A 57,671-nucleotide genomic window follows, 5' to 3' on the forward strand; every position below is an offset into this window, starting at 1 on the left:
AAAAAAAACTGGTTGGTTATTCCGGTTATTTCAATCTTCGCATTTATAATTCCTGAATTAGTTGGAACAGGATATATGATAATACCGGTAAATCTAAATCTGAACCTGAATCCCTTCTATTGGTGGAATGACATGTGGGGGATAGGTTTTGGTCTTAATGGAGTAACAATTTTAAAGACGATACCATTTGCGCTTTTTATTATATTGTTATGGGCGATTGATACCTTGTCTATTCAAGCTATCAGAGAAGGCAGTTATGGAAATAAGGAAAAAGAAGAGCAGCTTGATATTGTTCAGTCATTTACCAGTGTTGCAGTAAGAAATATGATAGGTGCTTTTTGTGGAGGGGCACAGACAGGTTCTCTTTGGAGAAGTTTTTTAATACCTCTCTATATGATTAAGCGTCCCATGAGGATCTGCGCAGTAATACTTAGTGTATTTGGGATAATTGCCAGTCTTACAATGATTCCGATTCAGATCATGTCATATACGCCTTTGGTATGGTCTGTGTTATTATTTGGAATATTTATGCCATTTACAGTAATCGCATTGACGAATATAAAAAATACGAAGGGATTGAGAATAAAGTTATTTATATTACTTTTTTCTGCTTTGGGAATCGCAGTAAGTCCGATAATTACATGGATCGCTTCCGTTATCTATGAAAAATTAGAAACAAATTGATGTATACAGACCCTTTTGGAGAAAAAACGGACAAACACCGCCGTATTTTCCCAAAAGGGTTTCTTCTGTTGGATTGACAAAATATCCCCTCCCCTGGCTTGTGAGCCATTCGTTATTTAAGTATAATTGCAACTATGTGAAAAACTATAATCAGGAATAAGCAGCCCTATAGTTATCAAAAACAAAATACAGACAGAATTTGGGGGGCAGGAATCATGAACAGAGATGAAAGACAAAAACCCTGGGGTGACGGCGAGGACTATAACCGCTATATCGTTTCAGAATTGTCGTCTTTTCGAAAAGACGCCTGGAAAAGGCAGATTGGGGAACACCTGGAAGGAAGAAAGGGACTAAAGATTTTAGATGCCGGCACAGGACCCGGCTTTTTTGCGTGTATTCTTTCTGAGGAGGGACAGCAGGTAACGGCCATTGATTACTCGGATGCCATGATTGCGTGCGCCAGAAACAATGCCAAAAAACTGGGCGTGTCAGCCCAATTTAAAAAAATGGATCTCAATTGGCTGGATTTTCAGGATGAAGAATTTGATGTGATTGTGACCAGAAATGTTACATGGACCCTGGAATATCCGGAACAGGTCTACCGTGAATGGAAGAGAATCCTGAAAAAGAATGGTCTGCTTTTGATCTACGATGCCAACTGGCATCTCCATTTCTTTGACGAAAACAGGCTGAAACGTGTCAGGGAGCGGGAAGAACGGTATTTTCGCAGATACGGGCAGAAAGAGATTGTGGCAGTTAAAAACATGGAATTTTTTGCAGCTGCCCCTTTGACAAGTACGCTGCGTCCGGAATGGGACAGGGAAATTCTTGAAAAATATGATATGGATGTACGGATACAGGATAATATAGGTGAAAATATTTACGAAGAATGGGAAAAAGATCTTTATGGAGAGTCACCATTGTTCGAGATCTGTGCGAAAAAATTGTGATTAAGGAAATTAATTCATAAACGAAGGAAGGAATGGAGAACGGTGACAAAGAAAAAGACAGCCGGTCGTATCCTGCAGATTATCATCGTATTGTTTGGAATCAGTTTTTTAACATTCTGCCTTATTTATCTTGCGCCAGGTGATCCTGTGAAAGCGATGTATGCTGCAAATGGCAGCGTTCCCAGTGAAGAGGTGCTAAACACCATGAGGGAGAAAATGGGATTAAATGATCCATTTCTGATGCAGTATTTCAACTGGCTTTTTGGATGCCTGCGCGGAGATTTTGGTACCTCTTATTCACTGAATAAACCGGTTGTTTCCGTGCTGCTGCAGAGACTCTGGCCGACGTTAAAACTTACGCTGTTTTCCCTAGTTCTTATGCTTGGGGTTTCCATTCCCTTTGGTATTCTTTCAGCAGTGAAGCATAATAAGGCAGCAGATTATATCATACGAATTCTTTCGTTTATTGGGGTATCTATGCCAGGCTTCTGGCTTGGGGTTATGCTTATTTATATTGTTGCGCTGAAGTTTAAGCTCCTGCCTGTCATATCCACGGATACTGGATTTAAGAAAATGATTCTGCCGGCTGTTACACTCGCTTTTTCCATGGCAGCAAAATATACCAGGCAGGTTCGTGCCGCCGTATTGGAAGAATTACATAAGGATTATGTTGCAGGTGCCAGGACAAGAGGAATAAAGGAACGTACAGTTCTCTGGGCACATGTTTTTCCCAATGCACTTCTTCCCTTAATAACATTACTGGGCCTGTCCTTTGGATCACTTCTTGGTGGAACAGCGGTTGTGGAAGTGATTTTTTCTTATCCGGGATTAGGAAGTCTGGCTGTGTCAGCAGTCGCAGCCAGAGATTATCCGCTGATACAGGGGTATGTTCTCTGGACAGCTTTGATTTATATGATAATCAATCTGGCTATTGATATTTTATACGGTATTATAGATCCAAGGACGAAAGTGAGGTGATGGCTGTGGGGAAAGTGCTTGCATTTTGTAAACAACATAAACAGTTCACAGCCTTTTTTATTCTGTCCCTGTTAGTTATTGCAGCTGCTGTTTTTGCTCCTTTTATTGCAACACATGATCCGTATGAAGCAGTGATATCCAATGTAGAACAGCCGCCGGATGCAAATCACTGGTTTGGAACGGATAAACTGGGACGGGATCTGTTTTCCCGCGTTATTTATGGAACACGGACTTCCCTGGCATCGGCATTGTTGCTGGTATTTGTAACACTTGCCGCTGGTTCGGTACTTGGCATTCTTGCAGGTTATTTCGGCGGGGTGACTGATTCCGTCATCATGAGAATTTCCGATATGATGATTTCATTTCCCGGACTTGTACTGGCAATTGCAATAGCCGGAATTCTTGGATCCAGCCTTGCAAATGCGGTTATTGCAATCGTAGCTGTCAGCTGGACGAAGTATGCACGTCTTGCCCGAAGCATGGTTTTGAGAATAAAAAATAAGGACTATGTGTCGGCTGCGGTACTCACAGGTTCGAGGACCGGATATATTCTAAGAAAATACATACTTAAGATGACAATGCCGTTCCTGATTGTTACTGCAGCCACAGATATCGGTACTATGATGCTTGAACTGGCTGCACTTTCATTTCTTGGGTTTGGAGCACAGCCTCCAGCCCCTGAATGGGGACTGATGTTAAATGAGGGGCGTGCCTATCTGCAGAATTCCCCATGGATGATGTTTTTTCCGGGACTTGCCATATTTACTGTTGTGGTTATTTTTAATCTGATGGGGGACAGTCTCAGAGACATTCTGGATACGGGAAATGAATGAAGACAGTCTGGCAGCAGGAGGAAGTAATGCTGGAAATACAAAATATTACGGTTAAATATAACAATAGTGACAAGCCTGCAGTCGAGAATTTCTCGCTGAACATAAAGCGGGGGGAAATCTGTTGTCTGGTCGGGGAAAGCGGAAGCGGGAAAACTTCTGTTATCCGGGCTGTGCAGGGAAATCTGCCGGGGCATGGAACTGTTACACAGGGGGATATCTTATTTGAGGGACAATCTCTTTTAAACTATACGGTGAATGAGTGGCGAAAGATTCGTGGAACAGAAATTTCAATGATCTTTCAGGATTCGGGAGCTATGATGAATCCGGTACGGACAATCGGATCCCAGTTTGTTGAATATATCCGGGCACATGGAACTTATACCAAAAGAGAAGCATGGGAAAAAGGCGTGCAGATGCTTAAGAGTGTGCGTCTGCCTGACGGGGAGCATATTATGAACAGCTATCCGTTTCAGCTTTCAGGCGGTATGAAACAGCGTGTTGGTATTGCATTCGCCATGTTTTTCCGGCCCAAGCTGCTGCTTGCAGATGAACCCACCAGTGCGTTAGATGTAACCACCCAGGCACAGATTGTAAGGCAGATGATGAAGCTGAGAGAAGATTACGGTACTGGAATTATTATGATAACACATAACCTGGCTCTGGCAGCATATATGTCTGACCGTATTCTGATCATGAAGGATGGGAACGTTACAGACAGTGGTGACCGGGAACATATTTTGCATAATTCCCAGGTGGACTATACAAAAAAACTTTTATCTGCAGTGCCGTCGGCAGGAGGCTGTTACCATGTATGAGAAGGAGAATCTGATTCTTGAAGCAAAGCATGTATCAAAAAAGTTTCAATCTTCAGGAAACAGGCTTCTGACTGCCTGTGAGGATGTCAGCCTTAACTTCTATAAGAACCAGACGCTTGGAATCGTTGGAGAGAGCGGCTGTGGGAAAAGCACTTTTATGCGGATGGCAGTGGGCCTTGAAAAACCGTCTTCCGGGGAACTGTTCTTTCATGGAAGAAATATGCTGGAACTAAAAGGTGAGGAACTGCGCTTAAACCGGAGAAATATTCAGATGATATTCCAGGATCCATCGGAAGCATTTCATCCAAGGATGAAAGTGAAAGAAATCATATGTGAACCACTTTTAAACTTCAGCTTAATAAACAGAAAAGAAGTGGATTCAAAAGCCAGGGAACTTCTTGAAATGGTTGAACTTCCGGGAAACCTTGCGGACCGTTATCCCCATGACATGAGCGGCGGACAGCGGCAGCGTGCAGGGATTGCCAGAGCCCTTGCACTGGAACCGGAAGTGATTGTATGTGATGAAATAACATCATCACTTGATGTTTCTGTGCAGAAAACGATTGTGGAACTGCTTATAAAACTTCAGAATAAAAAACATGTATCCATAGGATTTATCAGCCATGATCTGGCATTGGTGCAGCAATTCGCACATCAGGTGGCAGTTATGTATCTGGGGAATATTGTTGAAATCATCAATGGGAACGAAGTCTGTGTAAATGCCAGACATCCATATACGCAGGCTTTACTGGACTCCATCTTTGATGTGCATATGGATTTTTCAAAGGAAATTATGAGTATTGAAAGCGAAGTGCCAAGTCCCTTAAATGTACCGGCTGGATGTCCTTTCAGAAATCGGTGCAGTTATTGCATGAAGGTTTGTGAGACAGAAAAACCCAAATTAAAAGAGATAGAGCCCTGTCACATGGTAGCCTGTCATCGGTATAATGACTTATGCTACATATAATATTCATTTGTTTTATTACGAGGAGGATAAATTGTGAAAGTAAGAGTAAAAAAAATGATTGCGGTTCTTATGTGTGCAGCTATGTGCTGCGGTTTGCTGTCTGGGTGCGGGGCGGCCGTCAAAGCAAAAACATCAGCTGGCACAGCAGATGGTAAAAAGACGCTGGTGATCGGAAGCGGTCAGTCCGCTGGCACATTGGATCCCATTAAAGCCTATAATGGCTGGTATCCGATACGCTATGGTATATGCCAGACTTTAACAAAAATGAATGATGATTATTCCATATCCGGATGGCTTGCTAACGATGGTTATTCTTCCAATGATGACAATACGGTGTGGACTTTTACCGTGAAAGATAAGGTGACGTTTTCTAATGGAAATAAACTGGATGCAGAGGCAGTAAAAAAATCTCTGGAGAATGTTTTTGAGAACGGAGAAAGAGGTGTCGAGTATTTCACACCTGTTTCTATGGAAGCTGATGGTCAGAAACTGGTTATTACCACGGAAAAGCCAGAGCCAATTTTGCCAAACAAGCTGGCTGATCCATTATTCAGTATTATTGATACATCTGTTGATAACAGTAAAATCGCTGATAACGGTCCAATCGGAACCGGGCCGTTTGTATGTGAATCTTTTGATTCTGCGACAAAGAAATGTGTGGTTGTTAAGAATAAAAATTATTGGAACGGTGAAGTGAAGACGGAGCGTATTGAATTTATTTATTCCGAGGATCAGTCCATAATCAGTATGGGACTTCAGTCAGGTGACTTTGATGCAGTATATAATGTCAGCATGAATGATATTGATACGTTTGAAAAAAACAGTGACTTTAAGATTAAAACAAATCCCAGCGGACGCACAACCATCGGCTTTATGAATCAGAACGGGCTGCTGGGGGACAAGGTGCTTCGTGAGGCAATTCTCCAAATGCAGGATAAAGATTCTTACTGCAAAAATTTGCTGAAAAATCAGTATGTACCAGGTAAAACACTCATAACTTCCGCATCAGATTATGGATATGACACTCTGACAGATCCCAACGCATACAATCCTGAAAATGCAAAGAAATTACTGGATGATGCAGGATATGCAGATACTGACGGAGATGGTTTCCGGGAAACACCGGCAGGAGAACCGGTTAATCTGCGTTTTGTATATTATACCGGCCGCCCCGAACAGCAGATCGTTGTTGAGGCAGCTCAGGCGGCACTGGCCACAGTGGGTATCAAAGTTACTCCAAACGTGCATGATACTCAGACAGTTATGGACATGCAGAAGTCAGGTGATTATGATTTGCTCTGCATGAGCATTAATATCATGAACTGCGCAGATCCTGAGAACCAGATCAATACTTATTTCAAGGCGGGCGGTACCTATAATGCAACAGGATATGACAGTAAGGAGTTTAATTCTCTTATGGATCAGATACATGTAACCGCAGATCCAAACCAGAGAAAGGATTTAACCAAACAGGCAGAGCAGATTCTTTTGAATGATGCTGCGGCAATTTATTTTTGTTATCCAATTATGAACTTTGTTATGAAGAATCATGTTGATGGAATTAATTCTACCCCTGCAGATTTCTACTGGGTTGATGAAAATACATCGATTAATAATTAGCAGGCAATGGAGGGATGGTTACTTATGATTCAGGTAAATGACAAAAGCTTCAATGAAAAAATAAAAGAAGAGGTAACAGACTATTGGACTTCACGCGCGGAGATATTTAACGAACTGAAAATACAGGAACTGAATTCTGATATGCGCGGGCGGTGGCTGGAGGAGCTCCAAAAGTATCTTCCTGCAAGAAAAGGTCTTAAAATACTGGATATTGGCACAGGAACCGGCTTTTTTTGCTTCCTGCTTGCGGCAGAAGGCCACGATCTGACCGGAATTGATCTCACTGAGAAAATGATTCTTGAAGCAAGAAAAACTTCGGAAATTCTTGGGATACCTGCTGCATTTTATGTGATGGATGCAGAAATGCCTGAGTTTGCAGATGAAAGTTTTGATGCAATTGTTACCCGCAATGTTGCGTGGACACTGCCGGATCTATCAAAAGCCTATGAAAAATGGCACCGTCTTTTGAAAACGGGTGGCGTGCTTATTAATTTTGACGGGGATTACAGCAGAGAGGCTGAACAGCAGAAACTGCCGGAAAATCATGCACATGCAAAAATAACACAGGAACAATGGAATGCATACGAACATTTAAAGACTGAGCTTCGCCCTATCTCAAATCCAAGACCTGCATGGGATGTCAAACTACTGAAATCTGCAGGATTTAAAGAGATTATTCTTGACGAACAGGTGGGGGACAGAATTTACAGTGAAATAAATCAGTTTTATAATCCTACACCAATCTTTACTATAGCAGCAAAAAAATGATGTCTGATTCAATGGAAACGGATATTTAACGCCTATGCTTGACCTGCTGATGGTGTTGAGTTAATATGGTTTTAAATGTATAATATTACGAAACATTCAGTAAGCAGGAGGATAAGATGTTCAGCCCAATCAAAAACACGAAGGTTTATGAACAGGTAATGGATCAAATCAAGGAAATGATTGATAATGGAGTTTTAAAAAAAGGAGACAAGCTTCCTTCTGAGAGAGATTTAGTTGAAGAATTACAGGTGAGCAGAGCATCGATCAGGGAAGCTCTTCGCGCATTAGAAGTCATTGGATTGATTGAATGCAGGCAGGGAGAAGGAAATTTTATAAAATCAAGCTTTCAGGATAATTTGTTCGAACCTTTATCAATTATGTATATGCTGGAAGGAACCAATCCCGGAGACATACTGGAACTGAGAAAGATCATGGAAGTCGAGGCTGCCGGCCTGGCTGCTAAGAGAATAACGGATAAACAATTGGCGGATCTAAAAGAAATTATGGAACGGTTTGAGAACTGCAAGGATGAAGAACTGAATGCGATGATCGATAAAGAGCTGCATTATAAGATTGCAGAGTGCTCGGGGAATGTATTAATATTTAACATTCTCAGAACCGTTTCACTTCTTGTAGACGATTTCATTAAAGATGCCAGACGATTGATCATTGCGGATCAGGATAAGAAAAAAATGCTCTTATTACAGCATAAAGACATCTATCTGGCTATTGAAATGCACAGTTCTGTAGCAGCGCGCAAAGCGATGCGGCAGCATTTGGATTACACGAACAAGTACAGTAAAATGATTTGATGGTCTAAGGAGAAAAATTATGCTGGAACTATACAGAGCGATTGCAGACTGCAACCCTAACAGCAAAAATATGGTGGCTTCCGTGTTAGATGGAGAAGCATTTGGCCAGAAGGCTTTGTTTTCTGACGAAACACTTATCTGTGAGACGAACGAGTCCGGTTATTTTTCTGAACATGGTGAAGTAGTACTGAAAGCCGCCGGCGATAAGGATCAATGCAGAAAAGGTCTGATTACGCTTGATGGCAGCCGCATTTTCTGCGACTGGCTGGGGCAGGAGATTCATCTGGTAATTTGCGGCGCAGGTCATGTGTCGATTCCGGTGATACAGATTGGCCGGATGATGGGGTGTGATGTTACTGTGCTTGAAGACCGCCCCCAATTTGCGGACAATGCACGGCGGGCCGGAGCAGAAAAGGTTATTTGTGAGCCATTTGAACAGGGTCTCAGACAGGTGGAAGGCGGCAGCAACACGTATTTTATTATTGTGACAAGAGGCCACCGCTATGATCAGACGTGTCTGGAACTGATAGCCGGAAAAAAACATGCCTACATCGGTATGATAGGAAGCCGGTTAAGGGTGGCGAAGGTAAAGGAGGCCGCGTTGCTGAATGGCTGCGACAAGGCAGTTATCGAACAGGTATACAGTCCGATTGGACTGAACATCAATGCGGAGACTCCGGTTGAGATCGGGGTATCCATTATGGCGGAAATTATTGAAGTGAAAAATAAGAAGATGCGTTTGAGCGGATATTCGAAAGATATATTGCATACGATTCTGAATCCGGAAGAAAAAGCCGGCCGAAACGTTCTGGTAACAATTGTGGCCAGAAAGGGATCTGCTCCACGGGATGTGGGCACCAAGATGCTGGTAACACCAGATGGAAGATGCATCGGAACTATAGGCGGCGGCTGTATGGAGTCAGAGGTTATACAAAAAGCTCTCCACATGCTGCATAGTGAAGACGAGAAGATTCTGCTTAGCCATGTGGATATGACCGGAGTGGATGCAGAAGAGGAAGGTATGGTGTGCGGCGGGGTTATAGATGTATTGTTAGAAGTCGTTTGAAGTATCAGGGCTATATAAAAAGTCAAAAAAGAGAGAACACAGGTGATGGTCATAGTAATATTGTCACCTGTGTTTTTCCATTTCCTATAGTTTGAAAAAGGGTATTATGAAATTTTACTATTTTTTTACAAATATATAGATGTTTTTTTAAAATTGTGATATTATAGGTTTAAGTGGTCAGACCATAATACCAATTAAGCAATACAATTCATGTAACGTTTGTATGATTTGCCACACTATATTTAATACATAGAAAGAGAGGGATACGTATGGATATTTTAGTCTGTATCAAGCAGGTTCCGGATACTTCGAAAGTTGAAGTGGATCCTGTAACTGGTGTTTTAAAGAGAGATGGTGTAGATTCAAAAATGAACCCCTATGACTTGTATGCGTTAGAAACCGCACTGAAAATGAAAGAGCAGCAGGGCGGATCGGTAAAGGTGATCAGTATGGGACCGCCTCAGGCGAAAGAGGTTATTAAAGAAGCATATATGATGGGAGCGGACGACGGAGCTTTAATAACGGACAGAAAGTTTGCAGGAGCAGATGTACTTGCTACCTCATACACCATTTCCCAGGGTGTGAGAAAAATGGGAAATTTTGACCTTATCCTGTGCGGAAAGCAGACAACAGACGGCGATACCGCCCAGGTAGGACCGGAGATGGGGGAATATCTTGGAATCCCGCATATCACCAACGTTTTAAAGATTGTAGAAATAAAAGAAAAATCAATCATAGTAGAAATGGATATGCCTGACACCATTGAAGTCGCCGAAATCCGTTTCCCATGTTTAATCACAGTTGAAAAAGATATTTTCCAGCCAAGGCTGCCATCTTACAAGAGAAAGTTAGAGGCAAAAGACAAAGAAATCAAAATCCTGACTATAAATGATTTTGAAGATAAAGATGAGATGAAATATGGGTTAAACGGTTCCCCCACGCAGGTAGAGAGAATATTTCCCCCATCAGTCAACAACGACAGAGAGATATGGACCGGAACCGGTGAAAAACTAAGTTTACAAATGGCATCAAAACTGAAAGAGTTAAAATTTATATAAAGAAGGGCGGGGATTTCATGGGAAAATTAATATGTAACCAGGAGAACGTAAATGAGTCAAATATTGAAGAATTATTAAAAGTCTGCCCTTTTGGAGCAATTGAATACACAGATGGAAAAGTACAGGTGAATGCAGGCTGTAAAATGTGTAAGATATGTGTGAAAAAAGGTCCGGCAGGAGTGATGGAATTTGTTGAGACAGAGACAAAGAAGGTTGATAAGAGCCTGTGGAGAGGAATTGCCGTCTATGTTGACCATGTGGAAGGAACCATTCATCCGGTGACAATGGAACTGATCGGAAAAGCCAGAGAGCTTGCTGCAGTTGTTGATTTCCCGGTTTATTGCGTTTTTATTGGCCACAATATAGAAAAGAAAGCAGAAGAACTGCTGCATTACGGTGTGGATGAGGTCTTTGTATATGACAACAAAGAATTAAAGGATTTCCGGATCGAAACTTATACGGCTGCCATGGAAGATTTTATTAATAAAGTGAAGCCATCTTCCATACTGGTCGGTGCCACAACTACTGGAAGATCTCTTGCCCCAAGAGTAGCCACCAGGTTCAGAACCGGATTAACTGCCGACTGCACCATACTTGAAATGAAAGAAAATACAGATCTTGTTCAGATCAGACCAGCCTTTGGCGGCAATATTATGGCTCAGATTATATGCCCTAATACAAGACCCCAGATGGCAACCGTAAGATATAAGATTATGAATGCACCGGAAAGACAGTGCGATACAAAAGGGAAAATAACCGTATGTAAACTGGATGAGGAAAAATTAAAATCCCAGATTGAGGTTTTGAAGGTTACGAAGAAAAAAGTGGAAGAAAATATATCAGATGCTGAGGTGATCATTGCAGTCGGCAGAGCCATAAAATCCGAAAAAGATATGGTTATGGTGCAGGATCTGGCAGATCTGCTGCATGCCCAGATTGCAGGTACGAGACCCCTTGTAGAAGCTGGACTGATTCCGGCAAAGAAGCAGATTGGCCTTTCCGGCAGAACGGTGAAGCCAAAACTGATCATCACCCTGGGAATATCTGGTGCCGTACAGTTTGTCGCAGGAATGAATCACTCAGATCGTATCTTTGCAATTAATAAAGATGAAAACGCCTCTATTTTTCATACAGCACATTATGGAATCGTAGGAGATATTTATGAAATTGTGCCGCAGCTGGTGAAAGAATTAAAGTGTGCAGGAGCTTAATAACCAACGAAATACATAGAATGCGGGTTGATTTGTTTTATATGAAATTACGAATCAAGGAGGGAATGAATGTGATGGATTACAAAAAAATTGATGCCGGTGATGTTGAATATCTGGTATCTGTACTGGGTAAGGACCGGGTATTTACCGGCGAAGAAATTAATGATGACTTCAGTCATGATGAAATGGGCGGAATAAGCAGGACTCCGGATGTATTAGTGGATGTTCTTACGACAGAAGAAGTATCAAAGATCATGAAATATGCTTATGACCAGCGGATTCCTGTTGTAGCCAGAGGATCAGGTACCGGTTTAGTGGGAGCTTCCGTCCCTGTTTACGGCGGAATAATGATAAATATGTCCAAAATGAACCGGATACTGGAAATAGATGAAGAAAATTTAACCCTGACTCTGGAGCCGGGAGTCTTATTAATGGAGATCAGTGATTTTGTTGAAGAACATGATTTGTTCTATCCGCCAGATCCTGGTGAAAAATCAGCAACTATTGCCGGTAACATCAACACCAACGCAGGAGGAATGAGAGCGGTTAAGTATGGGGTTACCAGAGATTACGTGAGAGGACTGGAAGTTGTTCTGCCAAACGGTGAAATTCTTGAGGTAGGGGGGAAAGTAGTAAAAAACTCCTCCGGCTACAGCATAAAGGACTTAATATGCGGATCAGAAGGAACACTTGGAATTGTAACAAAGGCCATTTTAAAACTGCTTCCTCTTCCTAAAAAGGCGATATCATTGTTAATTCCATTCCCCAGCCTGGATATGGCGATCAGTACGGTTCCTGAAATCGTGAAATCAAAAGCGGCTCCCACTGCCATAGAATTTATGCAGAGAGAAGTAATTCTGGCTGCTGAGGAATACTTGGGAAAAAAATTCCCTGACAATTCTTCGGATGCATATCTCTTACTGACATTTGACGGCAATTCACGGGAAGAGATAGAAAAGGCATATGAAAAGGTGGCGGATATCTGCCTGAAGGAAGGCGCTGTTGATGTATTTATTGTTGATACAGATGAAAGAAAAGATTCTGTCTGGTCTGCAAGAGGGGCGTTTCTGGAAGCGGTCAAAGCATCAACAACAGATATGGATGAATGTGATGTTGTAGTTCCAAGAAATAAAATTGCTGAATTTATAAAATTTACCCATGAACTTCAAAGCAGATTTCATGTAAGAATCAGAAGCTTTGGTCATGCAGGAGATGGAAATCTCCACGTATATGTATTAAAAGATGCTCTTTCAGAGGAAGCGTGGAAGAAAAAACTGGCAGAAGTATTTGAAGCCATGTACAGCAAATCAAGGGAACTGAGCGGTCTGGTATCTGGAGAGCATGGAATCGGTTTTGCCAAGAAAGTGTATATGCTGGAACAATACAGTCAGGAATATGTGGAGCTGATGAAAAATATAAAATTAGCTTTTGACTCTAAAAATATTTTAAATCCGGGAAAGATTTTTCAATAAAACAGCCGGATAAAAAATGGAGAGGGAATCTTATGGCCAAAATTAAAATACCTTATTCAACTAAACTTTTAGAAGTTGATATTCCGGATCATAATCTGGCAGCGATATTGGAATCAAAAGCCCATGCTTACCGTGCAGAGGGAAGCCAGGAGGAGATTGTTAACAGAGCTTTGGACCACCCGATTGGAAGTGCCTCCTTAGAAGAACTGGTTCGGGGCAGGAAAAACATGGTGATCATAACAAGTGATCATACAAGGCCGGTACCCAGCAAAGTTACTATGCCTATACTGCTTAAGCGGATCCGAAAGGTAAATCCTGATATTGATATTAAAATATTAATTGCTACCGGATTTCACAGGCCTGATACCAGGGAAGAGATGATTCATAAGTTTGGACAGGAAATTGCAGACCATGAAGTGATTATTAACCATATGTCAGAGGATGAGGACAGTGTTGTAAGGGTGGGGACTCTGCCTTCCGGCGGAGAACTGTGGCTTAATAAGCTGGCAATGGAAACGGAATTGCTGATTTCAGAAGGATTTATAGAGCCTCATTTCTTTGCAGGATTTTCAGGGGGAAGAAAGAGTGTCCTTCCAGGTGTAGCATCAGCAAAAACAGTGATGGCAAATCACTGCTCCGAATTTATTGCAAGCGAGTATGCCAGGACAGGAGTCATTCATAACAATCCCATTCATAAGGATATGCTTTACGCAGCCAGACAGGCAAAGCTTGCATTTATACTGAATGTTGTGATAGACAGTGAAAAAAATATTATCAGGGCCTTCGCAGGAGACAGCGAGCTTGCACATACAGAAGGCTGTAAATTTGTTATGGAACTGGCTTCTGTAAAGGCTGTAAAAGCAGATATTGCCATAACCTCCAATGGAGGATATCCTCTTGACCAGAATGTTTATCAGTCTGTAAAAGGTATGACTGCAGCAGAAGCAGTCTGTAAAGAAGGCGGAGTTATTATTATGGTCTCAGCCTGCAATGACGGGCATGGGGGCCAGTCGTTTTATGATAACATGGCTAATGCAAAGAGTCCGGGAGAAGTCCTTAACCGTGTTATGAAAACCGGAAGAACGGAAACAATACCGGACCAATGGGAATTTCAGATACTCGCCAGAATACTTAAAAAGCATACAGTCATACTTGTTTCAGATATGTGTGATCCGGAAATGATTAAGAAAATGCATATGCAGCACGCATTTACGTTTGACGATGCGCTAAAGAAAGCGTTTGAAATAAAAGGGGCAGATGCGAACATAACAGTCATACCCGATGGGGTGGGTGTTGTAGTGAAATGAATCATGGAAAGGAGTTCTCCAAGGAGAACTCCTTAACTAATTTGAGTTGATTATGCACTTACTGTTCCTACCGAATTGCCGAATTCGGGTTTTCACACTTTCTCTCCATCACAGCCGCGTACTTTCCCCAATTAAAATCATTGTAATAATATTTGTCATCAACCAGGTTTAAACCACCATATCCATAATAAGTAGACCATGAGATTTCGTCAGGCGGAGGATTGCTTAGTGCGGACTCGCTGAATATCACTTTTCCGGTTAACAAATCTACTATGCGGATATTTAAGTTCAAAAGATATACATCAAAATCCATGTTGCCAGTTTGAGTAGCATAAGTAGCATAATACATACCCTCTGTGTATTGCTCATAAACTGCAAAACGCGCATCCGAGGGGTTAATTACAGGAACCAAAGCATCGGACTCTCTTGCGTATGTATAAGCTCCATATGAAGAGTCATTAATGTTATAGTCATTTGTCGAATACGTTTGATTCCATTCACTATGTTCAGGATCATCGACTGCTATTAGCAAACAATGAATAGAAAGACGCTGGTATTTAATTTTACATTTATGGTATATAATAGACAGATGGCAAGTATAAGAAACGAAAGGAGAGAAACATATGACTGGATTATGCAATGAAAATCTTATTTATGGAAATTTGATCAACGGGCAGTGGACAGAATCAGCATCAGGAGATGTCATTACCATTACATCTCCTGCGGACGGTTCTTTTGTGGGTAAGATACAGGCGATCAATAAGGAAGAAGTGAATGATATTGTCCGCTGTTCCAAAGCCGGTCAATCTTTGTGGTCTGTTGTACCCATATACGAAAAAGCAGCACTCCTTTATAAGGCAGCAGCGCTCCTGGAGGAAAGGACAGAAGAAATATCGGATATTCTCATGATGGAGATTGCAAAAGATAAGAAATCTTCTGTATCGGAAGTGAAACGAACAGCGGATTTTTTGCGTTTCACTGCAGATGCAGGAAAAAGTCTGGAAGGGATTGCAGTGAGCGGGGAGAATTTCCCAGGAGGCTCCCGCAATAAGATGTCCTATGTAAAAAGAATTCCTCTCGGCACTGTATTGGCCATATCGCCCTTTAACTATCCAATTAATTTATCGGCTTCCAAGATCGCACCTGCATTAATCGGGGGCAATGCAGTCATATTAAAACCGGCGACACAGGGAGCGGTCAGCGCACTTCACCTTGTAAAGGCATTGCAGGATGCGGGACTTCCGGCAGGGGTGCTGCAGACAGTAACTGGAAGGGGAAGTGAGATCGGTGATTATATCGTGACACACGAAGGCATTGATTTTATTAATTTTACAGGCAGTACGGAAGTAGGCAGACATATATCTCAGATTTCCTGTATGACACCTTTGCTTTTGGAACTTGGCGGCAAGGATGCGGCTCTTGTCCTGGAAGATGCAGACCTGGAGTATGCGGCAGATAATATTGTGGAGGGGGCATTTTCCTATTCCGGTCAGCGGTGTACAGCGGTGAAACGCATTATTACAACTGATAAAGTTGCAGACCAGTTAGTAACCATGCTGAAATCAAGAATTGAAAAGCTGACCGTAGGAGATCCCAGAAATTTCGCAGTAATTACCCCTTTGATTGATCAGAAGGCTGCTGATTTTGCCGTATTTTTAACGCAGGATGCCATTGCAAAGGGGGCAGAACTGATTATTGGCAGCAAGAGAGAAGGGAATCTGGTTTATCCGACTTTATTAGATAAAGTAACTGTGGATATGGAGATCGCGTGGAAAGAACCGTTTTCCCCCATTCTTCCGATTATCCGTGTAAATAATATGGAGGAGGCGGTTGAAATCGCCAATCGCTCCGAGTATGGTCTTCAGTCCTCCGTTTTCACCAAAGACATCAATCAGGCATTTCGCATTGCTGAGAAATTAGAAGTGGGGACAGTTCAGATTAACAACAAGACAGAACGGGGGCCGGATCATTTCCCGTTTTTGGGAGTGAAGGCTTCCGGTATGGGGACTCAGGGTGTGAGGTATTCCATAGAAGCGATGACAAGACCAAAAGCAGTTACCATCAATATAACAGAATAACAGCCAGAATATTGCAGCCTGCCCGTTAATCCGGGCAGGCTGTAAAGTTTTGGCAATAAGACCGTTTTCAGCTTTTGTTATCTGAAACGCTGCCGGCTTTTGTCTGATGAATCGTACCCCATTCGTAGTGCGGGGGAGCATAGACCGAAGTCAATTTCAGTGGCTGATTCCCAATATTAATAATATTATGCCATATTCCTGCAGGAACAAATATACCGTAATTATCAAATACCAGATATTGGGAATCCATGGAAAATTTCGATGATCCCAACTGAACCAGCCCCAGTCCTTCCTCTACTCTTAAAAACTGATCAAGATCGGAATGGACCTCCAGCCCTACGGTTCCTTTGACGGGTATGTTCATAAGCGTGACCTGGAGATGGTCTCCGGTCCAGAGGGAAGAGCGAAAATTGTCGTTTTGTCCGGCAGCCTTCTGCATATCAATAATAAAAGGGTTTGGTCCGAAATCGGAAGGAAATTCAGGTACATTTGTCATTTCAGAATCGAATTCAATCTTGTTATATTCATTCATAACATCATTCACCGAGGTAATCGTTTTTATTATTATATGAATAGGAAATTATGAGTGATACGGTTTTTGGTGACATTTATAAATAATTTAACTTAATAAACGAATATTTGTAATCCGGATAGCAAACCTTTTGACAAAATATGTCATTATATGATATTGTTGATTAATACAAATATTAAGTGAAACAGGATATAAACCTGTTAATCTGGTATTGTAATAGAGTATTGACATTAATCATTATTAATTACAGGAGGCTTTATTCTATGGCGGGTACAAAAGTTGTTATAGTTGATGATTCTCCCTTCTCTATCGCTTTCATCAAAGGAATTCTTGTTAGAAACGGTCTTGAAGTTGTGGGGGAAGCAGGGACACTGGAAGAAGTAAAACAGGTGATACAGGAAACAAAGCCTCAGCTTGTGACGATGGACATGACACTGCCTGGAACCGATGGATTGGAATGCACCCGTGCAATTCATGAAATTGACAGAAACATTAAAGTTATTGTCATCAGTTCCATGATGGATGATGAAATTGTGAAGGAAGCAAAGGAAAATAAGGTTTCTGCTTATGTCCAGAAGCCTATTGATGAAGAGGAGCTGATGACGGCGGTTAACCGTGTCATGTCATCGGAGGAATTATTCCGCTTTTTATCAAGTGAGTATATTAAAATTTTTAAAGAGGCCCTTCTTGATGGAACCAATAAATTAACGAAGACGCTCATCCAATACAAAGATGAAAAAGTCTGCAGTCAGGAATTCCAGTCAGAAGGACTGGCAGTCATTGTTGGCATTATCGGTAAGTTTTCCGGAAGAATGCTGATTGATGTAAAGTTGGAAACTGCTTATAAGCTGACCGCTGCAATAATGAAAAGGGAGGCTGCGGGCAATGATGAGGTGCTTGCAGTTCTTGGAGAGTTTACCAATATTGTGTCTGGTAATGCCTGCTCAATCATAAACAGAATGAATAAAGCCTATGGACTCAGGGTGGCACCGCCAACAATTATGCACGGTGAAAGTGTACATATTACCGCTCCTGGATATACAACAACAAACATACTGGCAGAGTCGGATTTCGGAGATATTCTGCTTAATATTGGATTTCAAAGGGGTGATGATCAGTGGATGTAAAATACATAAATCCATTTATTGAAGCATTTCTTTCCGTTATGCCTCAGCTGGGATTTGAAAAAGTTGAAAAAACCAATTTGAGTCTGAAAGACTGCAATCTGACTTATACAGGAGTAATCATGACAGTCGGCATTGTAGGAGAAATAAAAGGAAATGTAGTGTATTATCTGGATCTTGAGAATGCAAAAAAAGTAGCATCTACCATGATGATGGGGATGCCGGTAGATGATTTTAATGAAATGGCCCAAAGTGCTATTTCTGAATTGGCCAATATGCTGACAGCGAATGCAGCTACATTTTTTGCCAATATTGGCATCACTGTTGATATATCAACGCCTACCCTGCTTTATGGAGATCAGGTTTCAGTGAAAATGAATTCCAGCCAGATACTTTGTATCCAGCTGCTGGCTGATGATATTCCATTTGATATTAATATTGCATTTTCGTAACTATTTTTTATACAAATATAATAAGAGGTAACAGGCCTGTGAATATGGGAAGCCCCGGATTCACAGGCCTGTTTGCGCATTTACCCTTAAACTTCTGAATATAGATATATATGAAACAGAATAATCAAGGGGGATTGGAAATGTTTCTGAAGGTTGTTAAAAATAATCGGACCCTGCTTTTTATGTGTCTTCCGGCAATTATATTTTTTACGGTATTTAACTATTGTCCGCTGCCTGGAATTTATATCGCTTTTACCAACTACAACTTCAGAGACGGTATTTTTGCCAGTCCGTTCGCTGGCTTTAAAAACTTTGAATTTCTCATTAAATCGGGACAGCTGTGGCTGTTAACCAGAAATACGATTCTTTACAATCTGGTATTTATTTTTTTAGGAAATGTACTTCAGATTACTTTGGCTGTCATGTTAAATGAGATTGGAAACCGCATATTTAAAAAAGCGGCCCAGACCATGATGTTTCTTCCGTATTTTATATCTGCCGTACTGATCGGTGCCATTATGTTTAATATTCTCAATTACGATACCGGGGCACTTAATACCCTGATCCGGCAGACTGGCGGGAACCCGTTGAAGATTTACAGCATGGCTGGAGCATGGCCTTTTATTATCGTATTTTGTCAGATGTGGCAGCAGACCGGGTATGGGTCTGTGGTTTATTTTGCAGCGATATGCGGGATTGATGCCAATATCATAGAAGCGGCCGAGGTGGATGGCGCTACCAGTATTCAGAGAATCCGCTATATTATCCTGCCTGGGCTGAAACCCACCTTTATCATTCTGCTTTTATTTTCTCTGGGAGGAATTATGAAAGGGAATTTCGGCCTTTTCTGGAATCTGGTAGGTATGAATTCCCAGCTTTTTGGCACGACTGATATTATTGAAACTGCAGTTTACCGGATGATGATGTCTCAGAATAATTTTTCCACTTCATCGGCAGTCGGGCTTTACCAGTCGGCATTTGGATTCACACTTGTGATGTTATGCAATTGGCTGGTAAAGCGGATTGATCCTGATTATGCATTATTTTGATTGAGGAGGAAACTATGACTGGCACAAAACTTTTAAAGGGATTCTCTTATTTATGTGTAGGTTTTTTTACAATTGTCTGTATACTTCCTTTTCTTTTGATTCTTTCTGCATCCTTCAGTACGGAGAGTGTGATCAGCAGGGAGGGATTTGGACTCTTTCCCAAAGGATTTACATTTGCTGCATACGGCTGGGTATTCCGTTATCCTAAAATGATTCTCGGATCTTACGGAGTAACCATTACAATGACAGTATGCGGAACCGGATTGGGGCTGTTTTTGATTGCAATGACAGGCTACGCACTTCAGAGACCGGATTTCCTTTTTCGCAATGTATTGTCATTCTTTATTTATTTTACAACACTTTTTTCAGCCGGAATGGCACCTACCTATATCTGGGTGTCCAGATATCTTCATCTAAAAGGCAGTTATCTGGCAGTATTTCTCCAGCTATTAATGACTCCCTGGCTGATCATACTGATGAAGAATTTTGCCAAATCTGTTCCATTTGAGATAACGGAATCAGGTAAGATGGACGGAGCCGGTGATTTCACCATTTTCCGGGTTCTGATTTTTCCCATGCTGAAGCCGGCGCTGGCTACAGTGGGTTTATTTCTGGCACTTGGATACTGGAACGAATGGTATCAGTCCTCTCTGTATTTGGGATCCTCTGTAGCCTATAAGCCGCTGCAGTATTATTTATACAATATCATCAATACGGCAAATGCCTTAAAGGGTTCTGTAGCTGGTGCCAATGTTTCCATTACAGCGCTGCCAAGCAATACCTTAAAGATGGCCACTGCCGTTGTTGCAACCGGACCTATTGTATTTTTGTATCCATTTGTACAGAAATATTTTATTACCGGTATTTCCATAGGTGCTGTTAAGGGGTAAGAAGGCTGAATGGGGATTTGGCAAAGAAATGGAGGGTTAAGATGAAAAAGTGTTATTATGCAAAAGTGCTGCTGACCGCAGGGATGATTGCTTCCCTTACCGGAATCCTGACTGGGTGTGGGAAAAAAACAAATGGGGAAAAAGAAGATGCTTCGGTAAAAAAGCATGAAGTCATTACCATGCTTGTGCTGGGAGATAAACCTTCCAACGGCAGATGTGAGGCAATGCTGAAGGCTTTGAATCAGGTCCTTACGCAAAAGGTCAATGCGGAACTGAAACTTACTTATGTGGAATGGGCGGACTGGCAGACGCAGTATAATGTACAGCTGTTAGGAGGCGACGATTCTCTTGATATTATTACGACTGCCACGGATTGGCTTTATGCCTGGGAAAATATCCAAAAGGGTGCATTTCTCCCGTTAAGTGAAGAGATGTTAAAAACTTATGCTCCCAAAACCTGGGAGCAGGTGGAAGCTTTGGGAGACTGGGATATCTGCAAATATGACGGGGAGATTTACTTAATTCCCGAAGACCATTATACCCAGTATACAAACCACGGGATGTTTTACCGGGGAGACTGGGCAAAAGAAGCCGGTTTAAAGGATGGAACGGTAGAAAAATTTGATGATATGACCACTTATTTTAAGTATGTAAAAGAAAATAAAGAAGGGGTTATTCCCTGGGATGTCCCTGGAAAGAATAATGCTGCAGGCCTGTTAGGCGCCTACATCCAGTCCAACTCAGATGCCCGTGTCATGATTGGATGCAATGCAGGTAATTTTGAATTCTGGTATACCAGCGCATCCGATCCCAATACTGTATTTTCTCCTTATATGGAGGGAGAAGTCCTATATGATGCCGCTGATCTTATGAAGAAATGGAATGAGATCGGGGTATGGAGAGAGGACGTCTTAAACTTTGACGGAGATGCCAGAGAGGAGATGTACGCGGGCACCAGCGGGGCAGACCAGCACCACAGCCAGACTTTCTATTCCCAGGTAAAACCAGGCATGGAACGAAAACAGCCGGGGTCAGATGCCAGGATGTATCCATGGGGACTGGAAAATAACAATATTGCGAAACCTTTAAAAACCCATGGGGCTGCCGCAATCAGCGTAAATTCCAAACATCCGCAGCGGGCCCTGATGGTATATGATCTGCTTCGAAACGATGAGGAATGCTACCGGTATATTAATTATGGGATTGAAGGGACTGATTATGTCATAACAGAGGATGGGAAGCTTGCTTATCCGGAGGGCTGGGACCAGAGCACCGATAAGCTGGATGCAAACTTCTGGTGTGGCAGAAACGATGATCTGGAGCTGGATAACAGCTATCACTGGAATGGAAAAAAGGAAATGATTGATAATCTCAACAAAATTGCCTATGATTACCCATTTGAAAATCTCATTTTGAATAAAAGTGCGGTGGAGGCGGAACAGGCAGCAATCGCCAGTGTGCTGTCAGAATACATTCCTCAGCTTGCTTACGGGAAATATGAAAATCCCCATCAGGCCATAGACGAAATGAGAAAAAAAATTGAGGATGCAGGATATCAGAAGGTGAAAGAATCGTTTCAGAAAGATATTAATGAGCTTGTGAACAGGCAGGAAAATTAGGTACCATACCTATAGTTTGACTGCAGGGCATTTAATCAGACGGAGTATCTCTGAAAGAATGCCCTGTTTTTTAAACAAACTAATTTGTGGATGATCCACAAAACATTTTCAGATGGTACTGATGGAGCATATTTATCTTGGACTTACGGATCATCTTTCATTTGCAGTAAAAAGGCATCGTGAGATTTTGTTTTCCTATCTTACCTGCGAAGCGATGTCCGGAGTTCCGGCCAGCTGCAAAGCCACTGCGATGGGATTTTTCCAGGCTGTCTATGCAGTCGGTATGACTGTATTTCCTGCAATAACAGGAGCTCTGGCTTCAAAAATGGGGATGAGAACCGGTTATATGATGCTGGCAGCATTTTCTCTTTTGGGCTGGGGCGTATCTTTTCAGCATTATAAATCATGGAAGAAAACAGGTGCATAGAGTGAAATGGGACAGGGAGCCGCTTTGATAAGCCCCCTGTCTTTTTTAGAAACCTACGAGAAAGCTGAAATCTGATCAAAAAGATGAAGCATGTCAATCTGGCCATATCCCCATATATCATTTGGGTAGAACCAGGCATTGTCACGATTTGCACTGCGTATGATCATACGGTTTGCCATTACGCCGGTTATCGTGGTATGGTTGCCTCTGATAAAGCCCCATTCCATTATCATTGCTTCAGCTCCGGAAGCGATGGCAGCAGCAGCCCCGGTGCCGGAAAGTGTGCCGTATCGGTTTCCCGGGAGAGCACAGGGAATCTTATAACCAGGAGCCGCTACATCCGGAAGAATTTCACCAAAGCGGGAGAATCCCCTTCCGGATTCATAAAGTATCATGTTGTCGAATTGGTTATAGGCAGCAACCGTAAGAGGAACATGGGCATCTCCCGGAGATGTGATGGTTGTAGTGGAATCGGAGTGATAAAAGTAAGTATCAGGAGAGATAAGATTCCCGGAGGGGAGCCAGCAATGGAACGAAAATGGTTCATTTCCTTCGCTTTTAACCTGGCAATGCCAGATACCGGGGAGGGGGTTATTAAAACGCACCACAATTACCTGATCCCCTGTGGAACCTTCCAGAATGATGTTATTAATCCACACAGAACTCTGACCTCGTAAAAGGCTGAATTTCTGGCAGGTGTTAACCGTAGTATAGAGACTGCTTACAAATTCGCAGTCGGGAGAGTAAAGTTCAAGGGTAATCCGGCCTGTTGGAAATGGCCAGATTTCCATGGTAAACATTCGGTCATCTTCTCCAATTTTTATATCAAAACTGCAGCAGTAAGGTGGTACATGGGAATAACAGTAATAGTGCCTTTTACTTGCCCCTTCGTTTCCTGCTGCAATGACCGCTCCCATTCGGGGCTGTCTGATAAGCTGGTCCAGATAGGAACTTAAGGGGCTCCGCCCATCATGTCCTCCCTGGCTGCTGCCTAAGGCAATGCAGAGGATTAAAGGGCGGTTTAACTGTGCTGCTATGTTTAGAAGATACCGGATTCCAAGCATAATATCAGATTCCTGATAGCAGAGGGAGCGCTCTGGTATAAAATAAATCTGTTTTAAATTGTCTTTTGCTTCTTTCAGCTTAACAACAGCTAATTTACTTTGAGGTACAACTCCTGTAAATGAATGTTCCTTATCACGGCTTCCTGCCACGATGCTGGCAATCGCAGTACCATGACCGCTGGTATCTGTAACAGGGACGATAGTTAATGGAAGGGATGATTTTAAGGCAGTATTAATATGGTTTTTTGTATATTCAGAGCCAAAATCAAATCCTGCAGGAGGTTTGCCGGTCTGATCGGTCTGGTCCCAGATAGAGAGAATGCGGGTAGTACCGTCATGATTTTGAAAAGCCGGATGGCCATAGTCGATACCTGTGTCTATGATACCAATCACAACTCCAAGACCCATATAATTTAACACAGACTGATAAGAAAGGGAGGCAGTATTAGGATTTTCCGTGCATATGGAGGAAGCCAGTGTGTAAACAGAAGGAAAATTTTCATATGGATGAAGACCTAAATCGCAGGCCTGCATGTTTGTCTGTGCCAGATGGAGCAGAGAATGTTCGTTGTTTAATTTTGTGATATTTTCTGAAAGGGCATAAGAAGGGATCAGGGAGTTACTGAGGATAAAGTCATAATATCCGTTATCAAGTATTTTGTTCATGAAAAGCCTGCCTTTCCATACACAGTATATAACCATTTTATGCCAGTAAAGTACCCAAATACCTAACAAATGGCTGAATAAGAAAAAAATGATTTATCTGAATAATATTATGTTTTTTTAAGGGATAATGTCCTTGACAAATAGTCAGTACTGAGTATAATGAACTTATTGAATAGTCAGTACTGACTAAAAAGGAGGAACTTGAAATGATACCTTTGTATATACTCGGGATATTACTGCGGTTTGGACCCCAGCATGGCTACCAGATCAAAAAAATCATGGAGGAACAGCTGGAGGACTTTACCAGTATAAAGCTCCCGAATGTATATTACCATCTTGAGAAGATGGAAGCGTCCAGTATTCTGACAGCATTAAGAGATAAGCAAAGTGCAAGACCGGAAAAAACGGTGTATTTTGTAGGGGAGACAGGAGCGGATAAGTTTAAGGAGCTGCTAAAACAGACTTTGGATATGAATTACCGTCCTGTTTTTGAAGCGGATGCTGCATTCTATTTTTCTGAATATCTCACTGCAGCGGATTTTCTCCAGAGCCTTACTCTTCATATCAACCATCTGAAAGCAGTACTGAAAGGAATTGAAGAACATCGAACAGAGATGTTAAAGGTCATACCTGAAGATATGAAAACTTACGCTGAGATTATATTTAATCATCATATCATGCATTACAGAGCCGAATTAAACTGGGCGGAAGAATCCGCGGTAGCCATCAGAAAGAAAGGAGCAGGCTATGACAGCAGCGAGAATTGTTGAAACGAATGAGGGAATCCAGAGTGAAGTGACAGCAGAGATTTTTGATGAGTTTGCGAAAGGTATGAGAGATAAGGGGTGGAATGGGGTGACTGAAATGATATCCTCCGGAATTCATGGCGGAGATATTCTGGAGATTGGCCCAGGTCCCGGTTATGTAGGGTTAGAGCTGGCAAAACAGATAAATCCCAGAACTTTTACCGGGTGTGAGATCAGTCCGGCCATGATCCGGATTGCGGAGAAAAATGCTAAGGAATATGGAATTGCTGCCCGCTATGTGCAGGGGAATGGAATGAATATGCCGTTGCCTGACGTTTCATTTGATTGCGTGATATCCAATGGATCCATGCATGAATGGGAAAATCCGGTTGAAGTTTTTGATGAGATTTACAGGGTTCTTCGTCCGGGAGGAAGGTATTGTATTACAGATATGAGACGGGATATCGGCTTTTTAAAGCGATATATGATATATTTCAGCACAAAACCAAAAGAAATCAGACCTGGATTTCTTTCTTCACTGAATGCTTCTTATACACAGGAAGAGATACAGAAACTTCTTGACAGCAGCAGACTTAGGGACGGAACAGTAAAAAAGGATTTTATGGGATTAAGTATAACGGGTGAGAAGAACTAGCTGGTTCAGGCAAAAAAACATTGACATCTGAAAAAAAAACATTATAATGAGTATATACTCAATGAGTTGGTGGTCATTAATATGAAATCAAAAAGACAGATACAAAAAGAAACAACCAGGCAGAAAATTATGGATACCGCATGCCGGATATATGCAAAAGAAGGTTTTTCTGCTTCGACTGCAAGGATTGCCAAAGAGGCAGGGGTCTCACATGGAACTGTTTTTGCTCATTTCCAGTCACTGAATGATCTTTTGGAGTGTATCATTGGAGAGTTCCAGATCAGCCTTGCAGCTGAATTTCATGATATGGCAGAATCCAGCATCAGCGTTAGTGATTTCCTGGATACGCATTTAAAGATTCTCATGGAACATGAGGATTTTTATCTACGTCTTATTACCGAGAGGAGTCTTTTGCCGGAAGAAGTTCAGTATGTATATGCGGATAATCAGTCTGCGATTGCCCATCATTTTAACCTGATGATGTCAAGGGAGATGAAGAATGGTACCATAAAAGAAATCCCTGTCCATATGCTTTTTAATACATGGCTGGGAATGATTCATTATTACTTATGGAACAAGGATTTCTTTTCTCCGGAAGAACCGGTGTTGGCGCGTTATGCCGGTGAATTGAAACATACATTTTTAAGTCTTATTCGGAAGTAAACGAGGAGGAGAGGAATATGAAGGTATGCATAGCCTGTGGTATGCCCATGGAAAAGAAATCTGATTTTGCAGGAGGCGATGAGCAGAAAGACTACTGTGTTTATTGTGCCAGACCGGATGGAACCATGAGGTCATTTGAAGAGGCAAAGGCGGGTATGACCAGGTTTATTATGGAATCCCAGGGGTTTGATGAGACAGCGGCGGAGAAAATTGCTATAAGCAGTATGAAAAAGCTGCCTGCCTGGAAGAGTGAGTTTGGTCACGAATGAGCAGTAGCATGTATGAGAAAGGAGTAAAACCATATGCAGGTAAGTAATGCATTTTCAGTATTTGCACAGGAGGCACCGGAGGTTCATGGGCCATGGATGGAGATGGTTCATAAGCTTGACAGGGCAAGCGGACTCGACAAAAAGACAGAGGAACTTGCGTATATTGCGGTTATGGCAGTCATGCGGCTGGAAAGCGGTCTGCCTTTTCATGTCCAGATGGCAAAATCACATGGAGCTACAAGAGAGGAAATAATTAGCAGTGTTCTGGTTGGATTGCCTGCTGCAGGAAATGTAGTGATTCAGTCATTGCCCATTGCACTGGAAGCGTATGACAAAGAATAGAAAATAGAAGAAACCGGGAATTAATTCGACCCCTGAATCCTTTTTGCCTGAAACTCAGTCTTTGGGCGAAAGCGGCCAGGGGTCCTTTTATTTAATGGTTTTCGTTCTCGTTTATGACTGTATCCGGAAAGGAATTATGGAAAACTGTATGGTCTAAATCATAGCGTTTTTCATGAAAGGGATGAGGGACGGAGTCTTCTCGCGGATAACCAAGGGGGAGCAGTGCCACAGGAATAAAAGCTTCCGGGATATGAAACGATTCTCTTATGGCTGTTGGGTCGAAATGGCCTACCCAGGTGGTTCCAAGTCCCAGTTCTGCAGCCTGCAGCATCATCTGAGCCGTTACAATGCTTGCATCCACCGGTCCCATATCTTCCTGGTCATAGGATCTTTTCCAGCTTACTTTAGTGTCATAACAGATCAGAAGTGCCATGGGCGCATGAAAATGATAGGGAGTACATTGCTTTAGTTTAGCAAGATTCTCCCCGCTGTCCAATACGAGAATACGCTGGGGTTGATAATTAACTGCTGTAGGGGCAGCCTGACCGGCCTCCAGGATCAGTTTTAATTTGTCAGGTTCTATTTTCCGGTCACTGAATTTTCTGACGGAATAACGTTCCTTTACTAATTGAGAGAAGTTCATATCTCTGCCTCCTTTTCCATATCTTTCTAGTTATAACTATACCATATAAATGCAAAGGGGCAAAGCCATAATTATGGTTTTGCCCCTGAAGCTTATTCCAGTATCAGATTAACATGATATTCTTTTTTGCCTTCCTGGATTGGGATTTCATTTCCATTCATGGAAACTCCGTCTACCAGGAAAGAAGAAATTTTATTTCCTGTTTCACCGTTTCTTACCACATGAATGTAGTAGCTGGCACCCCGGAACTTGCGGACAGCAGAAAATTCTCTGATAGAATCCGGAAGGCAGGGATTTACAATTAAACCATGGAAACCGGGCCGTATGCCTAAAATGTGCTGGGAGATACAGACAAAGGTCCAGGCTGCAGTACCGGTCAGCCAGCTGTTCTTTGCTTCACCGAAATTGGCGGCATCTTTACCGGCTATCATCTGGGAATAGCAGTAAGGTTCTGTCTTATGAATCTCGCTGATCTCTTCTGTATAGGCTGGAGCCGTTTTGCGGTAAATTTCAAAAGCACGGTTTCCTCTGCCGATCATGGTTTCTGCTATGGAAATCCATGGGTTGTTGTGGCAGAATATTCCTGCATTCTCTTTATATCCAGGCGGATAGGATGAAATTTCACCCAGCTCCTTATGATAAGTCTGGTAAGCGGGCTGATGAAGAACGATTCCGTAGGTGGTTTCAAGCCTTTCCTGCACACTGTCCAGAGCTTTTATTGCCAGGCCTTCTTCAATTCCGATTCCGCCCATTACGCAAAAGCCCTGTGACTCAATAAAGATCTGACCTTCTTTGCACTCTTTGGAGCCAACTTTATTGCCGAAAGCATCATAGGCGCGCAGGAACCATTCTCCGTCCCAGCCGGATTTAAGGACAGCATCGTAAACTTCTTTTACAGAAGCTTCCGCTTCGGCAGCTTCCTTCTCCAGTCCGGTTAAACGGCAGATTTCTGCGTATTCGTTTCCGTATTTCACATACATTCCAGCGATCATCAGAGACTCTGCAACAGGTCCTTCCGAGGGGCCGGTGGTCTGAAATGATTCCCCGGGTTCCATGGAAAAGCAGTTTAAATTCAGGCAGTCATTCCAGTCGGCACGCCCGATGAGCGGGAGGCCGTGTGGTCCTAAATGGGATTTTGTAAATCCAAAGGAACGTCTTAAATGTTCCATTAAAGTCTGGCTCCTGCTGGCATCGTTATCGAAAGGAACATTTTCTTTTAAGATATCCCAGTCGCCGGTTTCGCGTATGTATGCACTGACTCCTGCAATAAGCCAGAGAGGATCATCATTAAAACCGCTTCCGATATCCATATTTCCTCTTTTGGTAAGAGGCTGATACTGGTGGTAAGCACTTCCGTCTTCAAACTGGGTAGAGGCAATGTCGATGATGCGCTCCCTTGCCCGTTCCGGTATCATGTGAACAAAACCAAGTAAGTCCTGACAGGAATCACGGAATCCCATTCCTCTTCCTGTTCCTGATTCATAATAGGATGCAGAGCGGGACATATTAAAGGTCACCATGCACTGATACTGGTTCCAGATGTTTACCATGCGTGCCGTTTTTTCTTCATCCAGTGTTACACTGTAGGTAGAGAGAAGATCTGTCCAGTATTGCCTCAGCTTTTCAAGGGCTTTTTCAACATCTGAGGCAGTGCGGTATTTTTCCAGCACAGCATTGGAGGGAGTCTTGTTGATGACGTCTGGTGCGCTCCATTTTAAGTCCTGTTCATTCTCTGCATATCCAAGAACAAAGATAAAGGTTTTTTCCTCTCCGGGTTTTAACTGGAGCGTGATCCGGTGGGATCCGATGGGAGACCAGCCGCTTGCCATGGAATTACCGGAAGTATTCTTTTCCACCATAGCCGGATTCTGATTCGAACCATACACGCCTACAAACGTATTCCTGTCAGTATCAAAACCCTGAATATCGGTATTGACGGAGTAATAGGCATAATGATTTCTTCTCTCTCTGTACTCTGTTTTATGATAAATGACAGAACCCTCAACCTCAACCTCTCCGGTATTGAAATTTCTCTGATAGTTGGTCATATCATCCATGGCATTCCACAGACAGAATTCCACGTAGGAATACAGGGTAAATTCTTTGGCGGCGGTGCTTTCATTCTTTAATGTCACCTGGTTGATTTCGCAGGAGTCTCCTAAAGGTACAAAGGCTGTCACATTTGCGCACAAGCCATTTTTCTTTCCGGTGAAACGGGTCACTCCAAGTCCATGGCGGCATTCATAAAAATCCAGCGGAGTCTTTGTGGGCTGCCAGCCCGGATTCCAGATAGTGCCGTTTTCATTAATGTAGTAGTAGTGTCCGTTGCTGTCCAGAGGAACATTATTATAACGGTACCTTGTCAGCCGGAGCATTTTGGCATCTTTATAAAAGCTGTAGCCACCTCCGGTATTGGAAACCAGCGAAAAGAAATTTTCGCTGCCCAGATAGTTGATCCACGGCAGAGGAGTATCTGGGGCAGTAATTACATATTCTTTGTCCTGGTCATTAAAATATCCATATTTCATAGTTGAATAACTCCTTCCTGTTGGATGACCCAAATCCCTAAAAACGACATTTTTCGAAAACGATTAAGAAAGATAATAGGGAGTTATACGGTCATAATAGCGCGGGTTGAGAAAAAAAACAAGAGGAAAATTTTAAATAATGAAATTTTCAATAGGTAAATATAATGAAAAATGTAAATATGCACAAAAAGTATGTACAAAATCTATTTAAACTAGACAAAAAAGAAAAAACTTATTGATTTTTACCGAAGAAAGGGGTATAGTGAAAATACGAAAACGATTAAGTTAAAAGGATGAGACATATGATTTCTATGAAAGAACTGGCACAGCACTGCGGAGTATCCGTTGCCACAGTGAGCAAGGCGCTTAATGATCAGAATGACATCGGGGAGAGTACTAAAATAAGAGTTAAGCAGGCAGCGGAGAAACTGGGATATTATCCCAATGCTGCAGCAAGATCCTTAAAGACAAACAGAAGCTATAACATAGGAGTGCTGTTTGTTGATGAGGCTAACAGCGGTCTGACTCATGAGTATTTTGCCGCGGTTCTCGAAGGATTTAAGGTAGAAGCGGAAAAGCAGGGGTATGACATTACATTTATTAACGGGCAGATAGGAAAAAAGAAGGTTTCCTATTATGACCACTGCAAATACAGGAATGTAGATGGTGTGGTGATTGCCTGCGTACAATTCGACAACCCTGAGGTGATTGATCTTTTAAACGGAAACATTCCGGTTGTAACAATCGATCATATCAATGAAAATTGCTCTTCTGTTTTATCCGATAACATAAAGGGCATCCAGAGCCTGATGGAATATGTTTATGAAAAAGGCCACAGGAAAATTGCCTACATACACGGGCAGGCAAGCAGCACTGTTACAAAGGCGAGGCTCACCAGCTTTTATCGCTTTCTTGAAAGTAAAGAACTTTCGGTACCTGATGATTATGTACTGGAAGCAGATTATCTGGATGTCAGTCAGGCTATGGCATGTACCAGTGAGCTGTTAGACAGAAAAGATCCGCCAACCTGTATCTTATATCCCGATGATACAGCGCTGATCGGCGGCCTTAATGAAATCCGGGTGAGAAATTTAAGGGTTCCGGATGATATCTCCATTGCCGGCTATGACGGCAGCAGATTATCACAGCTATTAAACCCAAGGCTTACTACCATTCGCCAGGACACAGCGGCAATCGGTATGCAGGCCGCCAAAAAATTGATAAGCACAATCGAAAAACCCAAGACTACTTTCACAGAACAGATCATTGTGGAAGGGGAGCTGATTACAGGGGAATCGGTTGGTAATGCTAATATTTCATGATAGTAATATCAGAAAAGGAGAGGGAAATATGAAGAAGAAAGTTGTAAGCGGATTATTATGCGCGGTGATGGCAGCTTCACTGGTTGCCGGCTGCTCCTCAAAGAGCGCGCAGAGCGAAAGCGGAAGCAAAGCTGCAGAAACGACTGCCAAGGAAACTGAGGCAAAGACGGAAACGCAGAAAGAAGCTGGCGGTGAAGGAGGAAAAGTGATTAATATTTATGTCTGGAATGATGAATTCAAAGCCAGATATGAAGATTATTATGCTTCCAAGCTTCCAGCAGGCTATAAGGTCAATTTTGTGACGACTCCCAGCGAAAACAACGCCTATCAGAATGCTCTTGATGAAGCACTGTTAAATCAGAATGATGCAAAGGCTGATGATAAAGTGGATATGTTTCTGGTTGAAGCAGATTACATTCTGAAGTATGTAAATTCCGATTACACCCTTGATTTAAAGGATGTTGGTATTACAGATCAGGATATGTCAAAGCAGTATGACTACACCAAAGTAATCGCACAGGATTCCAAGGGAGCACAAAAAGGTATTTCATGGCAGGGCTGCCCGGGACTTTATATTTATCGCCGTTCCATTGCCAAGGATGTGCTGGGTACAGATGATCCTGCAGAAGTTCAAAAGGCAATCGGCGACTGGGATTCCTTTGACAAAACTGCTGCAAAGATGAAAGACAAAGGCTACTTTATGCTCTCCGGATATGATGATTCCTACCGTACTTTCTCTAACAATGTAGCTGCTCCGTGGGTAAACGGAAAGAAAATAGTGATCGATCCCAACCTGGAAAAATGGGTAGAGCAGACAAAGAAGTATACAGACAGCGGTTACAATCAGAAAACCACACTCTGGGCAGCTGAGTGGGCTTCCGGACAGGGTCCTGAGGGAAAAGTATTTGGTTATTTCATGCCGGCATGGGGTGTGGATTTCGTTCTTGCGAAAAACTCTCTTGCAAAGGCAGAAGCTGACGGAGGAAAGCAGGAACCAGGAAATGGTGTTTACGGCGACTGGGCTGCAACCATTGGACCAGAATCCTATAACTGGGGCGGAACCTGGCTGTGCGCAGCAAATGGTACAGACAATCCTGATATCGTAGCAGATATCATGAAGACAATCTGCTGTGATGATGCAACCATGAAGAAAATTGTAGAAGAGAAGAATGACTTCGTAAATAACAAGACAGTTATGGAAGAACTGGCAAAGGGTGATTATAAGTCAGCATTCCTCGGCGGACAGAATCCTCTTCAGATGTACTGTGATGCTGCAGAAAAGATTGATATGAGCAAGATTTCTCCTTATGATCAGGGACTGAATGAAAGCTTCCAGAATGCAATGCATGATTATTTTAACGGTACTGTTGATAAAGATACAGCACTTAAGAATTTCTACACATCTGCACAAGAGAAATATCCGGAATTAGAAACACAGTAGCAGTAAAATACAGGGCGGGATTTTCCCGCCCTGTATGAAAACAGGAGGCTCCATCATGGTAAGAGAAAAAAAGGCAAAAGCCAGAAAGAAAATCAGCTATTCAAAATGGGGATACATTTTTTTAATACCTTTTTTTGCTACATATTTAGTATTTTCCTTTATCCCCCTGATATCTACGTTTTATAACAGTATGTTTGAAAATTACCGTTCAGGGTTGACTCAGATCGGGCCGAATTTTGTCGGATTTGAGAATTATATCACCATTTTTCAGAGCGATCTTCTAAAGTACTTAGGCAATACCGTGATTCTCTGGATTATCGGCTTTATTCCCCAGATTATCATTTCCCTGATTCTGGCGGTCTGGTTTGCTGATTTTAGAATGCGGATGAGAGGAAGTACCTTTTTTAAAACAATTATATACCTTCCCAATGTGATTATGGCGGCATCCTTTGCCATGCTGTTTTTTGCCCTGTTTTCAGATGACGGTCCAATGAACAATCTTATCATAAGAATGGGGCTGTCAGACAGTCCGATCCGTTTTCTTACCACAGTATGGGGAACCAGGGGACTGATCGGTTTTATGAATTTCATGATGTGGTTTGGCAATACAACCATACTCCTCATGGCGGCAATTCTTGGAGTTGATTCTGCTTTATTTGAGGCTGCAGCCATAGATGGAGCAAAGTCATTCCAGATATTTACCAAAATTACAATGCCGACCATTAAACCCATATTTATTTACGTACTGATTACATCTCTCATCGGCGGACTGCAGATGTTTGATGTACCCCAGGTACTTACCAATGGAAAAGGAACACCTGACCGGGCCAGTATGACGTTAATCATGTTTTTGAATAATCATTTATTCAGCAAAAACTATGGTATGGCAGGAGCTTTATCCGTAATACTCTTCATTATTACAGCAGCACTCAGTCTCGTGGTATTTTTTATACTCACGGGTGCTGGTAAACAGAAAGGAGGATCAAGATAATGGGAAAAGCGATGAATTTAAAAAAGGCAGCTGCATATATCGTACTGTCACTCTTGTCATTTTTGTGCCTTTTCTTCTTTTATTGCCTGATCATCAATGCGACCAGATCCCATCCGGAAATCGCAAAGGGATTCTCATTTCTGCCAGGCAAATCATTTGGTCCTAACTTATATAATGTACTTCATAACAAGAATCTGCCGGTTGTTCATGGAATAATAAACAGCCTGTTTATCGCCGGTGCTTCCGCCGGCCTGGCAGTATATGTGTCCGCACTTACGGCATATGCGATTCATGCCTATGATTTTAAATTCAGAAATGCAGTTTATCTTTTTATCATCCTGATTATGATGATTCCTACGCAGGTTACAACCCTTGGCTTTTTAAGCCTGATTGGTAAAATGGGGCTTATGGACAGTTTTGTTCCTTTAATTCTTCCATCTATGGCTGCACCGGTTATATTCTATTTTATGGTTTCTTATTTTCAAAGCAATCTGCCGCTGGAAATTGTGGAGTCAGCCAGAATCGATGGATCCAATGAATTTTACACCTTTAATTTTATTGTAATTCCCATTGTGAAGCCTGCTCTGGCAGTGCAGGGTATCTTTGCATTTGTGGCCTCCTGGAACAATTATTTTGTTCCATCCCTAGTGCTCAAATCAAATGCGAAAAAAACGCTTCCTATATTAATAGCGCAGCTTAGAAGTGCGGATTTCTTAAAATTTGATATGGGTCAGGTTTATATGCTGATTACCATTGCCATTGTTCCGGTTGCCATTATCTATTTGTGCCTGTCGAGGTTCATCATTGGCGGAGTTACGGCAGGAAGTGTGAAAGGATAGCAGGATGGACTGGAAAAAAGACTTTATATGGGGGACCGCAACCTCATCCTATCAGATAGAAGGAGCAGCCTTTGAGGATGGAAAGGGGCTTTCTGTATGGGATGTGTTTGTAAAAGAGAAAGGCAGAATTTTCGAGGGACATACAGGAGAAGTGGCATGTGATCATTACCACCGGATGAAAGAGGATGTTGCTCTGCTTGCAGAGCTTGGAGTAGGAGCTTACCGCTTTTCTGTTTCCTGGCCAAGAATCATACCCTATGGAAACGGAAACGTTAATGAAAAAGGGCTGCGGTTCTATTCCGATCTGGTGGATGAACTGCTGAAATATCATATTACGCCATATGTAACCCTGTTTCATTGGGATTATCCCAATGAGCTGGAGATGCAGGGCGGCTGGCTAAACCCAGAGAGCCCAGAGTGGTTTGTTTCGTATACAGAGGTTGTTGCAAAAACATTTGGAAACCGGGTAAAGAATTATATTACGTTTAATGAACCACAGATATTTACCTGGCTTGGATATGATAAATGCACCCATGCTCCGGGAATTAAATATCCGGCTGGAAGAATCCTTTCCATGTGCCGGAATATTGCCCTGGCACATGGAAAATCTGTGGTTAAATTACGGGAACTGGTACCAGATTGCCGGGTAGGATATGCACCTACCTGCGGCAATGCTTACTGGCCCGTGGAAGAAACCGATTTTCTGGCAGCAAAAGCAGGAGAACTGCAAAATTCAATAAGAGCGGATGACTGGCTTTTTTCTTCTGCATTCTGGAATGAGCTGTTTTTAAAGGGAAGGTTTCATGAACAATGCAGAGGTTTATTTGGCAGTGATTTACCGCAGCTGACTGAGCAAGAGCAGCGTCTGATTGGCCAGCCTCTTGATTTTTGCGGAATGAATCTCTATCAGGGCACCTCTGTGTCCTTATCTGAGACGGGGGAGATCGTTCTTGGGAAGCTTCCTGCAGGACATGGGAAGACTGGAATGGGCTGGCCCATTACTCCGAAAGCCATGTACTGGGCAGTAAAGAACTTTTACAATACCTACCATCTGCCGTTATTTATCACAGAGAATGGAATGTCTGCACTGGATGTGATATCTTTAGATGGAGGTGTGCATGATCCGGGCAGAATTGATTACCTGGCACGCCATCTGTCTGAACTGAAGCGCGCAGTTTTAGACGGAGCGGAAGTGGAAGGGTACTTTTTGTGGAGTTTTCTTGATAATTTTGAATGGGAGAAGGGCTATGATGACCGGTTTGGAATCGTCTATGTTGACTACGAAACCCAGAGAAGAATACCGAAGGACAGTTTTTACTGGTACCAGAATATAATAAAATCATAATCATAATAGAAAGCAGGGCAGTTCAGTAATAATTACTGATTTGTCCTGCTTTTTTTAGTTACCCCAGCGGGGTGGTTTGTCCGGTTATCTCATCAAATTGAAAGCTAACGCTGTTGTCGGCGCAGTCATACAAATAGGTAGCAACATAGGTTAGTGTGTTGTCTGGCATCCGTTTGTAAGTCCGTACCGTGTAGTAGTCTTTTCCATCTATCTTAGAGATACCGGGAGATGCTATGAACTGGTAAGAATCCGCACTCTCTGTAAGCTTTAGCTTTTCCTGTCCCTGGGAGCGTACGGTGTTTTCAGCCTGTTCAATCGAGGTTTCGGATTTGGGCTGCTTTTTTATATCGGAGATTACTTTTTTCTGCTGATTCCACTGATTTTTAAAATAGTCATTCCAGGATTCACTGCCTTTGCCTGCTGTTACAGTCACGCTGTCGCCTTCGGATTCCAGAGTGATGGAAAGATAAGACTTGGAATCACTGGACGGACCGGCAAGCTGATAGCATTCCGAATTTTCACTGTTTGTTTCACTTTCTGTGGTTTCTGCTGCTGAGCTTTCCTCAGTTACATCGATAAAACTTTTCTGAGTCTCCAGGTAATTTTTATAGCTTTTTAAATCTGCAGAGGGATCGTCCAGATTTATATATTTATATGTGTCTTTCTGCTGGTCTGCAGCAGAAGTATCACCTTCAGAAGCTGCTTTGCCTTCTGCATCGGACTCCTTCTTGTCAGTGTCTGATTTTTCAGTTTCCTTTGAACTTTCCGGAACGGATTTAGGCTCTTCGTAGGTGCGGTCGCCCACGATTGCGGTAAACGAGGATATATCTTCATCCTTTGAGAAATAATATTCCGGTGATTTGGCCACCTTTTCTTTAACGGTATTCTTATTTCTTACGGACAGCAGAATAATGGCCTGGGCAGCTCCGATAATTACTATGAACAGGGCTGCAACCAGCAAAACAACAACTCTTTTGTTCTTTGGCAATAAAGACTTTTTCCCGGCTTTTGCAGGCTTTTCCTTCTTCACTTTTGCAGCCTTAGGCTTTTTAAGCTTTGTTTTGGGTTCTTTTATTTTTGTTTTCTTAGTAGGCATAATGATCATCCTTATGTAATATTTAATACTGTAAAATTAGATGCAGTTACAAAACTTCACTAACCATATATCGGTTAAAGCTTATTGAAACATAAGGTTTGTCTTAAATTTATCATACAATTATATGATCAGAAGATTTTTTGCAGTTCCCATAATCACCTTATCCACAAATTCTGCAACTTCTTCTTTCGGCTCCTGCATATCTGTATTCAGCCACTGCTTTAATACCCCCGTAAGGCCGTATGTAATGAATTCCAGGAAGTAGTTTAAGGTAACATCCCTGGCGTCGGGGTATTGTTCTTTAATAATGGCAGTTCCATTTTTTAAAATAAGAGTGTGGAAGCGATTTACAAAATCATTGGAAGAGCTGTTCTCAAAAAGGATATTACATATCTTTTTGTTCTCTTCAATATATTGAATGATGGGGATAATAACTGGCATGAGTGAGGCTTTTTTAAATGCTTCCCGATAGTTGTTTACCATATTTTGAAAATCATTTAATACTTCTGTTTCCATTTCCTGCAAAAGACTGTATGTATCTGCGTAATGAAGATAGAAGGTTCCCCTGTTTAAATCAGCCAGTTCCGTGATATCCTTTACGGAAATATTTTTAATATCCTTTTTCTCCATAAGTTCCAGAAGACTTTCCTTTAATAGTCTCTGAGTTTTTCGTATGCGTCGATCCTGCTTTTGCTTATCCATACAACTCCTCCCTTCGCACTTTGGCGTATTCTTTGGTTCTGATTGACGATATTTTGAAATGTGTTGAGTATTATGCCGGAAAAATAATCTGTGATTATTAATAGATGTATTTGAATAGATTGATTATTGAATGTTATATACACTAGTATTATAATATACACATGTTGAAAAGTCAATAAAGTATCCATTAGTAGATTATCGATTATAAATGGAGGGGGATATGAAAAAAAACAGTACTTTTTTCGACAAATTAGTACATTTTATTGTTTTTAAGGGAAAATTAATTGAAAGTGTTTTTTTTGCCGGTACCATTATCTGTGCAGTGTGTTTTCCTTTTGTGAAAGTTAATTATGATTTAAGCAAATATCTGCCGCAGTTTGCCCAGACGAAGCAGGCGCTGGACGTGATGGAAGATGAGTTTGGATATCCCGGCATGGCCCGGATCATGGTTCGGGACGTAAGTCTTCAGGAAGCAAAGCGGATCAGAAGTGAAATTTCAGATCTGGAGGGAGTGGATGTGGTGGTCGGACCTGATCTTGCAACGGATGTATATATGGGAGCATCTTTTGCAAATGAAGGACTGACGGATTTGGCCTCTGTTGATGTGTTTTCCATGAAAGACTATTACCGCAATGGGAATGCATTGATGGACGTGATTTTCAAAAACGGGGATGACAATCCGCTTACCCGTTCCGGTGTAGAAGAGATATACAGGATTGTAGGAAAGGACCGGGGATGTTTTGCCGGAAGTGCGGTATCCAGTAAAGAGAGGGAGGAATCCATTACACATGAGATTACCATAGCGATTGGTATGGCACTGGTGATCATCTGGCTGATCCTGACGCTTACGACTACGTCATGGATGGAACCATTCCTGTTTATCTTAATTATGGTAATCGCAATTATATTGAATATGGGGTCAAACCTGATGTTTGGAACCATATCATTTTTCACGTTTTCAACAGCGGCTATTTTACAGCTGGCAGTCTCTATGGACTATTCGATTTTTCTATTACATACATTCACTGCAATAAAAAATACCGGTATAGAAATAAACAAAGCCATGGAAATGGCAATAAAGGAATCCTGCAGTTCCATTTTAGCCAGCGGAGCAACTACGATTGTCGGGTTTATAGTCATTGCATTTATGCGTTTCACCATTGGCAAAGATGTGGGATTTGTGCTGACAAAAGGGATTATCTGCAGTCTGGCAACGGTGCTGTTTCTCATGCCGACTCTGATCCTGCATTTTAACAGAATGATAGAAAAGACGGCGCATAAACCGTTTGTGCCTCCTTTTGACCGTTTTGCAAGGCTGATGAACAGAATAAGGAAACCCGTGTTTATAACAGCACTGATTCTGGCTGTTCCCTGTTACTTTGGCCAGAGCATGAATGCCTTTTACTATGGTGATGATGCCATCGGCGCAGGTCCGGGAACAAGAGTTTATGAGGACACCAGAAAGATTAATGAGGAATTTGGAAAATCCAACATGGTGATTGGAATCGTACCAAATGGTTCCGTGGTGACGGAAAGGCAGCTGACAGATACACTGGAGGATCTGGATTTTGTTAATTACGCCATTTCCATGTCAGGAACGATACCGAAAGGGATTCCTGAAAGCTTCCTGCCGGATAAGGTCAGTAAGCAGTTAAGAAGCAGCCACTATGCCAGATTCCTTATATCTATGAATACCGTTCAGGAAAGTCAGTATGCCTTCGATTGCAGTCAAAAGCTTGAGAATGTAATTCGTGAATTTTATCCCAATGATGCATATGTAATTGGTATGACGCCCACCACAATTGATATCCGTGATATTTTAACTGATGATTATAATAAGGTATCCCTCCTTTCCCTGGCGGGGGTTGCGCTTGTAGTCTTAGTAACTTTTCAGGCTGTACTGGTGCCGATTCTTGTTATTATTCCAATCGAGGTTGCAATCTATTTAAATATGACTCTGCCCTATGTGATGGGAGACAGTATGGTGTATATCGGCTATATCATAGTAAGCTGCCTTCAGCTGGGGGCTACCATTGACTATTCCATATTGATGACCAATAACTATCTTGGTTTCAGAAAAACCATGAATAACACGGATTCAGCAATGGCTGCCATTTCAAAGAGCACCTTATCCATACTTACATCGGGAGGGATATTAACCGTAGTGGGTTATCTCCTGTTTTTTACGTCCTCCATTCAGGCCATCTCCCAGGTAGGACGTCTTGTGGGCAGAGGAGCGATTCTCAGCATGGTATTGGTACTGTCTCTCTTACCGGCGTTACTCAGTCTGTTTGACAAACAGATACAAAAACAGCAGGAGCGGGCGTCCCGACGAAAAGAGAGACGGCGTTTAAAATACACAAAAGTAAGAGGAAAGTTAAAAGGAGGGGATGCAAATGAACAGGCATAAAAAAATATTTCCCATAGGGCTGGCGGCTGTTATCTCCATTCAGTCCGTACAGGTGCCATTGGCATCGCAAATACAGCCTCCATGCGATGAAACTCTTTACGTGACAATGGATCCCTATGGAGAAATAAAGGAAAGCAGCGTGGTAAAGATCTACCGATTAAATGGGAATGAGCCGCTGGTAGATTACGGGAATTATGAAAAGGTCATTAATTTAACGGATCATTCCAAACCGGTGGCGGGGGCCGACGGCTCAGTAACTTTTACACCGGAAGCAGGCGAAAACAGATTCTATTTTGAAGGACAGACAAAAACGGAAAAAAAAGAGCTGCCATGGAATATTACAGTCAGTTACAGGCTGAACGGAGTGGAGAAAAAAGCGGAAGAACTGGCAGGGGAAAAGGGTCTGATCGAAGTGAATGTGGACCTGGCGCCCAATGAAGGACTTTCTGATTTCTATAAAAACAATATGACATTGATGGGCAGTGCTGTTGTGGATATGGATAAAAACTTAAGCCTGGAGGCTGAGGGAGCGCAGGTGCAGACAGTAGGAAATTTAAGCACGGTGGTTTTCTTTGCTCTTCCCGGAGAAGACGGACATTATACCATTCGCATTGGTACGGATAATTTTAAATTCTCCGGAATTGTATTTGCCATGGTCCCACTGACGGTCAGCCAGCTTGACAAAGTGAAAGATTTGCGGGAGGCTAAGGAAACCATGGAAGATTCCGCAGATGCCATCAGTGACAGCCTGGATGTGGTGCTGAATACCATGGATCAGATGAAGAACAGCATTGACAGCACATCAGATGGAATCAGAGGTCTGGATAAAACCAGACAGATTGTGGCAGATTCCAAGGGAAAGGTCTATGCGAATGCAGATGAAGCGCTGGCTGCACTTGATGGATTGTCTAAGACGCTAAGACCGTTTTACAATCATACCCAGAATGCCAAAACTGCGTTAAATGATTTAAGAAGCCAGACGAATCATTTAACTGAAATTTTAAGTGATCTCTCTCCTGATTTAAATGATTTACAGGAGGGGGTAAGGAAACTCAGAGATGAACTGGAAGAATTGCAGAAACTGGGAAATTCACCGGAAGCCGGAATGAAAAGCCAGATGTTTTTAAAACAGCTTGATAAGACACAGGAACATTTAAATAAGCTGACAGACCAGCAGCAGGCGCTGGCAAAGGAACTTGAGACGCTTGCACAAATACTTCCCCAGCTGACGGCTTTAACCGGATCTCTCAGCGCATCGGCACAGGGACTGGGGGATGAGGAACTGGAAGAACTGCTTTATGACGTCACAGAGGAAGGTCTGGCTGACGAGGATGAAATTTCCTCCTATTTATTTAATGAGAAGGACTATTCTGTTACAGAAATCAACGCATTAACCGATTATTTAACTTCTGCACTGGGAACAGGAAGCATTGCTTCCCCCAGTTCTGCTTCAAAGGCTGCACTAAAAGCTGCAGCGCCACTCGTACAGATACTGCCACAGCTGGCAGGAAGCGGAGCTGCACTGACCGATGATATGACAAAGTTCCTTGGCTTTACAAACGTTCTTCTTGGTGATCTCTATTCGGAAAGAAATCATATTAGCGGTGCGGCAGACGGTGTAATACAATCGTCCGATGCCATTGGAAAACTATGCGATACTGCGGATGACCTGATTGGAAATGCGGAAGAACTGAATGGAATTTTAAACCGCCATCATGATGAGATGCTTAATACGCTGACAGATATGGGAGAGATGACAGACAGTGCATCAAGAAGCATTGATTCCATGAATGTATTCTTCCGCTCTCTGGAAAATCAGATGAAGACAGTGGGTAATTCTTTCAATGGCAGCACGCAAAAGACTTTAAACGGTCTGGCTGATACCCTGGATGTTGCAGGAAATGGTCTTGATCAGACTGAAATTTTGAGAAATGCCAAGGATACCATAAAAAATACGGTTGATGATAAGTGGGATGAATATACCACTGAGGATACTACCCTGTTAAATATCGATTTAGAAGCGAAACCTGTTTCCATGACATCATTAAGGAATCCATCGCCAAAGAGCATTCAAATCATACTGAGAACTGGAGAAATCAAGCAGGAGGAAGAAGATGAAGATGTGAAAGTGGATGAAGATTTCCACCCGGATGGCAGTGTGTTTCACCGCATAGGAAACATATTTAAAAGCATTTTTAGTTTTTTTGCTTCTATATTTAAATAGAAAAAATCAGATAAAAATCATAGGTTTTTAAGAAATTCTACATTGTTATTTTCCGGATTCCTGCTTATAATAGTTTCAGGACATTTTAAAGGAGGAAGTTAACATGGCGATATTAGTTACCGGTGGTGCAGGATACATAGGAAGTCATACGTGTGTGGAACTGCTCAATGCCGGTTTAGAGGTAGTAGTGGTTGACAATCTTTGTAATTCAAGCAGGGAATCCATGAAACGTGTAATGGAAATTACAGGAAAAAAGCTGAATTTTTATGAGGCGGATTTACTGGACCGGGAAGCTCTGGAGCAGATCTTTGAAAAAGAATCCATTGATGGTGTCATTCATTTTGCAGGATTGAAGGCAGTGGGCGAATCCGTCTACAAGCCGCTTGAATATTATCATAATAACATTACAGGAACTTTAGTGCTTTGTGATGTTATGAGAAAACACGGAGTGAAAAGTATTGTGTTCAGTTCTTCTGCGACAGTATATGGAGATCCGGAATTTGTACCCATCACGGAAGAATGTCCCAAGGGAGACATTACCAATCCTTATGGAAGAACCAAGGGAATGCTGGAGCAGATCCTGACTGATTTAAATACGGCAGATCCGGAGTGGAATGTTATGTTATTACGCTACTTCAATCCCATCGGAGCTCATGAATCCGGCCGGATTGGGGAAGATCCGAAAGGGACGCCCAATAACCTTCTTCCTTATATTACTCAGGTGGCGGTAGGAAAACTGGAGCGTCTGGGAGTATTCGGCAATGACTATCATACGCCGGATGGAACCTGTGTCAGGGACTATATTCATGTAGTTGATCTGGCTGTGGGTCACGTTAAGGCTTTAAATGCCATGTCAAAACAGGCAGGCGGTGTGTGGATCTACAATCTGGGAACCGGGATCGGATACAGTGTTCTTGATGTTATTGGCGCGTTTGAAGAAGCCAATGATTTAAAGATTCCTTATACCATTATGGAACGCAGACCTGGAGATATCCCAACATGTTATGCAGATCCTTCGAAAGCGGAGAAGGAGCTTGGCTGGAAAGCCGAGCGGGGGCTGAAAGAGATGTGCCGGGATTCCTGGAACTGGCAGAAGAATAATCCGGGCGGATTTGAAGAATAACGATAACCGGTAACGGTTTGATAACAGACAGAGACGGGGAAATTCGCCGTCTTTTTCTGTTGTTCGCTTCCTGAATACGATAATGAATAAAAATCTGTTTAAAGAGAGAACATATATTCGAAAATGCTTGAAATCTTTTAATAAGTATGCTAAAATCCTTATTAAGAACAAATGTTCGAGGTGAAGAGATGCTAATACAGGAAGCGTTAAGTGTTCAGGAAAAATTAGAGATATTATCAGATGCTGCCAAGTATGATGTAGCCTGTACTTCCAGCGGAGTGGACCGCAAAGGGAAGGCAGGAACCATCGGCAATGCCAGCAAGGCAGGTATCTGCCACAGCTTTTCGGCAGATGGCAGGTGTATCTCTCTGCTCAAGATATTATTTACAAATCAGTGTATTTACGATTGCAAATACTGCATCAACAGATCTTCCAATGACGTAGTCCGTACTGCGTTTACACCGGAGGAGGTTTGTCAGCTTACCATACAGTTTTACCGCCGTAATTATATTGAAGGTCTGTTTCTGAGTTCCGGTGTTTTAAACAGTGCTGATTATACCATGGACCTCATTTACCAGACCTTAAAAAAGCTGAGGGAGGAGTATCATTTTCATGGTTATATTCATGTAAAAGCAATTCCGGGAGCAGATCCGTTATTGATTGAAAAGACAGGGTTTCTTGCAGACCGTATGAGCATTAACTTAGAACTGCCCACAGCAGAAGGACTGAAAAAGCTGGCTCCCGGGAAGAACCGTGACAAGATATTAAAGCCCATGAAGCAGATTCAGAATGGAATCGTGACCAATCGCTATGAATTGATGGAATATAAAAAGACTCCTGCTTTTGTACCGGCTGGCCAGAGCACACAGATGATCGTCGGCGCTACACCCGAGAATGACTATCAGATGATGATGGTAGCAGAGGCGCTGTATAAGAATTATGATCTGAAAAGAGTATTTTATTCTGCATTTGTGCCGGTTAATCAGGACAGCAGCCTCCCTGCCCTTCCGGGAGGCCCCCCGCTTTTGAGAGAACACAGGCTTTATCAGGCGGACTGGCTGATGCGTTTTTATGGCTTTCAGGCAGGAGAACTTCTTTCCGAAGAGCGTCCTAATTTTAATGTTCTTCTGGATCCCAAGTGTGACTGGGCACTCAGGCATCTGGAGCAGTTTCCGGTGGAAGTAAACCGTGCTGATTATTTCACTCTTCTGAGAGTTCCTGGTATGGGAGTGAAGTCTGTGAAACGAATACTGGCTGCCAGACGGAACGGAATATTGGATTTTGAGGCTTTAAAAAAGATGGGGGTAGTACTGAAAAGAGCTCATTATTTTATTACCTGTTCTGGTAAGATGATGTATCCTGTAAAGATTGAAGAGGATTATATATCCAGCCACCTGGTAGGTGATGAACGGAGAAGTGTCTGGGATATCAGCTCTACAGCAACTTACCGCCAGCTTTCCCTGTTTGACGATACCAGTCTGCTGGCACCGGCAGGCTCCGGAGGAATTATGGTATGAAGACGGTATATCTTTGTGACAGCAGTATAGAAGGGATTTTAAGCGGTGTTTATACCGCGTGGGCCAGTAAGAAAGGTCACGACAATGTGATGCTGCGGCTTAAGGATGACGGTATTACCATGGAACTGTTCTGCCAGTATGAAGAGGTGCCCATTGATTCCCAAAAGTCTGATAAAGTGATAGCAGCAATTAGAACTAAGATTTCCGAGGAAGCCTATGAAGTTGTTTACAAAGCCGCTTTAAGTAATGATTTGGATCGTGCAGATAAGATATACCGCTTTCTGATCTGGGGATTTCATACAGGAGCAAGTATTGTCAGCATGCTTCAGATTCAGGCTGTTTACGACATATTTCATATGTGCCGCTTTGTCGATAATGAGACACACCATCTGACTGGTTTTGTCCGCTTTTTGGAGATGGAAGGAGACTTACTGGTAAGCCAGATTGGCCCGAAGAATGACATAATTGTTCTTCTTGCACCACATTTTGCAGATCGCCTCTCAGGTGAGAACTGGGTAATATATGATGCAAACAGAAAAAAGGCCGTTCTCCATCCGGCATTCCGTCCCTGGTATCTGACCGATTTTTTGTCACCCCAATGGGAAGATAAGATTACAAAATCGGAAAAAGAGGATGAATACGAAGATCTTTTCAGACGCTTCAGGAAGAGCATTTCTATTAAAGAACGTACAAATCCGGTCTGTCAGCTTAATCATATGCCTCTCCGCTTCAGGCCATATATGCCTGAATTTTCCAATGGGATAAGGGATGTCTGACGGGGTTTGACAGTGATGTCAATATTTCTTGGAAAAAGCAGAAAAAGTGAGAAAATAGTTGCCTTTTTCTGCTTTTTAAGTTATCATAAATTTAATCCGGTTCCGGATATTCCAAGTGCATTTCTGCATGAATTTCCATTTTTATTTCCTTTATATTTGAAAGGAGCGTTTAATTGTATAGTAAAGTTCATAGTATTGGTATTATTGGCGTAGAGGGGGTCCCGATTCTTGTGGAGGCGGATGTCAGCGACGGGCTGCCTGGGTTCTCTATGGTGGGTTATCTTTCTTCCCAGGTAAAGGAGGCACAGGACAGAGTCAGAACTGCCCTTAAAAACTCGGGCTTTCGCATTCCTGCCAAAAAGATAACCATCAATCTCTCTCCTGCAGATATCAGAAAAGAAGGGACTGCTTTTGATCTTCCCATTGCAATTGCAATTTTATCTGCTTCTGGTATGATCCGGTCTTCTGGTTTGTCGAACTGTGTATTTTCCGGAGAACTGGGGCTGGATGGTACAGTAAAACCTGTGCCCGGGGCGCTTTCTATTGTTCTCGCTGCAAAAAAGGACGGAAAGACAGTATGCTATCTTCCCAGAGAGAACAGGGGAGAAGGATCAGTTACAACTGGTATACAGGTTGTGGGACTGGATACCTTAAAGGATTTGACAGATTACTTAAATGGTATAAGAAAACTGCCGGAGTTCCCTGCTGATCAAAAGCTGCCTGGATCTGCTGGAAAAAATTATGATGTGGATTTTTCAGACATAGGAGGCCAGCCGTTTTTAAGACGTGCCACTGAAGTTGCTGCAGCGGGAATGCATAACATTATGTATATCGGTCCTGCAGGGACAGGAAAAACCATGTTTGCCAAACGAATTCCCACCATCATGCCATCTCTTTGTTTTGAAGAAATCATGGAAATCTCTAAAATATACAGTGTTTGCGGTCTGCTTTCCGGGGAGAATCCCGTTATGAGTACCCGGCCCTTTCGCAGTCCGCATCATACCATCAGCCCTCAGGCACTTGCAGGGGGCGGACGCATTCCAAAGCCGGGAGAGTTAACTCTGGCTTCGGGCGGTGTATTATTTCTGGATGAATTGACCGAATTTCAAAAATCCACCATTGAGATTTTAAGACAGCCTCTGGAAGAGGGGGAAATCACCATTACAAGAACTCACGGGGCTTATAGATTTCCTGCAAAATTTCTATTGGCGGCTGCAATGAACCCATGTCCTTGTGGATTTTATCCGGACAGAACGAAGTGCAGATGTTCTGAAAGCCAGGTAAACAAATATCTGGGAAGAATCTCAAAACCAATACTGGACAGATTTGATATCTGTGCTGAATCAAGTCCGGTCAGTTATAAGGATTTGAAGCAGGGAGAAAAAGGGGAAGCCTCCGCATCCATCAGAATCCGTATAGAGCAGGCAAGATCCATGCAGATGGAGCGGTTTAAGGGCACAAGAATACATTTTAACAGTTTTATGAAGAAAACGGATCTGGAACGATTCTGCTGCCTGGATAAAGCAGAAGAGCTGTTTCTAAAGCAAATCTATGAATCAATGGGACTCAGTGTCAGGGGATATGAGAAAATCCTAAAAATTGCAAGAACCATTGCAGATCTGGAAGGCGCTGAAAAAATGACAAAAAACCATCTGGCCGAAGCTGCCGGTCTGCGCAGCCGGGAAGGCAGGTTCTGGGGAGGTATTTATGGATAATCTGGAAGAACGGGAATGTCTGTACTGGCTTTCCCACATTCCGTTTCTTGGAGCGGTGAAAATAAAAAAGCTGCATGATTACATGGGAAGTTATAAGAAGATATATAATATAGAAAGAAAGGAACTGGAAGGCTGCGGGCTTTTAAAACAAAGTGAGATATCGCTTTTGGAAGAACGAAAATCCCATATGAAATCCATTCGTATCCAGCTGGAACAATTAGAGAAAAGAGGAATACGCTTTATCCCTCATTTTGATCATGATTATCCAAAGCGGCTTCTATCTGTTTATGGATACCCTGTCGGGCTTTTTGTAAAGGGAAACCTGCCGCCAGAGGAGAAACCTGCCGCAGCTATCATTGGAGCCAGAAACTGTACCAATTACGGACGCCAGATGGCAGTATTCTTAGCAAGGGAGCTATCCGCTGCGGGAATATCGATTATCAGCGGTCTGGCAAACGGAATAGACGGAGCGGGACATGAGGGCGCTCTTGAGGCGGGGCAGGAGACGTACGGCGTATTGGGGTGCGGAATCAATATCTGTTACCCAAAAGAAAATTACGGATTATACAGACGCATGGCAGACTGCGGAGGCATTATAACGGAATTCATGCCTGATGAAGCACCAAAACCTCAGAATTTTCCCATGAGAAACCGGATCATAAGCGGGCTGTCCGATGTGATTCTTGTAATCGAGGCCCGGGAAAAGAGCGGATCCCTGATTACGGCTAATCTTGGACTGGAACAGGGAAAAGAGATTTTTGCCCTTCCGGGGAGGGTGACAGACCCCTTAAGTACGGGCTGTAACTGCCTGATTTCGGAAGGGGCAGGTGTATTGCTGTCTCCGGAAACTGTGTTGGAATATTTTAAATTACAAAGCGGTAAAATATTAAGAGTTCATGAAAAAAATAAGAACAGGCTTGCCAAAAAAGAAAAAATGGTGTATAGTTGCCTAGATTTGCAACCGAAGAATCTGGAAGAGATTGTGAGATGCAGCGGATTGTCTGTCAGCGAGTGCATGGGTGTCCTTTTGGAACTGGAATTAAAGGGCAGCATTATACAGACATCCCATCAATATTATGGTAAGAAACAATAGGCGAGGAGTTTGGTATGGCGAACTGTTTAGTAATTGTGGAGTCACCCGCAAAAGTAAAAACTATAAAAAAGTTTCTTGGGGCGAACTATGAAGTAGATGCTTCCAATGGACATGTAAGGGATCTTCCCAAGAGTCAGATGGGAATCGATGTGGAACATGATTTTGATCCAAAATATATAACGATCAGGGGAAAAGGGGATATACTTGCAAAACTGAGAAAAGAAGTAAAAAAAGCAGATAAGATTTATCTCGCAACTGACCCTGACCGTGAAGGAGAAGCGATTTCCTGGCATTTAATGAAAGCTCTGAAATTAGATGAGCTGAAAGAAAAACAGGTATACCGGATCAGCTTTAATGAGATTACCAAAAATGCGGTGAAAACTTCTTTAAAAACTCCAAGAGCGATTGATATGGATCTGGTGGATGCACAGCAGGCCAGAAGAGTTCTGGACCGAATGGTTGGATATATGATCAGCCCTCTTTTATGGGCCAAGGTGAAAAGGGGATTGAGTGCCGGACGCGTTCAGTCTGTGGCGCTCCGTCTGATCTGCGACCGGGAAGAGGACATCAATGCTTTTATACCGGAGGAATACTGGAATCTGGATGCGGACTTAAAGCAGGATGGAAGCAAGAAGACACTGAAGGCAAAATTCTATGGCGACAAGAATGGAAGAATTACCATTCATAATAAGGAAGAACTGGAAAACATACTTGCCGGACTTAATAATAAAGAATACCAGGTCGATGAGGTAAAGGCAGGGGAACGGGTAAAGAAAGCGCCCATTCCATTTACGACCAGTACGCTTCAGCAGGAAGCTTCCAAGGTACTTAATTTTTCAACTCAAAAGACCATGCGTCTGGCTCAGCAGTTATATGAAGGTGTAGAGGTTGCCGGTCATGGCACCGTAGGTCTTATCACCTATTTGAGAACTGATTCTACCAGAATCGCAGAAGAGGCTGATGTAGCAGCCAGGGAGTTTATTGAGAAGCAGTACGGCAGCCGTTATCTGGCAAACGGAGAACAGAACAAAAAAAGCAATGTTAAGATACAGGATGCCCACGAGGCGATTCGTCCTACAGACATTGCCCTGACACCGGTGATTGTAAAAGAATCCCTTCAGAGAGATTTATTCCGCCTCTATCAGCTGATCTGGAAGAGATTTGCAGCCAGCAGAATGCAGCCGGCCGTGTATGAGACTACCTCTGTGAAGGTAAAAGCAGGAAACTATTTATTTACGCTTTCAGCTTCAAAACTTCAATTTGATGGTTTTATGTCTGTTTATGTGCAGGAAGAAGAAAAAGAAGAAAACAATATTCTTCTTGGCAATCTGGAAAAAGGCAGTATACTTAAACTGGAGAAACTGGAAAACAGCCAGCATTTTACCCAGCCCCCCGCTCATTTTACGGAAGCATCGCTTGTAAAAGCAATGGAAGAACAGGGAATTGGACGTCCAAGTACTTATGCTCCTACAATTACAACGATAATAGCCAGACGGTATGTGGCAAAAGAAAATAAAAATCTTTACGTGACAGAACTGGGAGAAGTTGTCAACAGTATGATGAAACAAAGCTTTCCCAGCATTGTGGACATTACATTTACTGCGAATCTGGAATATCTTCTTGATAAAGTAGGAGATGGAACGGTACAGTGGAAGACAGTTGTTAAAAATTTCTATCCTGATTTAAAGGATGCGGTTGATAAGGCACTGGTAGAACTTGAATCTGTTACCATAGCCGATGAAGTGACCGAAGAAGTTTGTGAACTGTGCGGCCGGAATATGGTTATTAAATATGGACCTCACGGGAAATTCCTTGCATGTCCCGGTTTCCCGGAATGCAAGAATACGAAACCTTATCTGGAAAAGACAGGAGTTCCGTGTCCCAAGTGCGGCAAGGATGTAGTGATTAAGAAGACAAAGAAGGGCAGAATTTATTATGGCTGCGAGGCAAATCCTGACTGTGATTTTATGTCATGGCAAAAGCCTTCCACCCAGAAATGCCCTAAATGCGGTTCCTATATGGTTGAAAAAGGTAATAAGTTATTATGCTCCAATGAACAGTGCGGATACAGCACGGATAAATAGGCAAATAGAAAAATTATTAAGAAAATCGAAAATCTTCAAAAAACTATTGTTATTTGAAAATAATAGTGTTAATATTTAATTATTAAAAGCGTTTTTCGAAATTTCACATCAATTATAAAGGAGGTTTTCGGCAATGAGCGTACAGTTGTTGGACAAAACTAGAAAAATTAACAAATTATTGCATAATAATAATTCGCATAAGGTCGTATTTAACGATATCTGTGAAGTGCTTACCGAGATCCTGAATTCCAATATTCTTGTTATCAGCAAGAAGGGTAAGGTGCTTGGCGTAGGTCTTACGCCTGACATCGAGGAGATTCAGGAACTGATTGCAGACCAGGTAGGCGGTTATGTCGATACTATGCTGAATGAACGACTGCTCAGTATTCTGTCTACAAAAGAAAATGTAAACTTGGAAACGCTTGGTTTTACCGGTGACGACATCAGAAAATATCAGGCTATTATAACGCCGATTGATATAGCAGGGGAGAGACTTGGAACTCTGTTTATTTATAAATCGGATTCACAGTATGACATAGACGATATTATTTTAAGCGAATACGGCACTACTGTTGTAGGACTTGAGATGATGAGGTCGGTAAACGAAGAGAATGCAGAAGAAACCAGAAAGGTACAGATTGTGAAATCAGCCATCAGCACCTTATCCTTCTCGGAACTGGAAGCGATCACGCATATCTTCGAGGAACTGGATGGAAATGAAGGCATTCTTGTCGCAAGCAAAATTGCAGACCGTGTTGGGATTACCCGTTCTGTTATTGTCAATGCGCTGCGGAAGTTTGAAAGTGCCGGTGTCATCGAATCCAGATCTTCCGGTATGAAAGGTACTTACATTAAGGTCCTGAATGATGTGGTATTTGATGAACTGAAATCCATCAAGGCAGGCAATACAAAAATCATTCCGGAACGCAGGGACATAAAAGATTTATAGTGCATAGAAATGCTTGAAAAAGGTGATCAGCAATGATTACCTTTTTTTGCGGATAAAGGACAGAAATCTTCTGATTTGGACATGAAATATAAAAAATTACTTGCATCGTTAAAAATATTATGCTATACTAGCAAGGCTTACAAAAAACACGTCTGCGGATTCCAGAGGAAGGTGCCGGGATATGGTCTCCTCGGAAGCAAGAGAAACGGACGGAAGTAAAACCAATGGAGGTAATAACATGAGTGTTATTTCAATGAAGCAGCTTTTAGAAGCTGGCGTGCACTTCGGTCATCAGACCAGAAGATGGAACCCTAAGATGGCTCCGTATATTTACACAGAGAGAAACGGTATCTACATCATCGACTTACAGAAGTCTGTTGTAAAAGTAGATGAAGCTTATAAGGCAGTATCTGATATTGCTGCAGAAGGCGGAAAAATCCTTTTTGTTGGTACAAAGAAACAGGCTCAGGATGCCATCAAATCTGAGGCAGAGCGCTGCGGTATGTACTTCGTAAACGAAAGATGGCTGGGCGGTATGCTGACAAACTTCAAGACAATCCAGTCCAGAGTTGCAAGATTAAAGCAGATTGAGACCATGTCTCAGGATGGTACATTTGATGTGCTTCCTAAGAAAGAAGTAATTGCTCTTAAGAAAGAATGGGAAAAGTTAGAGAAGAATTTAGGCGGAATCAAAGATATGAAGAAGGTTCCGGATGCGATTTTTGTTGTAGATCCCAAGAAAGAAAGAATCTGCGTTCAGGAAGCTCACACACTGGGCATTCCGTTAATCGGCATTGCTGATACAAACTGTGATCCTGAAGAACTTGATTTCGTAATCCCAGGTAATGATGATGCGATTAGAGCTGTCAAGTTAATTGTATCCAAGATGGCAGACGCAGTAATCGAAGCAAACCAGGGCGAGGCAGTAGCTGAGGAAGCAGAAGCAGCTCAGGAGTTAGAAGAGACTGTAGAAGCTTAAGATTCAGACGAACATATGCTTCGGTCTGCTGTATGGCGGGTCGAAGCATATTTTTATGAGCAGACCTTTTGCAATATCAATGACGTTTAATCGATGATGGAGGGAAAAACAAATGGCAGCAGTTACAGCTGGAATGGTAAAAGAATTAAGAGAGTTAACCGGTGCAGGTATGATGGACTGCAAGAAAGCACTTGCAGAGACTGACGGTGATATGGACAAGGCAGTTGAGTTTTTAAGAGAAAAAGGACTTGCAGCTGCATCTAAAAAGGCAGGAAGAATTGCTGCAGAAGGTGTTGTTACAACTGTAGTAAGTGAAGACGGAAAATCCGGAGCGATCGTAGAAGTAAACAGTGAGACAGACTTCGTTGCCAAGAATGCTCAGTTCCAGGGATATGTAGCTGACGTGGTTTCCCAGGTTCTTGCTTCTGAAGCGAAGGATATGGATACATTCATGGCTGAGCCATGGATCAGTGACAGCTCATTAACAGTAGCTCAGGCTTTATCCAGCCAGATCTCTGTTATTGGCGAGAATATGAATATCAGAAGATTTGAAAAGATTACAACGGATGGTGTGGTTGTTGATTATATTCATGGCGGCGGAAGAATCGGCGTTCTGATTGAAGCTGGTGCAGAAGTTGTTAATGATACTGTTAAAGAAGCGTTAAAGAACGTAGCAATGCAGATCGCTGCTTTAACTCCAAAGTATGTAAAGAGAGAAGAAATTTCTCAGGAATTCATTGATCATGAAATGGAAATCTTAAAGGTTCAGGCTAAGAATGAAAATCCTGACAAGCCTGATTCCATCCTTGAGAAGATGATTGTTGGCCGTTTGAATAAGGAATTAAAAGAGTTCTGTCTGGTAGATCAGGCTTATGTAAAAGACGGAGACTTAACAGTCGGCAAGTATTTAGAGCAGGTTTCTAAAGAAGTTGGCGGAAAAGTAGAAGTTAGAAAGTTTGTACGTTTCGAAACAGGCGAAGGCCTTGAGAAGAAAGAAGAGAACTTTGCAGAAGAAGTTGCAAAACAGATGCAGTAATCTTGTAACAGGATTCTGGGGGGAATCCCATGGGTATCCATGGGATTTTTCTATTCAAACAGTGTCCGTTTCCGATTGACATATGTTTCCAGCCGGACGGACATTACAACAAAAGGAGTTGATGAGAGTGGCTAAATATATTATAAAACGTATTGCTATGGCGATTATAACGATTTTTGCTGTTGCTACGGTAACATTTTTTGTCATGAACATGGTGCCAGGAGGTCCGTTCATGTCAGAAAAGGCAATCAGCCCACAGGCCCAGGCGGCATTAAATGAAAAATATGGACTGGATAAACCCTTAAGTGAACAGTATGTAACTTATATGAAAGATATCCTGCATGGAGACTTGGGATTGAGTGTTAAGCAGCGTGGACGTACTGTAAACATGATTATTGGCACTAAATTTCCTGTTTCCGCAAGAATCGGAGGAATGGCAATTCTGGCAGCGGTATTGATTGGCGTTCCCCTTGGAAGCATTGCTGCATTCAAACGAGGTACAATCGTAGATAATATCATTATTGTATTCAGTACCTGCGGAATTGCAGTACCAAGTTTTGTGGTCTGTACCATACTTATGTATGTTCTCAGCTTAAAGTTAGGTCTTTTACCTACGTTCGGGCTTGGATCATGGAAGAATTATATAATGCCGGTTATGGCACTTGCTCTTTACCCATCATCCTACATTGCAAGACTGATGCGTTCTTCCATGCTGGATGTTATGGGACAGGATTATATGAGAACAGCCCGTGCAAAAGGTCTTTCCCAGCTGGTGAGTATTTTCAAGCATGCACTTCGTAATGCCATTCTACCGGTGGTTACATATTTAGGACCGCTGCTGGCTTACACTGTAACAGGAAGCTTTATTGTTGAAAAAATATTTACCATTCCAGGGCTCGGATCTGAATTTATTGGCTCCATTACAGGACGTGATTATCCTCTCATTATGGGTACTACAATTTTCCTTGCTGCTTTGATGGTTGTAATGAATGTGCTGGTTGATGTCGCTTATAAATTCATTGACCCACGTATCAATCTGAAGTAAGAGAAAGGAGAAAGAGGATGCCAAAGAATAAATTATCATTACAGTTAAATGTGGAAGACTTTCTCCTTGCCAGTGATGCGGAAAAAGAAAGCCTTACTGTCATGCGGAAAAGTGTCGGATTCTGGAAAGATGGAGTCAGACGTCTGAAGAAAAATAAAATTGCGATGATCAGCCTGTTTGTGATCATTGTTGTATTTATGCTGTCATTTGTTGTACCCCAGTTATATCCATACAGCTATGAACAGCAGATTCGGGGAAGTGAAAATTTAGCGCCTATGCAGTATTCTGCAAAAGAACTGGCTTCTATGGATGCGGGAGAGAGTGTATTCCCTCATGTTTTGGGAACAGATAACCTTGGACGTGATTACGCAGTCCGCGTCATGATGGGAAGCAGAGTTTCCCTCATTGTCGGTCTGGTTGCTTCTGCTATTATCTTACTGATCGGTTCTCTTTACGGTTCCATTGCAGGTTTCTTCGGAGGCTGGGTGGATATGATTATGATGCGGATTGTGGATATGATTTACACCGTTCCCGATATTTTAATCATTGTACTTTTATCTGTGGCATTCGATCAGCCTCTAAAAGCGCTGGCTCAAAAACCGGGTTTTCAATGGATTCAGATAATTGGTGTTAACCTGATCAGTATTTTTGTTGTATTTGCCCTGCTTTACTGGGTTGGTATGGCACGTATTGTGCGAAGCCAGATTCTTATTTTAAAAGAGCAGGAATATGTAACTGCTGCAAGAGCTCTCGGCGCTTCAAGCGGTCATATTATTAAAAAGCATCTGCTTACCAACTGTATTGGTACATTGATTGTAACTACAACACTTCAGATTCCTTCTTCCATCTTTACTGAGAGCTTTTTAAGCTTCCTTGGTCTTGGAGTGGCTGCGCCCATGCCTTCACTGGGAAGTCTTGCAAGTGCGGCATTAAATGGTCTGCAGAGTTATCCGCACCGTTTGTTTGCTCCGGCACTGATGATTTCAGTTATTATTTTAAGTTTCAATCTGTTGGGTGACGGTCTTCGGGATGCGTTCGATCCGAAACTGAAAGATTAAAGGAGGGAAGAAACGATGAGTGAATATTTAGTTAATATTGAGAATGAACGTCTTTCTTTCTTTACTCCGGCAGGGGAAGTTAAGGCTTTAAATAATGTTTCCCTTCATTTACGTGAAGGAGAAGTTCTTGGAATTGTTGGAGAATCAGGGTCCGGAAAATCTGTAACTGCCTACAGCCTTATGGGGCTAACTGCATATCCCGGCCGTTTACTGGGAGGCTCCCTTCAGTTTAACGGACATCAGATTGATCAGATGACGGAAAAAGAAATGCGTAAGATCCGTGGAAATGAAATATCAATTATTTTTCAGGATCCAATGACCAGTTTAAACCCGGTGTATACAATTGGAAACCAGATTTGTGAGGTTGTTATGCTCCACACAAATAAAAACTCCCAGCAGGCAAGGGAAAGAGCAAAAGAGCTTCTGACTCTCGTTGGCATCAATGAGCCGGAGAAGCGTCTCAAGCAGTATCCTCATGAACTGTCAGGCGGTATGCGCCAGAGGGTTATGATTGCTATTGCGCTGGCGTGTGAGCCAAAGCTTCTGATTGCGGATGAGCCGACAACTGCTCTTGATGTTACGATACAGGCGCAGATTCTGGAACTTATGATGGAGTTAAAGGAAAAGCTTGGCATGGCAATTATCATGATCACTCATGATCTGGGTGTTGTTGCCAACATGTGTGACCGCATCGCTGTTATGTATGCAGGAAAAGTGGTGGAGTATGGAGATGCCAATGATATTTTCTACAATCCATGCCATGAATATACAAAAGGTCTGATCCGAAGCATTCCGAAACTGACTGAAAAAGAGCACAGCAAGCTGATCCCGATTGAAGGAAGCCCTGTGGATATGCTTAATCCTCCTGCCGGTTGTCCGTTTGCGCCCCGCTGCAGATCCTGCATGAAGATTTGTCTACGTGAAATGCCGCCTTATACAGATATATCTGAAATTCATTACAGTGCCTGCTGGCTGATGCAGAAACAGGAGTTTGAAAAACAACAGGCGCAGAAGGGAGACGCATAATGGATCAAAAATATCTGGTAGAAGTTGAAAATTTAAAGCAGTACTTCCCTGTTGCCGGTGGCAAATTATTTGAAAAGAAAGTGGTAAAGGCTGTTGATAATGTTTCATTTGGTATAAAAAAAGGAGAAACGCTGGGACTGGTAGGTGAATCCGGCTGTGGAAAGACAACCACGGGACGAACCCTCCTGCGCCTTTACGAGCCTACAGAAGGAAAGATATATTTTGAAGGAAAAGATATTACAAAAGTGAATATGCTTCCATACCGTCAGAAAATGCAGATTGTTTTCCAGGATCCATATGCAAGTCTGGATCCCCGTATGACAGTAGGAGATATTATCGGTGAAGCGATTGACATTCATCATCTGGCTGCCAATAAAAAAGAACGTCAGGAGCAGATTATATCTGTTCTTTCAACGGTTGGTTTAAACTCGGAACACGCAAACCGTTATCCTCACGAATTTTCAGGCGGCCAGCGCCAGCGTGTGGGAATTGCCCGTGCACTGGCTGTAGATCCACAGTTTATTGTCTGTGATGAACCGGTATCTGCATTAGATGTTTCCATTCAGGCCCAGGTAGTAAATATGTTTGAACAGCTTCAGGAAGAGAGAGGCT

Annotated in this window: 53 protein-coding genes (1 of these 53 running past the window's edge); 46 read left to right on the top strand and 7 right to left on the bottom strand. The window is 42.4% G+C overall.

Going from position 1 to position 57,671, the window contains the following annotated elements:
* The 14 genes from DS742_RS18310 to larA form a co-directional block, all read left to right on the top strand.
* Positions 1–684: DUF3360 family protein (locus tag DS742_RS18310; protein WP_117418418.1), on the top strand; the 684-nt coding region annotated here is incomplete at its 5' end.
* 215 nt (positions 685–899) lie between these two features.
* A complete protein-coding gene (locus DS742_RS18315; RefSeq protein WP_117418419.1) occupies positions 900–1,634 on the top strand; it encodes a class I SAM-dependent methyltransferase in 735 nt (244 codons plus the stop codon).
* A 42-nt stretch (positions 1,635–1,676) separates the two neighbouring features.
* Positions 1,677–2,612, top strand: coding sequence for a nickel ABC transporter permease (gene nikB, locus DS742_RS18320; RefSeq protein ID WP_170313517.1), 936 nt, complete (start codon positions 1,677–1,679; stop codon positions 2,610–2,612).
* Complete coding sequence (nikC, locus tag DS742_RS18325) at positions 2,612–3,445, top strand: nickel transporter permease (RefSeq protein WP_117418420.1); 834 nt, start codon at positions 2,612–2,614, stop codon at positions 3,443–3,445. Before nikB ends, nikC begins: the two co-directional genes overlap by 1 nt.
* A 26-nt stretch (positions 3,446–3,471) precedes the next feature.
* Entirely contained in the window at positions 3,472–4,260 is a 789-nt protein-coding gene (locus tag DS742_RS18330; RefSeq protein ID WP_117418476.1) for an ABC transporter ATP-binding protein, read from the top strand.
* Complete coding sequence (locus DS742_RS18335; RefSeq protein ID WP_117418421.1) at positions 4,253–5,227, top strand: ABC transporter ATP-binding protein; 975 nt, start codon at positions 4,253–4,255, stop codon at positions 5,225–5,227. Before DS742_RS18330 ends, DS742_RS18335 begins: the two co-directional genes overlap by 8 nt.
* Before the next feature lie 33 nt (positions 5,228–5,260).
* A complete protein-coding gene (locus DS742_RS18340; RefSeq protein WP_117418422.1) occupies positions 5,261–6,847 on the top strand; it encodes an ABC transporter substrate-binding protein in 1,587 nt (528 codons plus the stop codon).
* A 24-nt stretch (positions 6,848–6,871) separates the two neighbouring features.
* Complete coding sequence (locus DS742_RS18345; protein WP_117418423.1) at positions 6,872–7,615, top strand: class I SAM-dependent methyltransferase; 744 nt, start codon at positions 6,872–6,874, stop codon at positions 7,613–7,615.
* A gap of 116 nt (positions 7,616–7,731) precedes the next feature.
* Positions 7,732–8,427: a FadR/GntR family transcriptional regulator gene (locus DS742_RS18350; RefSeq protein WP_117418424.1), complete on the top strand. Its 696-nt coding sequence runs from the start codon at positions 7,732–7,734 to the stop codon at positions 8,425–8,427.
* A 19-nt stretch (positions 8,428–8,446) separates the two neighbouring features.
* Entirely contained in the window at positions 8,447–9,493 is a 1,047-nt protein-coding gene (locus tag DS742_RS18355; RefSeq protein ID WP_117418425.1) for an XdhC family protein, read from the top strand.
* A gap of 269 nt (positions 9,494–9,762) precedes the next feature.
* Positions 9,763–10,551, top strand: coding sequence for an electron transfer flavoprotein subunit beta/FixA family protein (locus DS742_RS18360; RefSeq protein WP_117418426.1), 789 nt, complete (start codon positions 9,763–9,765; stop codon positions 10,549–10,551).
* A gap of 17 nt (positions 10,552–10,568) precedes the next feature.
* Positions 10,569–11,762: an electron transfer flavoprotein subunit alpha gene (locus DS742_RS18365; RefSeq protein WP_117418427.1), complete on the top strand. Its 1,194-nt coding sequence runs from the start codon at positions 10,569–10,571 to the stop codon at positions 11,760–11,762.
* 74 nt (positions 11,763–11,836) lie between these two features.
* Positions 11,837–13,234 carry an FAD-binding oxidoreductase gene (locus tag DS742_RS18370; RefSeq protein ID WP_117418477.1) on the top strand — a complete coding sequence of 466 codons (1,398 nt, stop codon included), beginning with the start codon at positions 11,837–11,839 and terminating at the stop codon, positions 13,232–13,234.
* Between the two features lie 32 nt (positions 13,235–13,266).
* A complete protein-coding gene (larA, locus tag DS742_RS18375; RefSeq protein ID WP_117418428.1) occupies positions 13,267–14,541 on the top strand; it encodes a nickel-dependent lactate racemase in 1,275 nt (424 codons plus the stop codon).
* Positions 14,542–14,608: 67 nt separating this feature from the next.
* Here the strand turns inward: larA and DS742_RS18380 are convergent, their stop codons facing one another.
* Positions 14,609–14,953, bottom strand: coding sequence for a hypothetical protein (locus DS742_RS18380; protein WP_117418429.1), 345 nt, complete (start codon positions 14,951–14,953; stop codon positions 14,609–14,611).
* A gap of 211 nt (positions 14,954–15,164) precedes the next feature.
* Here DS742_RS18380 and DS742_RS18385 point away from each other — a divergent pair, with 211 nt between their 5' ends.
* Entirely contained in the window at positions 15,165–16,619 is a 1,455-nt protein-coding gene (locus tag DS742_RS18385) for an NADP-dependent glyceraldehyde-3-phosphate dehydrogenase (protein ID WP_117418430.1), read from the top strand.
* Between the two features lie 67 nt (positions 16,620–16,686).
* Here the strand turns inward: DS742_RS18385 and DS742_RS18390 are convergent, their stop codons facing one another.
* The gene (locus DS742_RS18390) at positions 16,687–17,151 is read right to left on the bottom strand and encodes a cupin domain-containing protein (protein ID WP_242996597.1); all 465 of its coding nucleotides are present in this window, start codon (positions 17,149–17,151) and stop codon (positions 16,687–16,689) included.
* A gap of 263 nt (positions 17,152–17,414) precedes the next feature.
* On the opposite strand from DS742_RS18390, the gene DS742_RS18395 reads away from it, so the two are divergent.
* The 6 genes from DS742_RS18395 (at position 17,415) to DS742_RS18420 (ending at position 22,712) form a co-directional block, all read left to right on the top strand.
* The gene (locus DS742_RS18395; protein WP_117418431.1) at positions 17,415–18,278 is read left to right on the top strand and encodes a response regulator; all 864 of its coding nucleotides are present in this window, start codon (positions 17,415–17,417) and stop codon (positions 18,276–18,278) included.
* Positions 18,269–18,727 carry a chemotaxis protein CheX gene (locus tag DS742_RS18400; protein WP_117418432.1) on the top strand — a complete coding sequence of 153 codons (459 nt, stop codon included), beginning with the start codon at positions 18,269–18,271 and terminating at the stop codon, positions 18,725–18,727. The genes DS742_RS18395 and DS742_RS18400 overlap by 10 nt, the downstream gene beginning before the upstream one ends.
* Before the next feature lie 140 nt (positions 18,728–18,867).
* The gene (locus DS742_RS18405) at positions 18,868–19,776 is read left to right on the top strand and encodes an ABC transporter permease (RefSeq protein ID WP_242996599.1); all 909 of its coding nucleotides are present in this window, start codon (positions 18,868–18,870) and stop codon (positions 19,774–19,776) included.
* Between the two features lie 14 nt (positions 19,777–19,790).
* Complete coding sequence (locus tag DS742_RS18410) at positions 19,791–20,666, top strand: carbohydrate ABC transporter permease (RefSeq protein ID WP_117418434.1); 876 nt, start codon at positions 19,791–19,793, stop codon at positions 20,664–20,666.
* Between the two features lie 41 nt (positions 20,667–20,707).
* A complete protein-coding gene (locus tag DS742_RS18415; protein WP_117418435.1) occupies positions 20,708–22,285 on the top strand; it encodes an extracellular solute-binding protein in 1,578 nt (525 codons plus the stop codon).
* 121 nt (positions 22,286–22,406) lie between these two features.
* Positions 22,407–22,712 carry a hypothetical protein gene (locus tag DS742_RS18420; RefSeq protein ID WP_117418436.1) on the top strand — a complete coding sequence of 102 codons (306 nt, stop codon included), beginning with the start codon at positions 22,407–22,409 and terminating at the stop codon, positions 22,710–22,712.
* 53 nt (positions 22,713–22,765) lie between these two features.
* Here DS742_RS18420 and DS742_RS18425 read toward each other — a convergent pair whose 3' ends face one another.
* Positions 22,766–24,442 carry a S8 family peptidase gene (locus tag DS742_RS18425; protein ID WP_117418437.1) on the bottom strand — a complete coding sequence of 559 codons (1,677 nt, stop codon included), beginning with the start codon at positions 24,440–24,442 and terminating at the stop codon, positions 22,766–22,768.
* 206 nt (positions 24,443–24,648) lie between these two features.
* On the opposite strand from DS742_RS18425, the gene DS742_RS18430 reads away from it, so the two are divergent.
* The 5 genes from DS742_RS18430 to DS742_RS18450 all read left to right on the top strand — a co-directional run bounded on the left by DS742_RS18430 (position 24,649) and on the right by DS742_RS18450 (position 27,117).
* A complete protein-coding gene (locus tag DS742_RS18430; protein WP_117418438.1) occupies positions 24,649–25,212 on the top strand; it encodes a PadR family transcriptional regulator in 564 nt (187 codons plus the stop codon).
* Positions 25,190–25,843: a class I SAM-dependent methyltransferase gene (locus tag DS742_RS18435; RefSeq protein ID WP_117418439.1), complete on the top strand. Its 654-nt coding sequence runs from the start codon at positions 25,190–25,192 to the stop codon at positions 25,841–25,843. The genes DS742_RS18430 and DS742_RS18435 overlap by 23 nt, the downstream gene beginning before the upstream one ends.
* Positions 25,844–25,924: 81 nt before the next feature.
* Complete coding sequence (locus tag DS742_RS18440; protein ID WP_117418440.1) at positions 25,925–26,506, top strand: TetR/AcrR family transcriptional regulator; 582 nt, start codon at positions 25,925–25,927, stop codon at positions 26,504–26,506.
* 17 nt (positions 26,507–26,523) lie between these two features.
* Entirely contained in the window at positions 26,524–26,775 is a 252-nt protein-coding gene (locus DS742_RS18445; protein WP_117418441.1) for a zinc ribbon domain-containing protein, read from the top strand.
* Positions 26,776–26,808: 33 nt separating this feature from the next.
* Positions 26,809–27,117 (top strand): carboxymuconolactone decarboxylase family protein, encoded by a 309-nt coding sequence (locus DS742_RS18450; RefSeq protein WP_117418442.1) that lies wholly within the window; start codon positions 26,809–26,811, stop codon positions 27,115–27,117.
* 91 nt (positions 27,118–27,208) lie between these two features.
* On the opposite strand, the gene DS742_RS18455 is transcribed toward DS742_RS18450, so the two are convergent.
* A complete protein-coding gene (locus DS742_RS18455; protein WP_117418443.1) occupies positions 27,209–27,760 on the bottom strand; it encodes a nitroreductase family protein in 552 nt (183 codons plus the stop codon).
* 92 nt (positions 27,761–27,852) lie between these two features.
* Complete coding sequence (locus DS742_RS18460) at positions 27,853–30,288, bottom strand: glycoside hydrolase family 94 protein (RefSeq protein WP_117418444.1); 2,436 nt, start codon at positions 30,286–30,288, stop codon at positions 27,853–27,855.
* 302 nt (positions 30,289–30,590) lie between these two features.
* Between DS742_RS18460 and DS742_RS18465 the strand changes: the two genes are divergently transcribed.
* Genes DS742_RS18465 through DS742_RS18485 form a run of 5 tightly spaced genes read left to right on the top strand, consistent with a single transcriptional unit; the run spans position 30,591 to position 36,226 of the window.
* Positions 30,591–31,610 carry a LacI family DNA-binding transcriptional regulator gene (locus DS742_RS18465; RefSeq protein WP_117418445.1) on the top strand — a complete coding sequence of 340 codons (1,020 nt, stop codon included), beginning with the start codon at positions 30,591–30,593 and terminating at the stop codon, positions 31,608–31,610.
* 28 nt (positions 31,611–31,638) lie between these two features.
* Positions 31,639–33,051 carry a type 2 periplasmic-binding domain-containing protein gene (locus DS742_RS18470; protein WP_117418446.1) on the top strand — a complete coding sequence of 471 codons (1,413 nt, stop codon included), beginning with the start codon at positions 31,639–31,641 and terminating at the stop codon, positions 33,049–33,051.
* A gap of 55 nt (positions 33,052–33,106) precedes the next feature.
* Entirely contained in the window at positions 33,107–34,042 is a 936-nt protein-coding gene (locus tag DS742_RS18475) for a carbohydrate ABC transporter permease (protein ID WP_117418447.1), read from the top strand.
* A complete protein-coding gene (locus tag DS742_RS18480; protein WP_117418448.1) occupies positions 34,042–34,881 on the top strand; it encodes a carbohydrate ABC transporter permease in 840 nt (279 codons plus the stop codon). Before DS742_RS18475 ends, DS742_RS18480 begins: the two co-directional genes overlap by 1 nt.
* Positions 34,882–34,885: 4 nt before the next feature.
* Positions 34,886–36,226, top strand: coding sequence for a GH1 family beta-glucosidase (locus DS742_RS18485; RefSeq protein WP_117418449.1), 1,341 nt, complete (start codon positions 34,886–34,888; stop codon positions 36,224–36,226).
* Positions 36,227–36,284: 58 nt separating this feature from the next.
* On the opposite strand, the gene DS742_RS18490 is transcribed toward DS742_RS18485, so the two are convergent.
* Both DS742_RS18490 and DS742_RS18495 read right to left on the bottom strand, forming a co-directional pair.
* Positions 36,285–37,322, bottom strand: a complete 1,038-nt coding sequence (locus DS742_RS18490; protein ID WP_117418450.1) for a hypothetical protein — start codon at positions 37,320–37,322, stop codon at positions 36,285–36,287.
* Positions 37,323–37,442: 120 nt separating this feature from the next.
* On the bottom strand, positions 37,443–38,024 hold the full coding sequence (locus DS742_RS18495; RefSeq protein ID WP_117418451.1) for a TetR/AcrR family transcriptional regulator: 582 nt from the start codon (positions 38,022–38,024) through the stop codon (positions 37,443–37,445).
* Positions 38,025–38,244: 220 nt separating this feature from the next.
* Here DS742_RS18495 and DS742_RS18500 point away from each other — a divergent pair, with 220 nt between their 5' ends.
* The 15 genes from DS742_RS18500 to DS742_RS18570 form a co-directional block, all read left to right on the top strand.
* Entirely contained in the window at positions 38,245–40,434 is a 2,190-nt protein-coding gene (locus DS742_RS18500; RefSeq protein WP_117418452.1) for an efflux RND transporter permease subunit, read from the top strand.
* Positions 40,421–42,658, top strand: a complete 2,238-nt coding sequence (locus DS742_RS18505) for a hypothetical protein (protein WP_117418453.1) — start codon at positions 40,421–40,423, stop codon at positions 42,656–42,658. The genes DS742_RS18500 and DS742_RS18505 overlap by 14 nt, the downstream gene beginning before the upstream one ends.
* A gap of 103 nt (positions 42,659–42,761) precedes the next feature.
* Positions 42,762–43,781, top strand: coding sequence for a UDP-glucose 4-epimerase GalE (gene galE / locus DS742_RS18510; RefSeq protein WP_117418454.1), 1,020 nt, complete (start codon positions 42,762–42,764; stop codon positions 43,779–43,781).
* A 188-nt stretch (positions 43,782–43,969) separates the two neighbouring features.
* Positions 43,970–45,298 carry a putative DNA modification/repair radical SAM protein gene (locus DS742_RS18515; RefSeq protein WP_117418455.1) on the top strand — a complete coding sequence of 443 codons (1,329 nt, stop codon included), beginning with the start codon at positions 43,970–43,972 and terminating at the stop codon, positions 45,296–45,298.
* On the top strand, positions 45,295–46,074 hold the full coding sequence (locus DS742_RS18520; RefSeq protein WP_117418456.1) for a TIGR03915 family putative DNA repair protein: 780 nt from the start codon (positions 45,295–45,297) through the stop codon (positions 46,072–46,074). The genes DS742_RS18515 and DS742_RS18520 overlap by 4 nt, the downstream gene beginning before the upstream one ends.
* A 173-nt stretch (positions 46,075–46,247) precedes the next feature.
* Complete coding sequence (locus tag DS742_RS18525; RefSeq protein ID WP_117418457.1) at positions 46,248–47,789, top strand: YifB family Mg chelatase-like AAA ATPase; 1,542 nt, start codon at positions 46,248–46,250, stop codon at positions 47,787–47,789.
* Positions 47,782–48,882 (top strand): DNA-processing protein DprA, encoded by a 1,101-nt coding sequence (gene dprA, locus DS742_RS18530; protein ID WP_117418458.1) that lies wholly within the window; start codon positions 47,782–47,784, stop codon positions 48,880–48,882. Before DS742_RS18525 ends, dprA begins: the two co-directional genes overlap by 8 nt.
* Before the next feature lie 14 nt (positions 48,883–48,896).
* On the top strand, positions 48,897–50,966 hold the full coding sequence (gene topA / locus DS742_RS18535) for a type I DNA topoisomerase (RefSeq protein WP_117418459.1): 2,070 nt from the start codon (positions 48,897–48,899) through the stop codon (positions 50,964–50,966).
* 133 nt (positions 50,967–51,099) lie between these two features.
* A complete protein-coding gene (codY, locus tag DS742_RS18540; protein WP_117418460.1) occupies positions 51,100–51,915 on the top strand; it encodes a GTP-sensing pleiotropic transcriptional regulator CodY in 816 nt (271 codons plus the stop codon).
* 238 nt (positions 51,916–52,153) lie between these two features.
* On the top strand, positions 52,154–52,894 hold the full coding sequence (gene rpsB / locus DS742_RS18545) for a 30S ribosomal protein S2 (RefSeq protein ID WP_117418479.1): 741 nt from the start codon (positions 52,154–52,156) through the stop codon (positions 52,892–52,894).
* A 112-nt stretch (positions 52,895–53,006) separates the two neighbouring features.
* Positions 53,007–53,930 carry a translation elongation factor Ts gene (gene tsf / locus DS742_RS18550; protein WP_117418461.1) on the top strand — a complete coding sequence of 308 codons (924 nt, stop codon included), beginning with the start codon at positions 53,007–53,009 and terminating at the stop codon, positions 53,928–53,930.
* Between the two features lie 127 nt (positions 53,931–54,057).
* Positions 54,058–54,975 (top strand): ABC transporter permease, encoded by a 918-nt coding sequence (locus tag DS742_RS18555; protein WP_117418462.1) that lies wholly within the window; start codon positions 54,058–54,060, stop codon positions 54,973–54,975.
* A gap of 17 nt (positions 54,976–54,992) precedes the next feature.
* Positions 54,993–56,033 (top strand): ABC transporter permease, encoded by a 1,041-nt coding sequence (locus DS742_RS18560; RefSeq protein ID WP_117418463.1) that lies wholly within the window; start codon positions 54,993–54,995, stop codon positions 56,031–56,033.
* A 15-nt stretch (positions 56,034–56,048) separates the two neighbouring features.
* The gene (locus tag DS742_RS18565; protein WP_117418464.1) at positions 56,049–57,059 is read left to right on the top strand and encodes an ABC transporter ATP-binding protein; all 1,011 of its coding nucleotides are present in this window, start codon (positions 56,049–56,051) and stop codon (positions 57,057–57,059) included.
* Positions 57,059–57,671, top strand: partial view of an ABC transporter ATP-binding protein gene (locus DS742_RS18570; RefSeq protein WP_170313518.1) — the 5' portion only. It continues 365 nt past the right edge of the window; 613 of the gene's 978 nt are visible here — the first part of the coding sequence; its start codon is at positions 57,059–57,061; its stop codon lies beyond the right edge, outside the window. The genes DS742_RS18565 and DS742_RS18570 overlap by 1 nt, the downstream gene beginning before the upstream one ends.

Origin of the sequence: Lacrimispora amygdalina (assembly GCF_003432035.1) — a bacterium.
Classification (GTDB): Bacteria; Bacillota; Clostridia; order Lachnospirales; family Lachnospiraceae; genus Lacrimispora; species Lacrimispora amygdalina.

Excerpts from the sequence above, each read along its gene's own strand:
- DS742_RS18425 (WP_117418437.1), bottom strand. The coding sequence starts at position 24,442 with ATGAACAAAATACTTGATAACGGATATTATGACTTTATCCTCAGTAAC.
- DS742_RS18505 (WP_117418453.1), top strand. The coding sequence starts at position 40,421 with ATGAACAGGCATAAAAAAATATTTCCCATAGGGCTGGCGGCTGTTATC.
- tsf (WP_117418461.1), top strand. The coding sequence starts at position 53,007 with ATGGCAGCAGTTACAGCTGGAATGGTAAAAGAATTAAGAGAGTTAACC.
- DS742_RS18515 (WP_117418455.1), top strand. The coding sequence starts at position 43,970 with ATGCTAATACAGGAAGCGTTAAGTGTTCAGGAAAAATTAGAGATATTA.
- DS742_RS18560 (WP_117418463.1), top strand. The coding sequence starts at position 54,993 with ATGCCAAAGAATAAATTATCATTACAGTTAAATGTGGAAGACTTTCTC.
- DS742_RS18565 (WP_117418464.1), top strand. The coding sequence starts at position 56,049 with ATGAGTGAATATTTAGTTAATATTGAGAATGAACGTCTTTCTTTCTTT.
- DS742_RS18470 (WP_117418446.1), top strand. The coding sequence starts at position 31,639 with ATGAAGAAGAAAGTTGTAAGCGGATTATTATGCGCGGTGATGGCAGCT.
- DS742_RS18500 (WP_117418452.1), top strand. The coding sequence starts at position 38,245 with ATGAAAAAAAACAGTACTTTTTTCGACAAATTAGTACATTTTATTGTT.
- DS742_RS18445 (WP_117418441.1), top strand. The coding sequence starts at position 26,524 with ATGAAGGTATGCATAGCCTGTGGTATGCCCATGGAAAAGAAATCTGAT.
- DS742_RS18420 (WP_117418436.1), top strand. The coding sequence starts at position 22,407 with ATGGAGCATATTTATCTTGGACTTACGGATCATCTTTCATTTGCAGTA.
- DS742_RS18390 (WP_242996597.1), bottom strand. The coding sequence starts at position 17,151 with ATGAATGAATATAACAAGATTGAATTCGATTCTGAAATGACAAATGTA.
- DS742_RS18395 (WP_117418431.1), top strand. The coding sequence starts at position 17,415 with ATGGCGGGTACAAAAGTTGTTATAGTTGATGATTCTCCCTTCTCTATC.
- larA (WP_117418428.1), top strand. The coding sequence starts at position 13,267 with ATGGCCAAAATTAAAATACCTTATTCAACTAAACTTTTAGAAGTTGAT.
- DS742_RS18385 (WP_117418430.1), top strand. The coding sequence starts at position 15,165 with ATGACTGGATTATGCAATGAAAATCTTATTTATGGAAATTTGATCAAC.
- DS742_RS18360 (WP_117418426.1), top strand. The coding sequence starts at position 9,763 with ATGGATATTTTAGTCTGTATCAAGCAGGTTCCGGATACTTCGAAAGTT.
- DS742_RS18440 (WP_117418440.1), top strand. The coding sequence starts at position 25,925 with ATGAAATCAAAAAGACAGATACAAAAAGAAACAACCAGGCAGAAAATT.
- DS742_RS18485 (WP_117418449.1), top strand. The coding sequence starts at position 34,886 with ATGGACTGGAAAAAAGACTTTATATGGGGGACCGCAACCTCATCCTAT.
- DS742_RS18490 (WP_117418450.1), bottom strand. The coding sequence starts at position 37,322 with ATGCCTACTAAGAAAACAAAAATAAAAGAACCCAAAACAAAGCTTAAA.
- DS742_RS18495 (WP_117418451.1), bottom strand. The coding sequence starts at position 38,024 with ATGGATAAGCAAAAGCAGGATCGACGCATACGAAAAACTCAGAGACTA.
- DS742_RS18415 (WP_117418435.1), top strand. The coding sequence starts at position 20,708 with ATGAAAAAGTGTTATTATGCAAAAGTGCTGCTGACCGCAGGGATGATT.
- DS742_RS18350 (WP_117418424.1), top strand. The coding sequence starts at position 7,732 with ATGTTCAGCCCAATCAAAAACACGAAGGTTTATGAACAGGTAATGGAT.
- DS742_RS18335 (WP_117418421.1), top strand. The coding sequence starts at position 4,253 with ATGTATGAGAAGGAGAATCTGATTCTTGAAGCAAAGCATGTATCAAAA.
- DS742_RS18405 (WP_242996599.1), top strand. The coding sequence starts at position 18,868 with ATGTTTCTGAAGGTTGTTAAAAATAATCGGACCCTGCTTTTTATGTGT.
- DS742_RS18365 (WP_117418427.1), top strand. The coding sequence starts at position 10,569 with ATGGGAAAATTAATATGTAACCAGGAGAACGTAAATGAGTCAAATATT.
- DS742_RS18345 (WP_117418423.1), top strand. The coding sequence starts at position 6,872 with ATGATTCAGGTAAATGACAAAAGCTTCAATGAAAAAATAAAAGAAGAG.
- codY (WP_117418460.1), top strand. The coding sequence starts at position 51,100 with ATGAGCGTACAGTTGTTGGACAAAACTAGAAAAATTAACAAATTATTG.
- DS742_RS18465 (WP_117418445.1), top strand. The coding sequence starts at position 30,591 with ATGATTTCTATGAAAGAACTGGCACAGCACTGCGGAGTATCCGTTGCC.
- DS742_RS18455 (WP_117418443.1), bottom strand. The coding sequence starts at position 27,760 with ATGAACTTCTCTCAATTAGTAAAGGAACGTTATTCCGTCAGAAAATTC.
- DS742_RS18430 (WP_117418438.1), top strand. The coding sequence starts at position 24,649 with ATGATACCTTTGTATATACTCGGGATATTACTGCGGTTTGGACCCCAG.
- rpsB (WP_117418479.1), top strand. The coding sequence starts at position 52,154 with ATGAGTGTTATTTCAATGAAGCAGCTTTTAGAAGCTGGCGTGCACTTC.
- DS742_RS18315 (WP_117418419.1), top strand. The coding sequence starts at position 900 with ATGAACAGAGATGAAAGACAAAAACCCTGGGGTGACGGCGAGGACTAT.
- DS742_RS18370 (WP_117418477.1), top strand. The coding sequence starts at position 11,837 with ATGGATTACAAAAAAATTGATGCCGGTGATGTTGAATATCTGGTATCT.
- topA (WP_117418459.1), top strand. The coding sequence starts at position 48,897 with ATGGCGAACTGTTTAGTAATTGTGGAGTCACCCGCAAAAGTAAAAACT.
- DS742_RS18480 (WP_117418448.1), top strand. The coding sequence starts at position 34,042 with ATGGGAAAAGCGATGAATTTAAAAAAGGCAGCTGCATATATCGTACTG.
- nikC (WP_117418420.1), top strand. The coding sequence starts at position 2,612 with ATGGCTGTGGGGAAAGTGCTTGCATTTTGTAAACAACATAAACAGTTC.
- galE (WP_117418454.1), top strand. The coding sequence starts at position 42,762 with ATGGCGATATTAGTTACCGGTGGTGCAGGATACATAGGAAGTCATACG.
- DS742_RS18355 (WP_117418425.1), top strand. The coding sequence starts at position 8,447 with ATGCTGGAACTATACAGAGCGATTGCAGACTGCAACCCTAACAGCAAA.
- DS742_RS18460 (WP_117418444.1), bottom strand. The coding sequence starts at position 30,288 with ATGAAATATGGATATTTTAATGACCAGGACAAAGAATATGTAATTACT.
- DS742_RS18450 (WP_117418442.1), top strand. The coding sequence starts at position 26,809 with ATGCAGGTAAGTAATGCATTTTCAGTATTTGCACAGGAGGCACCGGAG.
- DS742_RS18410 (WP_117418434.1), top strand. The coding sequence starts at position 19,791 with ATGACTGGCACAAAACTTTTAAAGGGATTCTCTTATTTATGTGTAGGT.
- DS742_RS18520 (WP_117418456.1), top strand. The coding sequence starts at position 45,295 with ATGAAGACGGTATATCTTTGTGACAGCAGTATAGAAGGGATTTTAAGC.
- DS742_RS18475 (WP_117418447.1), top strand. The coding sequence starts at position 33,107 with ATGGTAAGAGAAAAAAAGGCAAAAGCCAGAAAGAAAATCAGCTATTCA.
- DS742_RS18330 (WP_117418476.1), top strand. The coding sequence starts at position 3,472 with ATGCTGGAAATACAAAATATTACGGTTAAATATAACAATAGTGACAAG.
- DS742_RS18435 (WP_117418439.1), top strand. The coding sequence starts at position 25,190 with ATGACAGCAGCGAGAATTGTTGAAACGAATGAGGGAATCCAGAGTGAA.
- dprA (WP_117418458.1), top strand. The coding sequence starts at position 47,782 with ATGGATAATCTGGAAGAACGGGAATGTCTGTACTGGCTTTCCCACATT.